The following is a 57671-nucleotide window of genomic DNA, read 5'->3' on the forward strand; positions in this document are numbered from 1 at the left end:
TTTTCCATGCAATGGTTTTTGTTCTGAAAAAGCCTCTTCTAACCGTGCGATAATCGCTTCAGGTTCTTCTAATCTTCCTTTCGCTACATAACCACACGCTAAAAAACCTTCTCCGGGCTCAATAAATGTATATCCTAACGTTTTTAACGTCATCATATTTTTTTGAACAATTTTATTTTCATACATATGCACATTCATAGCAGGTGCAATCCACACTGGGGCTGTAGTAGCTAACAAAGTAGTTGTAATCATATCATCTGCAATACCGTTAGCTAACTTTCCAATACAATTGGCTGTAGCAGGTGCAACAAGTACAACATCTGCCCAATCTGCTAAATCGATATGAGCAATAACAGCTGAGTCTTTCTCATCGAATGTATCCGTATATACATCATGGCGAGAAAGCGCTTGGAATGTAAGAGGTGTAACAAATTTCATTGCCGACTCACTCATCATTACTTTTACAATAGCACCAGATTGTGTCAATTTACTCGTTAACGCAGCCGCTTTAAAGACCGCAATGCCTCCTGTTACACATAAAAGTATCTTTTTCCCTTTTAGCATATGGCTCGTCCTCTTTCTTTTTCAAACTTATAATACTGAAACAAGATTATCAGCTCATCAGTATCAATATTTCTTCCCTACCGTAAAAAAATAACAACCTACTTGTAAATAGGTTGTTACCGTTACATAGAAAATTATAAAGTCTATGTTTTAAATTGTCGAAGACAAAGTCTTATTCAGTTACTTTATCTTCACTTGGTACGTAGCTTAACGCTTCCATATCGATTTCTTCTAATGCTTTACCTACACATTTATGAGAAACTGGTTTTTCTACAACACAGTTATTAGCAAGTTGCATTTCGCGCGCACGTTTTGCAGCCACTGTTACAAGTGTATATTTAGAATCGATTTTTGTTAATAATGAATCAATTGATGGATTTAACATAATTATAGACCCTCCGTCATTTCTTTATAATATTTTGCTACTCTTTCGCGGCGGCAATGTTCGCCAACCACAATTGCTTTAATTCTTTCACAAGCTAGTTCAACTTGGTCGTTTTCTACAACGTAGTCGTAAGCGTCCATCATATCAATTTCTTCTTTCGCTACCGTTAAACGATTTTCAATAACATCTTCAGTTTCTGTACCACGACCGACAATTCGGTTCTTTAGTTCAGATAAACTTGGAGGTGCTAAGAAAATAAATACACCTTCTGGGAAAGCTTTCTTAACTTGAATTGCTCCTTGCACTTCAATTTCTAAGAATACATCTTTTCCTTCTTGTAATGTTTTTTCAACATAGTCAATTGGTGTTCCGTAATAATTACCTACGAACTCAGCCCACTCAAGTAATTTTTCATTACGAATCATTTCCTCAAATTCTTCTCTCTCTTTAAAGAAATAATCCACACCATCCACTTCACCTTCACGTGGCTTACGTGTCGTTACTGAAATGGAGTACTGAAAACGTGTATCCTCATGACTAAACAGCTCTTTTCGAACCGTTCCTTTACCAACCCCAGAAGGTCCTGAAAGAACGATGAGCAATCCTCTTCTACTTCTCATAAATATGTAAAACCTACCCTTCCTCACTTAACTCTTCTTTATTATTCAAACGATGTGCAATCGTCTCTGGCTGAATTGGACTTAATACAACATGCCCATCATCCATAACAATAACCGCCCTTGTTTTTCTCCCATACGTAGCATCAAGCAAAGCATTATGTTCGCGTGCTTCCTGTACTGTTCGTTTAATAGGAGCTGACTCCGGACTTACAATAGCAATAATTCGATGAGCAGATACAATATTTCCGTATCCAATATTTAAAAACCGCATGGCCATAGTTTGCGCCTCCTAGTAAGTCTATCCGATTTCTCCACCACGTATAACTTTATATATTTTTTGAAAGCTACTCAATATTTTGTACTTGTTCACGAATTTTTTCAAGGTTATTTTTCATTTCTACAACATATTTTGAAATTGTTAAGTCATTTGCCTTAGAACCAATCGTATTAATTTCTCTATGCATCTCTTGCACGATGAAATCCATTTTCCTTCCAACAGGCTCTTCAATCTGCAGTGTTTCACGGAATTGTTCTAAATGACTTTGCAAACGAACTAACTCTTCGTGAATATCACAACGCTCAGCAAAGATTGCAACTTCTGTTAGCAATCTTTGTTCATCTAGATCTTGATTATGTAATTCCTTTAAGCGATTTTCTAATCGTTCACGATATTTTTGTGTAACAATTGGTGCATGCGGAATAATAGCATTTACACAATTATGAATCTCTTGTAAGCGATACGCTATATCTTTATGTAATCGTTCTCCTTCGCCATCTCTCATCGTTTTTAACATATGAGCAGCTTGGCGAACAGCCTCATATAAACTGTTCTCAAATTGTTCATTTACGTTTTCTACCTCTTCAATCGCTGTTACTTCTGGCATTGCCATTAATTGCTCGAGTGTAATAGAATCTTGTAATTGAAATTTTCCTTTTATATCTTCCATAATTGATTGGTACTGCTCAAGAAGCGACCAATTCACACTTAATTTTCTTTCAACAAGCCCTTCACCCGCTATACTAATAGACACTTCAATACGTCCACGGCGAACTTGCTGTGCAATTATTTTACGAATTTTGTCTTCAAATACCGTCATTTGCTTCGGTAGTCGAATACTCATCTCTAGAAAACGGTGGTTCACCGATTTCATTTCTACTGTAATTTGAAAAGTATCACTCTCTACTTTCGACCTTCCAAATCCTGTCATACTACAAATCATTTTTTATCACATCCAAGCCATGAAATAACTCAATGAAAAAGGTAATAGAGACAAGGCTCTACTACCTTCTGTAAATTATATCACATTTTCATATCATTGACTATTTCAAGTTTAATCCCTTCTTATATAATATTGGTTTTTCCTTCTTCCCCTTTTTCCCTGTTAATAAAGAGCCTACTAATAAGAAGGTCGGAATTGACGATAAACCTCCAATTAACAACCAATCTCTCGCTTGTATTGGCATCGTGCTAAAAATCGGTTGTAACGGTGGATAATATATAACGACTAGCATGAGTAGTAATGAAATGATAACCGCTCCTACTAAATACACATTTCCAAACGGATTGCGGTGGAAAACAGAATGCTCACTTCGGCAATCAAATACATGAATCAGCTGAGCAAGTACCAATGTTGCAAACGCTACAGTTTGTGCATATTTCAGTTCATTTGGATGTTGATTATACGCAATAATAAATGCTACTAGCGTCACTGCCCCAATTAGAAAGCCACGACTTATAATTTTCCAGGCAAGCCCTCTAGCAAATACCCCTTCTTTCGGATGACGCGGCGTTCTCTTCATCACGTCTCCCTCGGCCTTATCCAAACCTAACGCCATCGCCGGTAAACCGTCAGTAACTAAATTCACCCATAAAATTTGAATTGGAACCATCGGCAGCGGTAGTGCAAGTAACATGGCAAATAACATGACCAAAATTTCTCCAACGTTCGATGCTAATAAATAACGAATAAACTTACGTATGTTCTCGTATATATTTCTACCTTCTTTAATTGCTGATTTTATCGTAGCGAAATTATCGTCCAGCAATACGAGAGATGAAGCTTCTTTTGCAACATCTGTCCCTGTAATTCCCATCGCTATCCCAATATCCGCAGTTTTTATAGCCGGAGCATCGTTTACTCCATCACCTGTCATCGCCACTATATGCCCTTTATTTTGCAACGCCTTAACAATTTTTAATTTATGTTCTGGTGATACACGAGCAAATACATACGTATCTTCTACAACATTTTCTAATTCTTCTACATCCATAGTTGCGAGTTCTACCCCTTCAACAACGCGTCCACCTGGTGGTAAAATGCTTAATTGTTCTGCAATCGCCATTGCAGTCACTTTATGATCACCTGTAATCATCACTGTTCGAATACCAGCTTCTCTGCACTCTTTTACTGCCTGCTCTACTTCTGGTCTTGGCGGATCAATCATTCCTTGTATTCCAACTAACATAAAATCTTTTTCAACGTCTCTTTCATGTTCAATTGAGTCTGTTACTTTTAAAGGCTTAAAAGCAACTGCAATTGTTCGAAGTGCTTGACTACCTAAGCTATGAATAGCCGCCTGTACTTCTTTTCTATACAACTCACTTAATGGTTGCTGCTTATCCCCCCATAAAATCGTTTGACTCATTTGCAGTAGGACATCTGGTGCTCCCTTCGTAACGACAAACTTTTTCCCCTCTCGATCTCGTACAATAACACTCATCATTTTTCGAGTTGAATCAAACGGAAATTCACGAATAATTTCAAATTTCCCTTTCAGCGCCTCACGCGTTATCCCCGCTTTCATTGCTGCAGCTACAAGCGCCCCCTCAGTTGGATCTCCATCTAATACATACGCCTTTTTCTTTTGAATAATATTTGCGTTATTACATAGCGAACCAAATGTAAGTAGTTGATAAAGTGATTTCGTCTTAGCTGGATTAATTTCTTTTTCACCTTTCATAAAAGAGCCATTAGGTTCATACCCTTGGCCTGTCACTTTCCATAATTCTCCACCTGACCACATATGTGTTACCATCATTTTGTTTTGCGTCATCGTTCCTGTTTTATCAGAGCATATGACAGAAGCACAGCCTAACGTTTCTACTGCTGGTAACTTCCTTACAATTGCTCTCTTTTTTATCATACGCTGTACACCAAGCGATAAAGCTACTGTAACGATTGCTGGTAACCCTTCTGGAATAGCAGCAACAGCTAGCGACACGCCAGCTAAAAACATATGATATACTTCATTCCCTTGATACACACCAGCTAACACGACAAGCGCTGTCAAAATAAGAGCCACAATAATTAATATTTTTCCAAGTTGCTCTAATCTTCTTTGCAATGGTGTTTCCATTTGCTCTGCATTTTGCAACATATTTGCAATTTGCCCCATCGCTGTATTCATACCCGTTGCTACAACGACTCCTGTTCCAGACCCTCGTGTAATCATCGTACCCATAAAAGCCATATTTTTTTGATCACCAATTGAAACATCTTGCCCTTGCAACGCTTCTACTTTCTTCTGCACTGGAACTGACTCTCCTGTTAAAGCTGATTCTTCAATATATAAACTCGACGCCTCAACAAGACGTACATCAGCTCCAATACGATCGCCACTAGAAAATTTAATAACATCACCTAAAACGAGTGCTTTAGACGGTGCCTTTACCCACTTTCCATTTCGCAGTACAGTTACTTGTGGGGCGGCTAGCTCTTTTAAAGCTTCCAAGGACTTTTCAGCCTTTCTTTCTTGAAAAAATCCGAGAATACCATTGATAATAACAATTGCCACAATCGCAATAGAATCAATGTATTCCCCTAAAAAAGCCGAAACGATTGTTGCACCAAACAAAACAAGCACCATAAAATCTTTAAATTGCGCCAAAAATACCATTAGTGCAGAAGGCCTTTTTGCTTCATCTAGTTCATTTGTACCAAATTTTTTTATTCGCCCTTCTGCTTCTTTCTCTGTAAGTCCAACCTTCACATTCGTATTCGTTCTTTCTTCCACTTCATGTGCACGCATTCCATACCAGTTCATCCTGCTATCGACCTCCTGATTCCAGACATACTCTATTGAAAGCTTATTCAGCCTCGTCCAAAAAAATGCTATAATTAACTTTTAGTTAGAAAGGAGTGTTCATTTATGGCATTCGATGGATTATTTACAAGAGCGATTACACATGAAATTGCAAATTCTCTTTACACGGGAAGAATTTCAAAAATATATCAACCTTCAAAATACGAGATTTTATTACATATTCGAGCAAACGGAAAAAATCAAAAACTGATTCTTTCCGCTCATCCGACATATGCACGTTTACACTTAACAAATCAAAATTATGATTCACCTGCACTTCCGCCAATGTTCTGTATGCTTCTTCGTAAGCATTTAGAAGGTGGATTCATTGAAAAAATTGAACAAATTGATTTAGAGCGTATTATTCAAATTACCGTTCGTAGCAGAAATGAAATTGGTGATGAATCGCTAAAAACATTAGTAATTGAAATTATGGGACGACATAGTAACATCATTTTAGTAGACACAAAAACAAACAATATTTTAGATAGCTTAAAACACGTTTCCTTAGCAGTAAACCGACATCGAACTGTATACGCTGGAGCTGAATACATTGCACCACCAGCACAACATAAAATTAACCCACTTCAGATCGAAACAAATGATGAATTTATTAGACCGTTAGACTTTCTATCTGGAAACATGGATAAACAGCTAGTCGGAACCTTTACCGGAATATCACCGTTATTCGCAAAAGAAGTAGTGAAAAAAGCAGGTATGGTAAATGAAAAAGCATTAGCTGACGCATTTTTCTCCATACAAAAACCATTATTAACTCATACATATTCACCAACAATGACTACTTCAAATGGGAAAGAATTCTTTTATCTTTTCCCTCTTGCGCACTTAGCTGGAGAAGACAAGACATTCTCATCTGTTAGTGAATTGCTAGACCGTTTCTTTTTTGGAAAAGCAGAGCGTGACCGTGTAAAACAACAAGCTCATGATTTAGAGCGCTTTATGCAAAACGAAAAAAATAAAAATGAGAAAAAACTCATTAAACTAGAAAAAACATTACAAGATGCTGGAAAAGCAGATAAATATCAACTATTTGGAGAACTACTTACAGCCAATATGTACGCTTTGAAAAAAGGCGATAAAGATATTGAAGTCGTTAACTATTATGATGAAAATGGTGGAACTGTAAAGATCGCATTAGATCCTTTAAAAACGCCATCTGAAAATGCACAACGCTATTTCCAAAAGTACCAAAAAGCGAAAAATTCCGTTGTTGTTGTAGAAGAACAAATTGAAAAAACAAAGGAAGAAATTCTTTATTTTGATAGCTTACTTCAACAAATGGAAGCTGCTTCTTCAAAAGATATTGAAGAAATTCGTGAGGAATTAGCTGAAGAAGGTTATATGCGCAATCGTAAAACGAAAAACGGAAAGAAAAAGCCTACTAAACCAGTATTAGATAAATATGTAGCAAGTGATGGCACAGAGATTTTCGTCGGTAAAAACAATAAACAAAATGATTATTTAACAACGAAATTTGCCCGTCGTGATGAAATTTGGTTACATACGAAAGACATACCTGGCTCTCACGTTGTCATTCGTTCTTTAGAACCGGCTGAAGAAACTTTACTAGAAGCTGCAAAAATTGCTGCCTATTACAGTAAAGCAAAAGAATCTAGCTCTGTACCCGTTGATTTCACAAAAATACGCCATGTAAAAAAACCGAGTGGTGCAAAACTTGGTTTTGTTACGTACGACAATCAGCAAACCGTATATGTTACACCGGATGCTGATACTGTAATGAAATTAAAAGCTTAAATATAAAAATGCGTTGCTCATAAGCAACGCATTTTTATATTCGTTCCAACTAGTTCATATACCCATTCACTAATTCATAACATCTTTCTTTTGTCATCTTGTATTTCTCCTCTGAAGCATCTATACGTCTCATCGTCCCGTTATTTGTATCAGTACCAATTGCTTTAACCTTACTTTCCTTTTCTTTAACCCACGCAATTTGTTTCGTTTTTAATGACTGAAATGCATCAGGGGACATCGTATTTTTTAATATACTGTAAATTTCATTTAGTTTATTATCCCACAGTTCATAATTTCCTTCTATTTCATTTACTATGTCATTTGTTGACATGACATTTGTATGTTTTTCTTGGTTTTCTAGAGCCGCTAACTCATTTAAAACTTTAGTTTTACCTACTGCTGACGAAGTTTCTTTTTTAGTCTGCTTCTCTTCTTTAGAAATAGCATGCGTACTCATGCTATTTTCCTTAATGTTTTCGTGTTCTTGACTATTATTTTCTTTCGTTTCTTTTTCCTGCTTTTGCTCATCTAAATCATATGTAATAACCGATGTTTTTGCATCTACAGCAATTAATCTAGCATTTTCTTTAAAAATATATTTTTTGTCACCACTGTTCTCCTCTTTAACAAAATCGAAATTCTTAAAGCCTCGAATTTTCAGAAACTCACTAGCTTCTTCCTTCGTAAGTTTTAAGTCTCTCGGTGTATGCGATGACCATTTATCCATTAACCATTTTCCATCTTTATAAACGAAAATAAATTCCCATATCTCTGCTTCATTTCCCATATCATTTGAAGGTATAATCGTTTCAATCGTTAAATTTTTATCTTTCTGTGTATACGTTAATCTCATTTCTGGTTCAATATTAATAGGGAATGGCAACATATCTGTCTCTCTAGATCTATTAAATGTTTCAAGCGAATTAGGAAGCTGGTTCTCTACAAATTTTTCTGTAACTAATCCCTTAACTCCTTTTTTTGCTGTCGCCAAATCTCCAGGATTATTTCGACTCCATCCATTTTCTTTTTCCATCTCACTAAATGCATTTGCTATTGCATCTACACTCTTTCTTACAATCTTTTTCGCTTCTTTTTCTGTCACTTCTGGGGCTTCATCAAGCTGTTCAATCGTTTCATTTGCTTGAACTTTGATTTCACTTTTTTCACACCCTGTTACAACTAGCATGCTAGCAGCAAAGCAAAATGACATGACTTTACTTAATTTCTTCATATACTCACATTCCTTATTCCTATTTATTCGTTACGCACCTTTATCTACAAGAAAACATAACGACCTCTTATTATACCAATTATCACCATTTATTTATACAAAAAATATAATATTAGAATTGAAAGATTATAATATGCAAGTTTACATTACTGTATAAATTTTTGACATCCTCATTTTATATTTGTCTAGTTTTTTTGACACAAAACTCCCTCTTCTCTTTTATTGTCAATAAGTATATTGGCACAATTTTTGCTTTATTAAATATAAAAAGGAGGCATTAAAATGAATATAAGAATAACTAATATCCAAAAACAACTACATAAGTACAGAATTGACGGGTTACTTATTACAAAAAAAGAAAACCGCCAATATGCAACAGGCTTTACAGGTAGTGCTGGCGCCGTCTTAATCTCTGCCGATCAAGCTGTTTTTATAACAGATTTCCGCTATGTAGATCAAGCAAAATCACAAATAAAAGATGCTGAAATTATTATGCATAAAGGAAATTTAGAGGAAGAAGTTGCAAATCAAGTATCAAAATTAAACATTCAAAAACTCGGAATTGAAGAAAACAACATGACATTGCAACAATATAAAAACTTGCAAAAGTACGTACAGGCGGAAATGATTCAAGTGTGCGAAATTATCGAAAATATTCGTATCATTAAAGACACGCCTGAAATAGAAAGAATGAAAATTGCAGCTAATATTGCGGACGAAGCATTTCACCACATTCTTACGTTTCTAAAACCAGGAATAAGTGAAAATACTGTACGAGATGAATTAGAATTTTTCATGCGAAAAAAAGGTGCTACATCTTCATCATTTCAAATTATTGTAGCTTCTGGTGTTCGTTCTTCCCTTCCACATGGAGTTGCATCAAATAAAATAATTGAACGAGGCGACATCGTTACATTAGATTTCGGTGCACTTTACGACGGATATTGTTCCGATATAACACGTACTGTAGTAATCGGGGAACCATCAGAAGAATTCAAAAAGATATACAATATTGTACTTGAAGCATTAAAACGCGGGACTGAAGCAATTAAGCCTGGAGAAACTGCGAAACGTATCGATGATATAACGAGAAACTACATTACTGAGCATGGATACGGTCAATATTTTGGACATTCTACTGGTCATGGTCTTGGATTAGAAATTCATGAACCTCTCCGCCTATCCCAAGAAAGTAAGGCTACTTTAGAAGAGGGTATGGTCGTTACAGTTGAACCAGGTATTTACATACCAAACTGGGGCGGTTGTAGAATTGAAGATGATATTGTCATTACAAAAGACGGATATGAAGTTATTACAAAATCAAATAGAGAACTAATTGTAATCCCTTTTTAATATTTCGAAATTTCCAACAGGATTTTTTCTCTGCACATAGAATTCCTTCTCTGGAGTATTCGTTTCAAGAGGGGAAATTGTAATTGAACTTTGTAATAGATAAAATCGATAGTTTACATCCTGAATTTTCCAAACTTGTTTCCATGATGAATTATGCTCGCTATACAACAATGCAAGGGATGGAAGATTTAACAATGGAAGAACTTGATTATTTATATAATGAGGAAGCAAATTCAATCGGCATGCTATTATATCACATGGCTGCTGTTGAATTTTACTACCAGATTCATACTTTTGAAGACCGTGAACCAACGGAGGCCGAACTAGAAAGATGGTTACCTGGCCTCGAGTTAGAAGCTCATGGACGCGAGAAAATAAAAGGAAACTCTATAGAATTTTATATTGATACATTACAAGAAGTACGTTCCAAAACGAGTGAAACATTCCAATCGTTACCTGATGAATGGCTGTTTAAAACGACAGACTTTTGGTATGACAAACAAGCAAATAACTATTTTAAATGGTTTCACGTATTTGAAGATGAGATCAACCATCGCGGACAAATTCGTTTAATTAAAAAGATGCAAAAAGCTCATTCAATAAAATGAGAAAATGCCACCAAATAAGGTGGCATTTTCTATTCGTTAGCGAATAACTTTTCATTTACTTTTTTAGCGACTAGCGCTACCACTATTAAAATGCATATTAAATATAGCAATTTCGCAAAAAATAACCACCCTTGAAACATTACAATTCCATCTATTATTTCATTTCCCTTCAGTAACAAAAATGGAATCGTGCTAATTATAATAACAAACTCGATACTGAAAACAATTTTCTTTTTTCGGGTATATGCTTTCCATTCTTTCCAGCGATACATAGGTGCAAAAATTAATACTCCTATACATAATATAGCTGGTATCCATTCACTTTTAAGAAATTGCCCTGAAATAACTGATAATAGTAAACAAACGAGTACACCATAATATCCTATTTTTTCTCTCATTCGTACTCCCCCATTCTACCTCTCCTTTAATATGTAACTTGCTATGTTTATGACAATTCTTAGAAAAACAACAACGACAATTACAAAATAAAGACCTTTTGCAGAAGACATCCACTCTTGAAAAATAGACATTTTCTCCATTTGTTTCTGCCCTTCTATTAAAATAAATCCTACAAAAATTGAGCAAACAACAATGATACCTATCATAATTCCGATGCTTTTCTTACTATATTGTTTCATATCATCCCAGTTATATAACAGTACAAAAACAAATCCGAAAACAGGTATAATACTGATCCATTCATTGTTTGTAAACAGGTTTAAAATAATTAATAGACTACAAGATATGATAAATCCCCAAAATTCAATTTTTTTTGCGCATAAACCCGCCCCAAATTCCATTTTTAGGATTAATTGTATTGTAACATCCATTTATCATTCTTACCATTACAGTACATGAAATTTCACTCTTTCTTTTTCCTATACTCACATACTTACCCTACTTTCATACAATAAACTACACGAATGCCTAAAGGATGTGAATGTTATGGGAGTTGAATTAACGCTATTACACGCTCTCTATGTTATTTGTTTACTCACCATTATTACCTTTTTTATTTTCCGAAAGGATACGACGATTATTTGTATCGTTTTCATCTTTTTATTAGCATTAACTGCTACAAGTTCTATCCCTCTTGCCGTTAGCGGCATTTTTCAAAGTTTTATTTACGCTATTACTGAGCTATTACCAACTATATTAATCATTTCCATTATCGTATCCATGAGCAATTTACTCGTTCATACCGGCATAAATGATACAATGATTTCACCATTTACAAAGATGATTCGTACCCCTACCCTCGCCTACTGGATTATCGGTCTTTTGATGATGACAATTTCTTTCTTCTTTTGGCCTTCTCCAGCTGTTGCCTTAATGGGAGCTATTTTATTACCGGTTGCTGTACGTGTCGGCCTTCCGCCAATTGGAGTGGCAATTGCTATGAACTTATTCGGTCATGGGATTGCTTTATCCGGCGACTTCGTTATACAAGGCGCACCAAAATTAACCGCAGACGCTGCTGGTCTTCCTGTTTCTAGCGTTGTTTCTGCAAGTGTTCCACTCGTTATCGTTATGGGCATTGTGACAACTTCCGTCGCTTTTTTCTTCTTACGAAAAGAATTTCATACAGGCTTATCTATACAAGAGTCTATTTCATCAACTGCGTCTTCTAAAACGCTCACTTCATTATCTCCTCGGACAAAAAAATGGCTCGCTATTTGTATTCCGATCGTATATGCCATCGATATCCTCTGCATGATTCAATTTAAACTACAAGGAAGCAATGCAACGGCACTTATCGGCGGGACGACTGTTATTATGATTATCATCATTTCTCTCATCGCCTATAAAGGCAATGGACTGAATAAAACGACCGATTATTTTATAGAAGGTCTCCAATTTGGATTTAAAATTTTCGGACCAGTTATTCCAATCGCTGCACTCTTTTATTTAGGAGATAGCGGCTTTGTGAAAATTATCGGGGACTATTTACCGAAAGGTTCACACGGAATCATTAACGACCTAGGAATCGCCTTATCTCAAACTGTTCCTTTAAATCAATATGTATCAGCTGGAACTTTAACTATCGTTGGTGTTATAACAGGATTAGATGGATCTGGCTTTTCCGGTATATCGCTTGCTGGTTCCATTGCAAATCTTTTCGGCACAGCACTTGGTCATGGAACAGCTACATTAACAGCTCTCGGACAAATTGCAGCTATATGGACCGGGGGTGGGACGTTAATTCCTTGGGCACTTATTCCTGCCGCTGCGATTTGTAAAGTCGATCCATTTGAACTTGCACGCCGAAATTTTTTACCAGTTATGATTGGCTTAATTATCACCACGATCGTTGCGATGTTTATTTTATAACGTAAGCAAGTGTTCTCTTGCTTACGTTTTTTATTGTAAAATTCATCATGAATTACTGACTTTCAAAAGGTATTCATTATTACTTAGCGAAATTATATTAAGAGAGTATTTAGTTTAAAACGTTTACGAGAAACGGATTACTGCAATTAGAAAAGGGGACATACCTATGAATGAATTGATTTTCGTCTTATTAATTTGTCCATTATTTATCTTTATCGTATCTGTTATTGGAACACGCAAAACGAAAACGTATTACGTAATGCCGATTGTAACGTTTGCTAGTTTTTTAATAATAGGTGTTATCGCCTTTACTCCAAAATTTTTCTTTTGGGTTGGCATGTACAGCATCTTCTCGTTTATCGTTTCTTATATGACGCTATTGTTTGTGAGAGGATATGAGGTTGTGGAAAACGTTAAATAGTTATTAGCTAGGAGATTGTCATATGATTTTCTTTGATATTGATGGAACTTTACTTGATTATGAGGCTGCTGAAAGAAATGGTATTATAGATTTTTTTCAAATATATAATACTATTTTTTCAGGCAATGAATTAGAGGCAACGAAAGTCTGGCATGAATTATCAGAAGAATATTTCAACAAATTTTTATCCAGGGAATTATCTTTTCAAGAACAACAAGTAATGCGAATGTATCATTTATTTAAAACATATGGAGTAAACCTATCACCTGAAGAATCTCAGAATAGATTCAATCAATATATAGAGCTATATAAGAACAGCTGGACCCTGTTTGAAGATGTACTCTATACATTACAAAGTTTACAGCAAAAAGGACACTCATTAGGTATCATTAGTAATGGTGAATATGAACAACAAATCGAAAAATTAACAGCCTTAAACATTCTACAGTATTTCAAATATATTTTTACTTCTAGTGAAATTGGGGTATCAAAACCAGACCCTGAAATGTTTCACAAGGTCGTATTACAATTGAATCTTGAAATGAAAGATTGCTATTATATTGGCGATCGATTAGAGACTGATGCAATTAGTAGTACAGCAGCTGGAATGCAAGGGGTATGGTTAAATCGGGATAACTCGCAACTCAAATGTGATGTTCCTACTATCTGTTCGTTACATGAAATTATAACAATGATATAAAAAGACGACCGCGTTCCCCCGCAGTCGTCTTTTTTCGTGTTACGCTGTGATCCAAGCTTCGTTAGCTGGATTTTTACGCCACTCTTGTAATTTTTTCGTTTCAGCTTGTCCGATCATACCTTTTTCTGCTGCAACTTCAGTTAATGCACTGTAATCACTTAAAGAATATGATGCTACGTTCGCTGCTTCTAACTTTTCTTTTCCTGCTTCTAGCTCGTATGTGAAGATTGATACGATTCCTAATACTTCACAGCCAGCTTCGCGAAGTGCTTCTACACATGTAATTGCACTGCCGCCAGTTGAAATTAAGTCTTCTACTACTACTACTTTTTGACCTTTTTCAGCTTTTCCTTCGATTTGGTTCCCTTTACCGTGACCTTTTGCTTTACTACGTACGTAGCACATTGGTAAATCCATACGATCACTTACCCATGCAGCGTGCGCAATACCAGCAGTTGCTGTTCCTGCAATAACTTCTACAGTTGGGAAGTGCTCTTTAATTAACTCTTCTAATCCAGCTGCAATCGCTTGACGTACTTTCGGATAAGATAAAGTTAAACGGTTATCACAATAAATTGGTGATTTCATACCTGAAGACCATGTGAATGGATCATTCGGTTGTAAAAATACTGCTCCAATTTCTAATAAATGCGATGCGATTTCTTTTTTCATACTGTTACACCTTCCCACTGTTGTTTTACTGTTTTATACGCTTCAAGCGGATTTTCTGCTTTTGTAATACTACGTCCAACTACGATATAGCTTGAGCCAAGTTCCCTCGCACGTTTCGGTGTTGCTACGCGCACCTGATCATTTACATCATCGCTTGCAAGACGAATCCCCGGTGTTACTGTTACAAATTCATTTCCGCATACTTCACGTAATTTTGGAACTTCAAGTGTTGAGCAAACAACGCCATCAAGTCCACTTTCTTTCGTTAGTTTTGCATAATGAGCAACCGCTTCTTCTAACGTTTTCTCAATGCCGATCTCTTTTTTCATCATAGCTTCCGAAGTGCTTGTTAGTTGTGTAACCGCAATACAAATCGGTCTCTCTTTTCCTTCTTGCTTACCTTCCTCTAATCCCTCAATCGCAGCTTTCATCATACTGCTTCCCCCAGCAGCATGAACATTTACCATATCAACATCTAGACTAGCTAGGCTACGCATAGCGCTTTTTACTGTATTTGGAATATCATGAAGTTTTAAATCTAGAAAAATCTTATGTCCTTTTTCTTTTAAGTACGTAATAATTGCAGGGCCTTCTTTGTAAAATAACTCCATACCAACTTTGACAAATAACTCTTCCCCTTCAAAGTGGCGCAAGAATTGTTCTACATCTTGTTTCCCTGGGAAATCTAGTGCAACGATTAACGACTGTGACATGTTTGCTTCCAGCTCCTTCCTTGACATTCCGAAATGTGATCAAATCCTAATTCATCTAGTAATGCTGGTAACTCTTCAATAATTGTCGGACATACGAACGGATCGATAAAGTTCGCTGTACCTACTGCAACTGCGCTTGCGCCAGCGTAGAAGAATTCGATTACATCTTCCGCTGTTTCAATACCACCCATTCCGATAATTGGAATGTTAACCGCTTGACTTACTTCATGTACCATACGAATTGCTACTGGCTTAATCGCAGGACCTGATAATCCGCCTGTACGGTTTGCTAAAATTGGTTTAGCTGTTTTTAAATCTAGACGCATACCAAGCAATGTATTAATCATCGTTAAACCATCTGCACCTGCATTTTCAATCGCTTTTGCAATTTCCACAATGTTTGCCACGTTCGGTGACAACTTCACGTATACAGGTACTTCAGAAACCTCTTTTACTCGCTTCGTTAAATCAGCAGCAATTTCAGGATTTGTACCAAAGGCGATACCACCTGTTTTTACGTTTGGACAAGAAATATTTAATTCCAGTGCATGGACATTAGGCGCTTTAGAAATTTCCTTTGCAACCGCTACGTAATCCTCAGCTTGTGAACCTGCAACGTTTGCAATGATTGGAAGGTCAAATTGTTCTAACCATGGTAATTCAGAATTCATTACTTTTTCTAATCCTGGGTTTTGAAGTCCGATTGCATTTAACATGCCGCCCGGTGTTTCAGCAACACGAGGCGTAGGATTTCCATAGCGTGGTTGTTCTGTCGTCGCTTTAATCATGATTGATCCTAGTACACTTAAATCGTAAAACTGTGCATATTCACGACCAAACCCAAAGCATCCAGATGCTGGTATAATTGGATTTTTTAATGATAATCCCGGTAATTCAACTTGCAATCTGTTCATAGTACAACCTCCCCGATTGGAAATACTGGTCCGTCGCTACACACCTTCTTGTAAGAATGTCCACTTGGATCTTCTTGTAAGTGGCATACACATGCGAAACAAGCTCCAATACCACAGCCCATACGTTCTTCTAATGAAATATAGGCTTTTTTCTCTTTGTAACGTCCTTCTAATGCACGAAGCATCGCTAACGGACCACATGAATAAAGAATATCAAAGTCAATTCCGTAATGATCAATTACATCTGTGACAAATCCTTTTGTACCGTGTGTACCGTCTACTGTCGCAACGTACGTATCACCAAGTTCTGCAAATTTTTCTTCATAGAAAACTACATCTTTCGTTTGAAAACCTAAGATGTGAATCACACGTACACCTTTTGCAACGAGGCGCTGTGATAATTCATAAAGTGGTGGTACACCAATCCCCCCGCCTACTAGTAAAGCTGTTTGACCAGCTTCTGCTTCTTCTACAGGAAAACCGTGTCCTAATGGTCCTAATACATCTACCACTTCACCTTGTTTTCTAGTTGCTAATGTTTTTGTCCCTTGTCCTTCCGCACGATATAGCATTGTAAATTCGTTCTTCTCTTGATCTACATTACAAATACTAATTGGGCGGCGCAGAAGGGGCGCAATGCCCTCTGCTACCTTAATGTGTACAAACTGCCCTGGTTCGTTCATTTGCTGTACTAAAGTTCCTTGAAGCACTAATTCGTAAATGTTCTTTGCGATTTCTTTTTGATTAACGACGATCATATTTTGCTTTTGCATCATGCATGTACCACCTCGTGACGCTTTGTTTGCGTAATTTCTTTCATTGAATGAGCTGAGAATGTCATAGATTCTAATACTCGTAAGATTGCTCTCGTTGTATCAAGTGATGTTAAGCAAGCTACACCATTTTCTACTGATTCACGGCGAATGCGGAAACCATCACGCGCTGGTTGTTTGCCTTTTGTTAATGTATTGATTACAAACTGTGCTTTTCCTTGGCGGATAATATCTAGTAAGTTGTAGTCCTCAGAATCAATTTTGTTTACAACTTGTACTGGGATATTTTGCTCTGTTAACGATTTTGCTGTTCCAGCTGTTGCTAATAAGTTATAGCCGATTTCATGGAAACGTTTTGCAATTTCCATCGCCTCTTCTTTATCTTTATCCGCTACAGTAATGATTACTGATCCGTGCGTTGGGATGTTAATTCCAGAAGCAACTAACCCTTTGTATAATGCTTTTTCAAGCGTTAAATCTTTACCCATTACTTCCCCTGTTGATTTCATTTCAGGTCCTAATGTTGTATCCACTGAGCGTAATTTCGCGAATGAGAATACCGGAGCTTTTACATATACTTCTTTCTCTTCTGGGTGATAGCCCGTTCCGTATCCTTGCTCTACTAGGTCTTGCCCTAGAATAACTTTCGTTGCAACGTTTGCCATTGGTACACCTGTAATTTTACTTAAGAATGGTACTGTACGGCTCGCACGTGGATTTACTTCAATTACGTACACTTGATCTTCGAATACGACAAACTGGATATTTAGTAATCCAACAATGTTTAATCCTTTTCCAAGTGCAATTGTATGTTCAATAATTTGTTCTTTTAATTTTTCAGATAAGCTTTGTGGTGGATATACTCCAATTGAGTCACCAGAGTGAACTCCAGCGCGTTCAATATGTTCCATAATACCTGGAATGAATACATTCTCACCGTCTGAAATTGCATCTACTTCAATTTCTTTACCGACCATGTAACGGTCGATTAATACTGGGTGATCTGCGTGAACTTTAACTGCATTTTTCATGTAGTGCAGTAGTTCTTCTTGACGATATACGATTTCCATCGCACGTCCACCTAGTACGTAAGATGGTCTTACTAATACTGGGTAACCAATTTCTTCTGCGATTGCTACCGCTTGTTCTACAGTCGTTGCTGTTTTACCAACTGGTTGTGGGATACCAAGTTTTGTTAAAGCAGCTTCGAATTTATCTCGATCTTCTGCACGGTCTAAGTCTTCAAGTGATGTTCCTAAAATCTTTACACCATGTTCTTCTAATTTTGCCGCTAAGTTAATCGCCGTTTGTCCACCGAACTGAACGATAACACCTTCTGGTTTTTCTAAATCGATGATGTGCATTACATCTTCAATCGTTAATGGTTCAAAGTATAATTTGTCAGAAATACTGAAGTCTGTTGAAACAGTTTCTGGGTTATTATTAATGATAATCGCTTCATATCCAGCTTCTTTAATTGCCCATACTGAGTGAACTGTTGCATAGTCAAACTCAACACCTTGACCAATGCGGATCGGACCAGATCCTAGAACTACTACACTCTTACGATCTGTTACAATTGATTCGTTTTCCTCAGCGTATGTGCTGTAGTAATACGGTGTTGCAGATTCAAACTCTGCCGCACAAGTATCTACCATTTTGAATACTGGCGTCATATTATTTTCTTTACGCATATCGTAAATTTCGCGCTCCGTTTTGTTCCAAGCTGCTGCGATGTAGTGATCGCTGAAGCCCATTTCTTTTGCGGTTTGTAGTACTTCCATATTTCCTACATTCGCTTTTACTTCGCGTTCCATATTTACGATGTTTTCAACTTTTTGTAAGAAGAAGAAGTCCATTTCACACCATTCGTTAATCTCTTCTTTCGTTACACCTTGACGAATTGCTTCTGCTACGATAAACAGTCGCTCATCATCTGCTTTAATAATGCGTTTTTTCATTGTTTCTTTATCAAGTTCTTTTAAGTGATCTAATTCTAAGTGATAAATGCCAAGCTCTAAAGAACGAACCGCTTTTAATAATGATTCTTCTAAGTTACGTCCGATTGACATAACCTCACCAGTTGCTTTCATTTGCGTTCCAAGTGTTCTGTTCGCTGATTCAAACTTATCAAATGGCCAGCGTGGAATTTTTGAAACAACATAGTCTAATGCTGGCTCGAAGCAAGCGTAAGTTTTTTGTGTTACTGGGTTTACGATTTCATCTAATGTTAAGCCGACTGCAATTTTCGCTGCTAATTTCGCAATTGGATATCCAGTTGCTTTAGATGCTAATGCAGATGAACGACTTACACGTGGGTTTACTTCGATTACATAGTATTGGAAGCTATATGGATCTAGTGCAAGCTGAACGTTACATCCACCTTCAATTCCTAGTGCACGAATAATTCGTAATGAAGTATTACGTAACATTTGGTATTCACGGTCGCTTAGCGTTTGGCTCGGTGCTACAACGATAGAATCACCTGTATGAACACCAACTGGATCGATGTTTTCCATGTTACATACTACAATCGCGTTATCATTTGAATCACGCATTACTTCATATTCAATTTCTTTACAACCAGCAATACTTTTCTCTAATAAACATTGTGTTACTGGGCTATGTTTTAAACCACTTGTTACGATTTCAATTAACTCTTCTTCGTTATGGCAAATTCCGCCGCCCGTTCCGCCTAATGTAAATGCTGGACGAACGATTACTGGATAACCAATTTCGTTTACAAAGCCATATGCTTCATCAAGGTTATGAATAATTTCACTTGGTGGTGTTGGTTCATTTAAATCTTGCATTAATGTACGGAATAAATCACGATCTTCCGCTTGCTCGATTGCTGATAATTTTGTTCCTAAAATTTCAACTCCGCACTCTTCAAGTACGCCTGATTTTGCAAGTTCAACAGCCATGTTTAAACCTGTTTGACCACCTAATGTTGGTAAGATTGCATCTGGACGTTCTTTACGAATGATTCGGCTTACAAATTCTAATGTTAAAGGCTCAATGTATACTTTATCTGCTGTTGCAGTATCTGTCATAATTGTTGCTGGGTTAGAGTTAACAAGGATTACTTTGTAACCTTCCTCTTTAAGAGATTGACAAGCTTGTGTTCCAGAGTAGTCAAACTCCGCTGCTTGCCCAATTACAATTGGTCCTGATCCGATTACTAAAATTGTGTTAATGTCTAGGCGTTTTGGCATAACTCTTCCCCTTCTTTCTTGAAGTTTTCAATCATTGTTAAGAAATCTTCGAATAAATCATTTGCATCTTCTGGTCCTGCTGAAGCTTCTGGATGGTATTGAACTGTAAATGCTGGGAACTTCTTATGACGAAGACCTTCTACTGTTCCATCATTTAAAGCAACATGTGTAATTTCAAGTTCTGTATTTTCAACTGATTCTTCTTCTACTGCGTAACCATGGTTTTGAGATGTAATTGCTACTTTTCCAGTTGCAAGATTTTTTACTGGATGGTTTAACCCACGGTGGCCGAATTTTAACTTACTTGTATTCGCACCAGATGCTAGCGCGAACAATTGATGTCCTAGGCAAATTCCGAATAAAGGAACTTTACCGATAATGTCTTTTAACATTTCAATTGCTTCTGGTACATCTTTTGGATCCCCAGGTCCGTTACTTAACATAATTCCATCTGGACTAAGGCGTAAAATTTCTTCGGCTGTTGTGTTGTAAGGAACTACAATTACATCACAATCACGTTTATTTAATTCTCTTAAAATACCATGTTTCATACCGAAGTCTACTAATACAACACGATGTCCGCGGCCTGGGCTTGGGTATGGATCTTTCGTTGATACGCGTTTCACATGGTCTGTAAATACTGTCGCTTTTAATTGGCTTACGATGTACTCTACATCTGCATCCATGTTACAAAGGCGTCCGCGTAATGTACCGTATTGACGAATTTTTCTCGTTAATTTTCTCGTATCAATTCCTGCTAATCCTGGAATGTTTCTTTCTTTTAAGTAGTCATTTAACGAAATTTCATTACGGAAGTTTGATGGGTGATCACAAATTTCGTTTACGATTAAACCATTTACAGATGGGTGAATCGATTCAAAATCGTCACGGTTGATGCCGTAGTTTCCGATTAATGGGTACGTGAATGTTACAATTTGACCGCAATATGATGGATCAGATAATGTTTCTTGATATCCAGTCATTCCTGTTGTAAATACAACCTCACCTGACTTTTCGATTTCTCCTCCGAAACCTGTTCCAATTAATACTGTTCCATCTTCTAAGATAAGTTGTCTTTTCATACTAATGCACTCTCCTTTTGCCATGCGATCTTACCACCAACGATTGTCATTACCGGCCATCCTTGGCATTTCCAACCTGCGAATGGTGTATTTTTTCCTTTTGATAAGAATGTTGTTGGGTCAATCTCTTCTTCTTGTTCTAAATCAATGATTGTAATATCAGCTGTTCTACCTTCTTTCAGGCGACCTGCTTCTAAGCCGAATGTATCAGCTGGCTTTTCTGTTAAGAATTGAATTAATTGTTCTAATGTAATAATTCCTTTTTTCACAAGGTTTGTGTATAAAAGCGGGAATGCTGTTTCAAAACCAGTAATTCCGAATGGTGCTCTTTCAATTCCTTGTGCTTTCTCTTCTGCTGTATGCGGTGCATGATCAGTTGCGATCATATCGATTGTTCCATCTAATAAACCTTCAATTAATGCTGCATGATCTTCTTTTCCACGAAGCGGTGGGTTCATTTTAAAGTTAGGGTCAGCTGATGGGATATCATCTTCACATAACACTAGGTGATGAGGTGTTACTTCTGCTGTTACTTTAATTCCAGCGCTCTTTGCATCACGGATTACACGTACAGAGCCTTTCGTACTTACGTGACATACGTGATAGTGACAATCTGCCGCTTCAGCAAGCAGTATATCCCTTGCAATATGTACAGATTCACATACTGATGGGATACCGTTTAATCCGTGTTTCTCAGAAAACTTCCCTTCATGTACACAACCTTTATTAATAAGAGTATTCTCTTCACAGTGCGCAACTACTGCCATATTTAATTTCGCTGCACGTTTCATAGCAGCTAACATCATGCTAGCATCTTGTACGCCTACACCGTCATCAGTGAAAGCAAATGCTCCAAGTTCTTTTAACGTTTCGAAATCTGTCATTTCAGAACCCGCTTGACGTACTGTAATTGCTCCATATGGTAATACGTTAACATGCGCTTTTTCTTTAATACGATTTTGTAAGTCTTCCATATGTTCTCTACAATCTGGTACTGGACGTGTATTTGGCATTGCGCAAATTGTAGTGAATCCACCTTTTGCCGCTGCTAATGTACCTGTTTCAATTGTTTCTTTATGTTCACCACCTGGTTCACGAAGGTGTACGTGTACATCTACTAATCCAGGTGCGATTAACTTTCCGTTCACATCGATTACTTCAGCATTATCTGCCGTAATATTTTCTGCTACTTTAGCGATTTTACCGTCTTGTACGAGAAGATCTGTTGCTACGATTTTTCCTTCTTCATTCATATAACGACCATTTTTAAACAAATAATTCATGTTTCATTCCTCCTAATACATTTGGTAAGGCGCGTTTTAGTACAGCCATTCTTACGTAAACTCCATTTTCCATTTGTTTAAATATGCGTGAACGCTCACACTCAACAAGTTCACTTGCAATTTCAACATCACGGTTTACAGGAGCTGGATGCATAATAATGCTTCCTTCTTTCATACGCTTTTCTCTTTCCACTGTTAATCCGTGTTTCTCATGATACTCTTTCATAATGTCTGTTTCATAATGATCATGACGCTCATGTTGTACACGGAGTAACATCATTACGTCCACTTCTGGAACAAGTTCATCCAATGATTTGTATGTTCCAAATGTGTTGTCTTCATCTTTCCATTCTTCTGGACTTGCAAAGTAAATTGTTGCACCCAGCTTCGTTAATGCTTCTGCATTAGAACGTGCTACTCGGCTATGACGAACATCTCCTACTATCGCAATCTTCAAACCTTCAAATCTTCCAAACTCTTGTTTAATGGTAAGAAGATCGAGCAGGCACTGTGTTGGATGATTTCCACATCCATCTCCAGCGTTTAAGATTGGAATATTCACCTGATCTTTTAGTTCATCGAAGTAGCGATCTTGCTCATGGCGGATGACCACTGCTTTTGTTCCGATTGATTCTAGTGTTCTTATCGTATCGTATAAAGTTTCTCCTTTTTGTACGCTAGATGCATCAGCTGAAAAGTTTAAAACATCAAGTCCTAATCTCTTCTCAGCAACTTCAAAGCTAAATCTCGTTCTCGTACTATTCTCAAAGAACAAGTTTGCAACAAAAGTTTGCTCTGTCGTTTTGCTCTCTTTCCCATTCGCAAAATCTTCTGCGTCTTTTAGGATTTCTGAAATTTCTACTTCCGATAATTCACTCATCGTTAACAAATGGCTCATCGTCATCCCTCATCTTTCTGATTTTTATGTTACCACTTTTGTATTTTTATAACAACCTTTGCATAAAAATACCCTAGTCGTGTGAGACTAGGGTGCAAGAAAGAAGCCACCCTTTCCGGTCTCACAGGACTGAATTAAAAGGTTATTATTATGAAGCAATCTGGTTAGATTGTTTTATTTGTTTCGTTTCCGGTAGTAGTAGATTTAACAGTACACCTACAATTGCTGCTAGTGCCATTCCTTCTACTTGGAATGATTCTCCTACGTGAAGTACCGCTCCACCAATACCGATTACTAGTATTACTGATGCAATCATTAAGTTTCGTTTGTCACTTAAATCTGTTTTATCGTCTACCATCATGCGTAATCCGCTTGATGCGATTACACCGAATAGTAAGATGGATACACCACCCATAACTGGTGTTGGGATCGAATGAATCAGCGCAGAAATCTTACCAATAAATCCGAACATGATTGCGAATACCGCTGAACCGATGAATAAGTATACACTGTACGCTCTTGTAATTGCTAGCACACCGATGTTTTCACCATACGTTGTATTCGGTGGTCCACCGATTAGTGATGCGATTAATGTTGCTACTCCATCACCGAAGATCGAACGGTGTAAACCTGGTTTTTCAATTAAATCCCTTTTAATAACATTCCCTAATACAATTTGATGTCCGATATGTTCTGAAATTGTTACTAGTGCAACTGGTACCATCAAGAGTACAATCTTCCATGAAAACTCTGGTGTGTATGTTACAAATGGTACTGTGAAATCTGGTACAACAAACCATTTTGCCTCAGCTACCGGCTTTAAGTCTACTAGTCCTTGGAAGTAAGCGAAGATGTAACCTCCGATGATTCCAAGTAACACTGGTATGATACTGAAGAACCCTCTCCCGAATATGGAGCAAATGATTGTAATTGCTAATGTTACTAATGCTACTGAAAAGTGTGTAAAGCTATATTTGCCATCCGCACCATTCATCGCCATGTTAACTGCTGTATGTGCTAAAGCTAGCCCGATTACCATTACTACTGGACCAACTACGATTGGTGGTAGTAATTTCATAATCCACTTTGATCCTGATTTCTTAATTCCGAGTGAGATTAAGATGTATACAAGTCCTGCTAGCAAACCACCAAGCATTGCTGCTCCGGGTCCCCCTGCCGTTTTCGCTGTTATAATCGGTGCGATAAAGGCAAATGATGATCCAAGATAGGCAGGTACTTGACCTTTCGTTATAAGAAGAAACGCTAACGTTCCTAATCCACTTGATATTAATGCTACTGACGGATTCAATCCTGTTAAAAATGGAACAAGCACTGTTGATCCAAACATCGCGAACAAATGTTGTATACTTAAAAATAACCATTTTCCCGGTTTCGGTACTTCATTAACGTCTAACACTGGCTTTTGTTCCATTGTTACATCCTCCTTCAGTTTAAATCTTTGCAATAAAAAAACTCTTTGTGCCTGTGCACAAAGAGTCCTACACTTTCGTATGCCAAATTTGACATATGAAAGCCAAGACCCTTTGGCAGCCTCACAGGACTACATTTAAAAGGGCTTTACTTATCGTATATGCTTACTCGATCTTGTTGATCTGTCTCTTGCAAATCAACTTCGATACGCTCTTCACTTGATGTTGGAATGTTCTTTCCTACATAATCAGCGCGAATTGGTAGTTCACGATGACCTCTATCAACAAGAACCGCTAGTTGGATTTGTGATGGTCTACCTAAATCCATAAGAGCATCCATTGCTGCTCGAACAGTTCTGCCTGTATATAATACATCATCCACAAGGATAACTTTTTTCTTCGTAATATCTACAGGGATATCAGAACCTTTTACAAGTGGTTCTTTATTTTTCGATTGTAGCGTTAAATCATCACGATATAACGTAATGTCTAGCTCTCCAACCTCTATTTCTTTTCCTTCAATTTGACCAATTCGTTCTGCCAAACGTTGTGCAATAAAAATTCCACGAGTTTTAATTCCGACAAGAACACAATTATCGACACCTTTATTTCGTTCCACGATTTCATGACTAATTCGTGTTAAAGCGCGGCGAATCATTTGGTCATCTAAAACGACAGCTTTCTCTTGCATGCTCTACACCTCCAAGCTTTTTTCTTGCGTGAGAGTAATGGTATAAAAAAAGTCCTCTCAGCGTGTGCGAGAGGACTTTTGAAAAAGGGTACAGCATACCCTATGTATTTCAAACCGTTACCTTCTCAACCTCACGGGGCTGTGTTAAAGGATCATTATTTAACTGTTGTCAGTATCTCAGTTTTCTTATGATTTGTCAATACTATTTTCGTAAAATATTTAATGCGTCTTCAAACACTTCCGGAATCGGTGCCTCAAACTGAATATATTCACCAGTACGAGGATGGTCAAATCCTAAAATGCCTGCGTGAAGTGCTTGTCCATTCATGTCTAATGTTTTCTTTGGTCCATACTTTGGATCTCCTGCAAGTGGATAGCCAATATATTTCATATGAACACGAATTTGGTGTGTACGCCCTGTTTCTAAGCGACATTCTACAAGTGTGAAATCTTTGAATCGCTCTAACACTTGGAAATGCGTAACAGCATGCTTACCATTTTCATCAACCGTCATACTTTGACGTTCTTTCTTATCACGAGCAATCGGAGCATCAATTGTTCCCTTATCATGCGGAATAACACCGTGTACAATCGCTTTGTAACGTCTTGTTACTGTTTTTGCTACAAGTTGATTTACAAGTGATTCGTGTGCCATATCATTTTTAGCAACCATTAATAGGCCTGATGTATCTTTATCAATACGATGCACGATACCTGGACGCATTACACCGTTAATACCCGATAAGTCTGTACAATGGTGCATAAGACCGTTCACAAGCGTTCCACTTGTATGACCTGGTGCTGGATGTACAACCATACCACGCGGCTTATTAACAACAAGTACATCTGCATCTTCATAATAAATTTCTAAGTTCATATCTTCTGGCTGAATATCTAACTCTTCTGGCTCAGGAATCGTCACTGTAATTTCATCATTTTCTCTAACTTTATAATTCCCTTTTACAGCTTTTCCATTAACTGTCACAACGTCATCTTTAATCCATTGTTGTACTTGTGTACGTGACCATTCATTATTTATTCCTGCAACGAATTTATCAATTCGCTCGTTTTTTTGTTCTTCTGCAACTGTTACTTGTACTACTTCACTCATTCAATTACTCCTTCGTTTTCTTGCCTTCTAATAATGTTTGAATAATAATTAATACAACACCAATACATAATGCTGAATCAGCGATATTGAATACTGGATAGTTGTACGAGAAAATATACACGTGAATGAAATCCACTACTTCTTGTCTAAATACACGATCAATAAAATTACCAATTGCTCCGCCTAAAATTAGACCTAATGAAATTCCTAGAAGCTTGTCTGTTTTTGCATATTTTTTCATATAAAATACGATAAATGCTACAAAAACGACTGTAATAATGTAGAAAAACCACATTTTATTTTCTAAAATGCCCCAAGCAGCTCCTCTATTTCGATGTGATGTTATGTATAATACATTATCGATAATCGGAATACTCGTACCTAATTCCATGTTCTTTACAATTAGCCATTTCGATATTTGATCGATGGCAATGACAAATAACGCTATTACATAATATATCATTTTCATTTCCCCCACAAAGACAGTGTACCTCAAAATTTTAGCATAGCTGCAACCTTTTCACAATGAACCTTTATAGAAGAATAAAATAAATTAAAAAAAGGTAATATAATATCGTTGTGCACATTCATACATTTACTTTTTCATAGAAAAATTCATGAATGGTACGGGCAGTCGGCATCGTTTTCATTTGTTTTACCGAAATGACTCTCCCTGTGTCTTCACAAATACCATACATATCTATTTCCATTTTAAATAATGCACGTTCTACATCTTTTAAATCCTCTTTTATATCATGTAACAAAAGTTTTTTCTTTATCTCTTCCTTCATTTCATATCCAAGCTCTTCGCTAAACTCTGTATCATATTTGTGCATGACCTCTTTAGCTAGCCTCTCTTGTAACTCTTTTCGCATCAATTGCAATTCTTCTTTGATTTCCATATACATTTCATTCACGTGTACATTCCTCCCAGTTGCAATGTACGATTAGTGTGTCCGAAATTTATATGCTTACCTCTCACACATTTTTCCTTCATAGGAAAGAGAGTGAAAGTTATTTCAATATACTGTTAACAAAAAAAAATGACTGCACTTTACGTGCAGTCATCCCTTATTATTTTACATAATTTTCTTTAACAACTGTTGCACAACGCTCACATAATGTTTCATGTTCAGCGTCTTTACCAATTGTTTCTGAAACTACCCAACAACGTTCACATGTTTCACCAGTTGCTTGAGCAACAACAACCGCTGTATGTTCATACTTCGGTGCATCTGCTGGCGCTTCTTCCATCATGCCACCAAGTTTGTACTCAGAAACGATGAATAATTGCTTTAAGTCTTCGTTAATAGACTCTAACATAGCTTTCATTTCTGCAGTTGGATATAGCGTAATGCTTGCATTTAATGACTTACCGATTACCTTTTCATTACGAGCTACTTCTAACGCTTTTAATACGTCATCACGCAATGTCATAAATGCATCCCATTTTGTTTTTAATGCTTCTGCACCATCTAATTGTACAGCTTCTGGCATATCAGTTAATTGTACACTTTCTTCTGTTACACCTGGAATGTATGGCCATACTTCATCAGCTGTATGCGGTAAGATTGGTGTTACAAGTTTCGTCAATGCAACAAGAACATCATATAATACAGTTTGAATTGCACGACGATCTTCATGGTTCGCACCTTCAATGTATAAAATGTCTTTTGCAAAGTCTAAGTAGAATGAACTTAAATCAATTGTACAGAAGTTATGAATTGCATGATATACAGCAGCGAAGTCGTATGTCTCATATGCTTCTTTTACTTTTGTAATTAAGTCATTTAATTTCACTAACATGTAACGATCTACTTCACGAAGTTCAGCTACAGCTACTGTATTTTCACTTGGCTTAAAGTCGTCTAAGTTTCCTAATAAGAAACGGAATGTGTTACGGATTTTACGATACACTTCTGCTACTTGTTTTAAAATATCATCCGAAATACGTACATCAGATTGATAGTCAACAGAAGATACCCATAATCGTAAAATATCTCCGCCTAATTGATCCATAATTTTCTTCGGTACGACGATGTTTCCAATCGACTTACTCATTTTACGTCCTTCACCATCTAATACGAAACCGTGGCTTAGTACGCCTTTATATGGCGCTTTTCCTGTTACAGCAACTGCTGTCGATAATGAAGAGTTAAACCAACCACGATATTGGTCAGATCCTTCTAAATATAAATCTGCTGGACGTTGTAAGTCATTGCGCTCTTCTAATACCGCTTGGTGAGAAGAACCTGAGTCGAACCATACATCCATGATGTCTGTTTCTTTACGGAATTCACCATTTGGGCTACCTGGATGTGTAAATCCTTCTGGTAATAGATCTTTCGCTTCACGCTCAAACCATACGTTAGAACCGTGTTCACGGAATAAATCAGCTACATGGTTAATTGTTTCATCCGTAATAATTGGATCACCATTCTCAGCATAGAATACAGGAATTGGCACACCCCATGCACGCTGACGAGAAATACACCAGTCACCACGGTCACGAACCATGTTATGAAGACGAGTTTCACCCCATGCTGGTACCCATTTTGTTTCCGCAACAGCTTCTAATAACTCTTTACGGAATGCTTCAATAGATGCAAACCACTGTGCTGTCGCACGGAAAATAATAGGTTTTTTCGTTCTCCAATCATGTGGATATGAATGCGTAATGAATGTTAGCTTCAGTAATGCGCCTACTTCTTCTAATTTTTCTGTAATTGGCTTGTTAGCTTTATCATAGAATAAGCCTTCAAATCCAGGTGCTTCCTCTGTTAATACACCTTTATCATCAACTGGGCAAAGTACTTCTAAGCCATACTTTTTACCAACAATAAAGTCATCTTCCCCGTGTCCTGGTGCTGTATGAACACAACCTGTACCTGCATCCGTTGTTACGTGATCTCCTAGCATAACTAATGAATCACGATCGTAGAATGGATGCTTTGCAACTGTATACTCAAGCTCACTACCTTTTACCGTTTTCACAACTTCAGCATTTTCCCACTCTAACGTTTTTGCAACTGTCTCAAATAGTTCAGAAGCAATAATATATTTTTCATCATTTACTTTTACAATAGCGTATTCAAGTTCTGGGTGAACAGAAATACCTAAGTTTGCAGGCAACGTCCAAGGCGTTGTTGTCCAGATAATGTATTTCTCATCACCTTCTAATACGTTCTTTCCATCTTTTACAGGGAATGCTACGTAAATAGATGCTGATTTTTTATCTTGGTATTCAATTTCAGCTTCTGCTAAAGCTGATTCACTCGTTGGTGACCAGTAAACTGGTTTTTGTCCTTTATAGATATAACCTTTTTTCGCCATATCACCAAACACTTTAATTTGTTGTGCTTCATAAGCTGGCTCTAAAGTAATGTATGGGTTATCCCAATCAGCACGTACACCTAAACGCTTAAATTGCTCACGCTGACGTTCTACTTGTTCATATGCATACTCTGCACATAACTTACGGAACTCAGCAACTGTCATTTCTTTACGCTTTACACCTTTATTTGTTAAAGCTTGTTCAATTGGTAAACCGTGTGTATCCCAACCTGGGACATATGGCGCACAGAAACCAGTCATTGATTTATAACGAACGATAAAGTCTTTTAATACTTTATTTAATGCATGTCCCATATGAATGTCACCATTCGCATATGGAGGTCCATCATGCAGTACAAATAAAGGACGACCTTTCGTATGTTCTTGTACCTTTTCATAAATATTCATTTCCGCCCACTTTTCTTGCATTGCAGGCTCACGTTTTGGTAAATTCCCACGCATTGGGAACTCTGTTTTTGGCATTAGTAATGTATTTTTGTACTCCATGCTCAATTCCTCCTTACATGTATAAAAGAAAGACCTAAAAAACGGAATAAAAAAGAGACTTTCTCATCCCAAAAAGGGACGAGAAAGTCTCCCGCGGTACCACCCTAGTAGATCCTATACGTATGTATACAATCCTCTTTATATTCTTAACGCGAATATACGCCTACGCTTACTCTATTTGTTCAGCGCGGAACTCCAGGGTGATATTCCCATTATCTCCTTATCCTGAGCTTACACCATCCTCAGTTCGCTATATAAGGTATGAAAAAGGTACTTATCCCTATCTTCGTTTTTCTTAATAAATATGTTGTTTAAAATTATATGTAATAATGAGAAAAACGTCAAGCTTACACTGTTTCTTCTTTTTTCAACAGCTCGTCTACTTCGTCTTCTAACTCAATTAGTTTATCCCAATCATCGTTGTTTAACATTTCAAGCTGTGTTTCTAATAACATACGGAAACGAGTGCGGAATACTTTCGCTTGTTTCTTTAGCTCTTCAATATCAAAAGCAACTTTTCTTGATTTTACTAAAGCTTCGTTAATAATACGGTCTGCATTCTTTTCAGCTTCACGTACAATTAATTTCGCTTCTTTTTGGGCATTACGTTTTACTTCTTCCGCTGCTTCTTGTGCAACAACGATAGATTTGTTTAACGTATCTTCAATATTAGAGAAATGATCTAACTTCCCTTCTAATTGCGCAACTTGTTCTTCTAAAGCTTTTTTCTCACGAATGACTAATTCATAATCTTTGATAATTTGATCAAGAAACTCATTTACTTGATCCTCATCATAGCCACGGAATCCGCGACCAAATTCTTTGTTATGAATATCTAATGGTGTTAACGGCACAACGCCACCTCCAAGTAGTTATCTAAATTTCCTCTTTCAATTATATCTTTTCTTCGACAAAATAGGAGGATTTCCTTCTAAAAAACCAATCATTTTAGTATACCATACAAAATTCTCCATTTGTCGCGCTTTGTTCTACCTTCTACAGAAAACAATTTACTGCGTCCATATCCTCTCACTGAAAAAACATCTCCTGGATAACATTCATAAGAGGTTTGCTCCACTGTTTTCCAATTCACTTTTACTAAACCATTTTTTATGAAAGGTTGTACTTTTTGCCTAGATATATGTAACATTTCAGCTAACATAACATCTAAACGAAGTGAAGAAACCGTTCCGGATTTCTCCCCCCACGTTTCTTGTATCTGTAGAATTTTTTCCCCTTGCACTGGTGATAAGGAGACTTTCACTTTTCCTATAGATTGTAAGTTCATCTCAATATAAGATACAACTTCTTTCGCGACTACAATTTGGGCACGATCTTCTTGAAGCAAAATATCACCACATTTTTCTCTCGTTAAACCGAGAGACATAAATGTACCTAATATTTGCCTATGCTCTAGCGTATAAAACTTGGAAGGATAGTCAATTTCCAATACTTCTACTTGAAATTCCTCTTCATTTATTACTAGATAGTCCGGATAAATGAGTGCTCTTTTGCGCTCTGCTTGAGACGTTGCACCATCAAATTGTACAGCAACATCTCCTTGTCCTATTACCATCGTGACAATTTGTTGTTGTCTTGGATCAAGAAAGTCTGTTAACTTCACTTGATGGTACTCTGCTGCTCGCTTCCACTCTAACACTTTATCCACAAAGACCACTTCATCAGGTCTAAAATGCTCGTAGATGCTCATGTATTTAACCTCTTACTATAAGAAATAGCCGAATAAAGTTACTAAACCACTTGTAGCAAGTTTCAACGCAAAAATCGCAACGAGTGGTGAGATGTCAATCATACCAAGCGGCGGAATAAATCTGCGAAATGGTTCTAAATACGGTTCACAAATACGGGCAAGAAAATCTCCGAAAGTTGATTCCTTTGCACCTGGGAACCATGATAGGAGAATGTAAATAATAAGTGCCCACGAGTAAATCTCGATAGCAGTAACTAAAAGCCTTAAAACTGTTTCCATGGCGTATTACCACCTCTTTATATTTGTGTCTTCTTCTTCACCGAATAACTCTGAAATTGCACCAACTATATCTACATTTTCAGGCGTGCACATAAATGTTTTCGGTCCTATTTTTTGAATGTCCCCGCCTATAGCGTATACAGTACCACTTAAAAAGTCAACGATACGTACAGCTTGATCAGTAGACATTCGTTGTAAATTAATTACAACAGCTCGTCTACCTTTTAAATGGTCCGCAATTCCTTGCGCTTCCGAATATGTGCGTGGTTCTAATAAAACAACTTTTGAAGATTGCTTTGCTGTTTCAATGCTCACAACATTTTGTTTCGGTTGCGCTTTTGGAAACGTAACATCTTGCTGTTCTGGCGGATCTTGCTGCTTCTTCATGTCTGATTGCTCCTTTTCATAACTATATTGAGCTGCTTCTTTTTCTTCCGGTGTATCAAAAAAGAAGTATTTTACTTTTGACCAACTCATAATAAGATTCTCCTTCCTTTTACGCTTTTCCTACTAAAATCGTCCCCAAACGAATATATGTAGCACCTTCTTCAATTGCAATCGTGTAATCATTAGACATTCCCATTGATAATTCTTTACATGGCGCATGTAATAATTCTAGCTCCTGCACCTCTGCTTGTAGCATACGTAACTCCTTAAAACAGCGTCTGATTTCTCCCTCTTCTTCTGTAAATGGAGCCATTGTCATTAGTCCAACCACTTCAATCTTATCCAATTCTTGCAAACTTTGAATAAAAGAAACGGTTTCTTCTATTGCCAATCCTTGCTTTGATTCTTCAGATGATGTTTTCACTTGAATAAAACATTTCACTTTCTTATCCGCACGTTTTTGAATTTCTTTTGCAAGTGAAAGGCGATCTAATGAATGTAAATAATCGATTTCATTAATGATTTCTTTTACTTTTCTCGTTTGTAATGATCCAATAAAATGCCAATTCACTTTTGAACCGAAATGTTCGTACTTCTGTAAGAAACCTTCATTTCTATTTTCACCTAAATCGATAATTCCAGCTTCAATTACTTCGTTTGTTTTTTCAATTCCTACCGTTTTTGTAACCGCAACGAGTTTAATATCTTGCAAAGAACGTCCCGCTCGCGCGCAAGATTGTTTAATTGCTTCGTTTACAGTTGTTAAATTTTTTTGTACTGTCACTTGCTTTCTTCCTCCTTAAAACCTATGAAACTCAACATTCTCCCCGTTTTACCTTGATCACGGCGATGAGAGAAAAACAGTTGTTCTTCACAGCTTGTACAAAGAGATGACATTACAATATTCTCTTCTTTTATGCCTGCTTGTACACATAATATACGATTAATTTCTTTTAAATCAATTGCGTACTGTCCGTCAGAAATTTTCTTATAAGGAACAGAACCGTTCACTACTTGCTCTGCTGCTGTTAACACTCGATCATCAACAACGTAACAACAAGATCCAATTGCTGGTCCAATCGCAACATGAATTTCATCACTTGAAATCCCTTCTGCATTCCATTTTTGAATCATTTCTTTTGCAATCTCTTTTACAGTGCCTTTCCATCCAGCATGCGCAAGTCCTATCATACCATGTGATGGTGCATAAAAATAGAGTGGAACACAATCCGCATAACAAGATGTTAGAAGAACATCATTATTAGTCGTATAAATGCCATCTGTTTTTGAAATGCCGTCTTCATATGAATAAACGCCACTTCCTTTTTCCTGTTGTCCTACTTTTTCAACATGATGATCATGAACTTGTTCAGAGCAAATCCAGTTTTCTAATGGTTTTTGTAACTTATTTGCTAAAATGCGTCTATTTTCATGAACGTTCTCGGCAATATCATTCACATGTAATCCTAAATTCATTGCATGAAAGGAGCCCGTACTTACCCCACCATCTTTTGTCGTAAATCCAGCAGTAATGTTTCCAAGTTCTTTCCACGCTTCTAAATACAGTATACCGTCCACATATTTAAATGGTTCTCTCATAACAGCGGCTCCTTTTAATTAAAATAACATAAAAAAGCATGGTACTTCCTGTCTATTTTACCATACTTTTATTTTTTCATAATCCTAACAGAAAAAAAAGAGGAATTTGTAATATTCTTTATGAAATTGTCGGTGTTTGTATTGATTCTGTTACAGAATTAACAGGATTTACTCTAACAAGTATGACATCTTCCCCAATTTTCACAATTTCTTTCCAAGGAATTACAATTTCTACGTCTTTCCCAAAAATCCCGAACGCACGTTCCTTTTTAGAAATAATAATAGAATCGATCTTCCCTGTGTTCATATCAATTTCAATATCACCAATATTACCCAGCCTTTTTCCGTCTGAAACATTTATTATATCTTTCATCTGTAATTCCGAAATTTGTATCACTTTCATCCTCTCCCTTATATATGACGAATCGAAAAAACATTGTTTCTCAAATTAACAGGAAGCACCCTCTTACCAACCTCATATTATTTTTATTATATGAACACAGCTATCCTACTATGAGCGCAAACAAACTATATGACATATAAAAAGGTCTCACCATAAATGGTGAAACCTTATCCTTGAATCGTCTTATTCATTTGTTTAATAGCTGATTTCTCTAAACGTGACACTTGTGCTTGAGAAATCCCAATTTCTTCTGCAACTTCCATTTGTGTTTTCCCTTGGAAGAAACGTTTGCGAATAATCATTTTCTCACGATCATTTAAACGCTTCATTCCTTCTTTTAGTGCTAACTCTTCAACCCACTGCTCGTCCTTTTGTTTTTCATCACTTAACTGATCCATAACAAAGATAGGATCTCCCCCATCGTTATAAATCGGTTCAAATAATGAAACTGGATCTTGAATTGCATCTAAAGCAAAAACAATTTCTTCATGAGTCACTTCAAGCACTTTTGCAATATCCATTGCTGTTGGTTCTTTTGAATTTTCTGCAATCAACTTTTCTCTTACTTGTAACGCTTTATACGCAATATCTCGTAATGAGCGAGATACGCGAATCGGATTGTTATCACGCAAATATCTGCGTATTTCCCCAATAATCATCGGCACAGCATACGTTGAAAATTTTACATTTTGGCCTAAATCAAAATTATCAATGGATTTCATAAGTCCGATGCAACCAACTTGAAATAAATCGTCAACATATTCTCCTCTGTTATTAAATCTTTGGATGACGCTCAGTACAAGACGTAAGTTTCCATTCACTAATTTCTCTCTTGCGCTTATCTCTCCACTTTGCATTTCACGAAATAATTTACGCATTTCATCATTTTTTAGTACGGGAAGTTTAGCTGTATCAACACCGCAAATTTCTACTTTGTTTCTCGTCAAAGTGTTCCCTCCTATCGGGAGTTGCTGTACAGTGTAAAGTATTTCCTTTGAAGGGGATTTTATGCATGCGGTTTTCTCTTCATTTTTCATTTTCGTTGTCCTTCCTCATACAACGAAAGAGAATAAGACCAGCCTACATAACGGCTGGTCTTATTCTTTACACCATTTTATTAAATTCTTTTCGTAACCTTTTTATGATTCTTTTTTCCAAACGCGAAATGTATGACTGTGAAATCCCAAGCATATCCGCTACATCTTTTTGCGTCTTTTCCTCTCCTCCAGCGAGCCCAAACCGAAGTTCCATAATTTGTTTTTCACGATCATTCAATTGATGTAATGCTTTCATTAGAAGATGACGATCAACCGTAGCTTCTAAATCTTTTGTAATAATATCATCGTCTGTCCCTAATACATCTGATAATAAAAGTTCATTCCCGTCCCAATCGATGTTAAGTGGTTCATCAAAAGAAACTTCTGAACGATTTTTATTATTGCGGCGTAAATGCATTAAGATTTCATTTTCGATACAACGTGAGGCATATGTTGCTAATTTTATTTTCTTTTCTGGATTAAATGTATTTACCGCTTTAATAAGCCCGATTGTTCCAATACTAATCAAATCTTCAATATTTATCCCTGTATTTTCAAACTTTCTTGCTATATATACGACTAGCCGTAAATTACGTTCAATCAGTAACGACCTTGCCGCCTGATCTCCTTTTGGCAATTTATTTAATAAAACTTCCTCTTCTTCTTTCGTTAACGGCGGTGGTAACGCTTCACTTCCACCAATGTAATAAATTTCATCGGTCTTAATTCCTAATTTCAACAATACTTTATACCAAAGGTATACTAAATAAAATTTTAATTTCATCATATTATCCCGCCTCCCATTATTAAGCAATTACCATCTTTTGCGAAATTAACATTTTCGGATGCACAATACATTGATACTCTCCATTGGTTGACAACTGTTGTGTATTTAATCCAATCAATACTTTATTCACGACAATAGAACTACCTTCATGATAAATTTGTACACTTTCTGGCTTAATTGCCCATAAAAATTGATTCTCTACTCCTACTGCTCGGAAAGGAATTAAGCGTAATTTTGTCGCCCACCCAGAATCATTTTCTGGTATTTGAGGAATCTGTGTTTTGGAATAAATTTGTTCTGTTAACCAAGCTGGCAAACAATGTTCTAATGATGAAATATGCATAATCATAACAGGTGTTTTCGTTAACGGGTCGTAAAGTTGATTCCCACTATCAATTAAACCTGCGAGTTCTAGTTCCTCTTCAGCTAATTGAATTTTCAATTTCACAATTTGATCATAGTGTATTTTTGTAACCTCTACGCTTTCAATACGCTTTTTAGAAAAATAATAAATGACTGGAAAACCAAAAATAACGAACAACCAACTAATTGGGTCACCGTAAGAAATTGATTGAGATTGAACCAACCCATTTACCATTTCATTCGTTTGCAAAAAGAAATGAGTGCCCATTAATCCTCCGCCAACCATAAAGGTTACAAAGTAAAAAGTAAAAACAGTTTGTGCATAATTTCTAAATGTTGTAAACCCAAATGCTGTATACACAATAAGTAACGAGTACAGTAGTTTCATAATCGGATGTGTCATCATAGAAGCAAAAGGAGTAAAGGCAAAAATAACAATGGTTGAACCTATCAATGCCCCTAACACAAGCCTCCATCTTTTGATCTTCTTTTTTAACACGGTAGCTGTTAATAAAAGTAAAAGAAAATCAATGCAGGCGTTTAACAACCAAACAACGTCGGCGTAAACAACCAAACAATTCACCTCTTTTTTTAAGTTGAGACTAGTATAATGCATATCCAATAGGAAAGTGTGTCAATTTGCGGAGGTGTTTTTTTGTTATTTTGTGCTTTCTAGACATAATCTGTCGGTAAAAAATAAAAGTATATGTTTCATAGAATGCTATATTTTTTTCTTACATATAAAGTGAAACTTTAATCTGTACGCACCAATTGAGCTACCCAGCAAAAAGCGGAATAAATTACAATAAAAAAAGACCTGCTTAGCAGATCTTTTCCCTGTATAAAACAAAAAAGGAGCATAAATGCTCCTTTTCTTTTATCGTCTACGACGATTACGTAAGAATGCTGGAATATCGATATCATCTGAATCTGAATGACGCTCATGTACAACCGGCTCTTCACGCTTCATTTCACGTTTTACTTCACGTTGTTTTGGTGGTTGAGCTACTGGCTGTTGCTGTTGTTGCGTGTGATTCACATTCGGACGGATAATTGGTTTTGGTGGTTGAGTTGCAATTGTATCATCAAAACCAGTTGCAATTACAGTTACAACGATATCATCTTTTAATCCTTCATTAATAACCGAACCGAAGATCATATTTACTTCTGGATCTGAAGCTGAAGCTACAATGTCTGCCGCTTCTTGTACTTCATATAAGCTTAAGTTAGCTCCACCCGTAATGTTCATGATAACACCTTGAGCTCCATCAATAGATGTTTCTAATAATGGACTAGAAATCGCTTTTTTCGCAGCTTCAGCAGCACGATTTTCTCCATTACCAGAACCAATACCCATTAAAGCAGAACCTCTATTAGACATAATTGTCTTTACGTCTGCGAAGTCTAAGTTAATTAAACCTGGTGTTGCAATTAAATCAGAAATACCTTGAACACCTTGACGTAATACGTTATCTGCTTCACGGAATGCCTCTAACATTGGCGTGTTTTTATCAACAATCTCTAATAAGCGATCGTTTGGAATTACAATAAGTGTATCTACATTTTCTTTAAATGCCGCAATACCAGATGCCGCTTGTGTTGCACGCTTACGTCCTTCAAATGTAAATGGGCGTGTTACAACACCAACTGTTAATGCACCTAATTCTTTTGCCACTTGAGCAACAACTGGAGCTGCACCAGTTCCAGTTCCGCCGCCCATACCAGCAGTTACGAATACCATATCAGCACCACGAAGTGCTTCTTGGATCTGTTCTTTACTTTCTTCTGCAGCTTTTTTCCCTACTTCAGGGTTTGCACCTGCACCAAGTCCACGTGTTAATTTTCCACCAATTTGCATTTTCGTTTCAGCTTTTGATAGATTTAATGCTTGTGCATCAGTATTCACAGCGATAAAGTCTACACCTTGTACACCGTGTTCAATCATACGGTTTACAGCATTGTTTCCGCCACCGCCGACACCGATAACTTTTATATTCGCTAATTGATCTTGAGTAGTATCAAACTCTAACATGTCGAAATCCCCCTAGAACCTCATTTTTCGTGTCCAATTTTAATCCCATAAATAACGGAATACACGTTTTACTTTTGACATCATACGGTCATCATTTTGATTATTATTGTTTTGATTACGAGTTTTTTGTTTCGCAGGTTGCTGTTGTACCGGCGTTGGAGCTGGTGCTGGTACTGGTTCAAAATGCTCTTGTTTTTCCTGCACATTTTTCCCACGCAACTTAGCTTTTTGATAAGAATGTTTAATTAATCCTACTCCACTTGTATATTGGGGCTCACGCACGCCAATATAATCAGGAGTTGCTATACGAACATTTTCATGTAAAATATCATATGCAAGATCAAGAACACCTGGCATAGAAGCAATTCCACCAGTTAGTACATAACCAGAAGCTACTTGCTTTACTCCTAACTTACGCACTTCATCTTGAACAAACATTAAAATTTCCTCTACACGAGCCTCTATTATATCCGATAATTCCAACTGAGAATATTGTTCTGTTTGATCGCTTCCCATAATAGGAACCGTAAACATCTCTTCTTCAGACGCTGTATCATAAAAAGCATGTCCATATTTCAACTTAATTTGATCTGCATTTTCTGTTGAAGTTTTCAACCCAATCGCAATATCTTTCGTTATATGGTCTCCACCTAATGGTAATACGCTCGTCGCTTGTAACTCTCCATCTTTAAAAATAGATAAAGTTGTAGATCCTCCCCCCATATCAACAAGGGCTACTCCTCTATTTTTTTCATCTGAAGATATAGCAACTGTTGCAGCCGCTAAAGGTTGAAGACAAATATCAACAATTTCAAGACCTGCTTTTTCTACACAACGAAGTAGGTTATGTAGTAAAGTTCTCGAGCCTGTAATAAGTGTACCTTCCATTTCTAATCTTACACCGATCATCCCGCGCGGATCGTTAATCTCGTCAAGACCGTCTACAATGAACTGTCGAGGTACCACATCAATAAACTCACGTTCTGGAGCAATTGACACAACTTGTGCTGCATCTAGAACGCGTAAGACATCTTCATTCCCGATTTCACGATCTTCATTTGAAACAGCGACTACTCCGTGACAAGGAAGTAGCTGTACCTGGTTTGCATTGACACCTACTACAACTTGCTCAATGTGGATTCCCACCATGCGCTCAGCTTGTTCAATTGCTTTTTTAATTGATCGAACAGTCTCGTCTATATCAACTATCGATCCCTTCTTTAAACCATTTGATTTTACATTTCCAACACCAATAATGTTTAAGCTGTCATTAACCATTTCACCAATGATGACTTTAACATTGGATGTACCGATGTCAAGACTAACATATATTTCATTGCTGTTCATTCTTTGGCACCTCCTTCTTTATTTATACCATACAACTCAATATATGGAACAACAATCGCAACTTTACTATTTATAAGAAAAATATTCAACGTCTTTATACGTTTCCCTTTTTTAACCCTATATTTTTCTTATTTTTATTTAACATTCATTTAAGAATATCGCAGTAAACTATGAATAACTGCTTATCTTGAAATAATTCTATTTCAAGTGTAAAGATTACCGCCAAGTATAAGTCTACACTAAGATGTACTCATAGAAAAGTGAAACTTGTACCAATCCTAGTATGAATCTAAGAATTTTTACATATTTTTCATCAAATGAACCATTCTTGTAAATTCCTATGCATCAAGCAGAACATTCGTTTCGTTTTTTCTACTATTAAGTAGGGAAAACTATCGTTCTATTCTTTTTTTTCTTCCGCTTCTAATTCTTTCGTATATGCCCCTACTTCTAAGTCAATTAATACCTTTTTACCCGGCTCAATTGTTTTTAAGATAAGTGGATAGGTTTCCATACGCTTTGCGAAATTTTGAATCGTTGTGCTTACTTCATACCCTTCATTCATATATAAGGTAAGATGGTCTTCATTCGCATTCGTCGGTGAATAACGAATTTCAGAAATAGACCTTAAAATAGTTGGTGTTAATTTTTCAAGCTCAGCAATTAACTCCTTCATCTTCTCCTCTTTAAAAGGTTCAAAAATTGGCGCTGCAACAGGAAGCTTTCCGTTCGGGAGTACATCAAGTGTTTTCCCATTCTCTAATAACGGTTGTAATTTCCCATCTTTGTTTATATAACCAATCGTTAAATATTCTTCAATATGAACGTCAATTTTATTTGGAAAACGTTTCTTTACATTTACTGCTTTAATTTCTTTTCGTTTCGTTAAGTTTTCTTCTGCTTTATGTGCTGTCACCCGGAAATAACTTGTATCATACGTCACACCTGATTCCTTCATCACTTGTTCATCTGTCATATAATGATTTCCAAACACACTTATCTTTTTTATATTGCTAAGCGGAGATCGAAAATAAATTAAAAAGAGCACTAATAAAAATAAAATTGATATGTATAAAATCAACCGATGATTAACATTTTTCTTCTTTTTCTTCTGTTGATTTTTTAACTTTGGTACACGATCCTGTAGTTTAATCACTTTACTATTTTTCATGTACGATCCCCCTACGTAACATAAAGAACGGCATGTTCCTCATGCCGTTCTTATCTTCTTATTATAACATAAATGATAATGAGCGGAACGAATAACCGTTATCTTCCAATGATTTCTACTTCTGTATGCATTTCTACGCCAAATTTATCCTTAATTGTTTGTTTTATTAATGCAATTAAAGATAAGACATCTTGCGCGCTGGCTCCCCCAGTATTAATAATAAAATTTCCATGCATTTCAGAAATTTGAGCTCCACCTATTTGATAACCACGAAGCCCCGCCTTTTCTATTAAATCTCCTGCAAAGTATGGAGTTGGATTCCGAAACACACTTCCTGCGCACGGATGATTCCATGGCTGTGTTTCACGACGGTAATCTTTATTCTTTTGCATAACACTTACAATTCTCTCACGCTCACCTATTTGTAATTGAAACTCAGCCTCCAAAACAATACCAGGACGTTTCGTTTGCAATACAGATGTACGATAGGAAAACTCCATTTCTCCATGCGTTAACCAGTCAATTGTTCCGTCTTCAAACAAAATAAGAGCTTTTGATAATATGTTTGATATATCCGAATTATGTGCTCCTGCATTCATATACACTGCACCGCCAACACTTCCTGGAATACCACTTGCGAACTCCAGACCGGCTAACCCTTGCCGACTAAGTAAAGTTGATAATTTAATTAGGGGATACCCACCACCAACTCTTACTCTATGTTTTTCGACTTCTAAGTGGTCTAATCCTTCTCCTAAACGAATAACGACACCTTCTATACCTAGATCAGATACAAGAAGGTTCGAACCGCGACCAATTACAGTCCACTTTGTTTTATATTTCTTTACTAACTGCAACGTTTTTTCAATACCGGCAACATGCTTTGGCACAATTAAAATATCAGCTGGTCCACCTATTTTCATAGTTGTATAACGTGCTAACGGTTCATCCACTAACACGCGACCAACATTTGCTTCTATAAGCTCATTTACTAATTGCTCCATAAACAATCTCCCCCATACTAAGCATCCTTATTACAGTAGTATGCAGGGCGTTCACCTAACGTTATTTTTTTACAAGCTTATTCATTACTTCATACAACTTATTTGCTGCATCTGGAATACCTAATTGCCCAGCAGCAAGCTTCATATTTTGTAATGTTTGTGTATCTAATAAAATCTCGTCAATATCACGAATAAGCGTTTCAGCTGTTAAATCTTTTTCAAGCAACATTTTTGCTGCTCCTTTATCGACAACAGAACGTGCATTTTTTTCCTGATGGTTATTTGTTACATAAGGACTCGGAATTAACACACTTGGCTTACCTAACGCTGTTAATTCTGCAAGTGTTGTTGCTCCAGCCCTTGAGACAACAAGGTCTACACCTGTAAGTACTTCTGGCATATTATGAATGAAAGGTTTAATAATAACATTATTTGGGTTCCCTTTTTGCTTCACTGCATCCATCACTTTGTCGTAATGAACTTCACCTGTTACATACAATATTTCGTAACTTTTATTTCCAAACTGTTCAATTGCCTCTACGAAAGCATCGTTAATTGGTCTAGCCCCACGGCTGCCACCAAAAATAAGCACGGATTTTTTAGGAAGAGATAAACCTACTGAACGTTTTCCTTTCATTCCATTTTGATCCATTACTTCTGACGCTCGTGGGTTTCCTGTCATGACCACTTTTGACTGCGGAAAATGTTCTGCAGCCGCTTCAAAACAAACTGCAACTTTATCAACATAGCGGCTTAAAAATTTATTCGTTACACCAGGTACACTATTTTGTTCATGTACAATAGTTGGAATACCTAATTTTGCCGCAGCATATACAACAGGTCCACATACATATCCACCTGTTCCAATTACAATATCTGGATTAAAACGACGAATATATCGTTTACTATCTTGTACACCTTTTAGGAAACGCATCACCGTTTTCACGTTATCTAACGATATTTTACGCTTAAATCCACTTATAACAATAGATTGAAACGGTATACCTGCTTTTGGCACGATTGTGCTCTCTAATCCATTCTCCGTACCAATATATAAAAACCTTGCTTCCGGATTTAATTTTTTTATTTCTCTTATTAAAGCAAGAGCCGGATAAATATGACCTCCAGTGCCCCCACCACTTACTAATACACGCACTACTAACTCCTCCGCTTCTCTTTTTCTTATTACAGTCGTATTTATTTCTATATACATATTGTTTCTTCGTACACATACGAAAAACCCTGTCTTATAAAACAGGGTTTAGTAGCGAGAATGGCGACTTATATTTAATAATACACCTACTGCCATTAACATTAATGTCAAACTTGATCCACCATAACTTAAAAACGGCAAAGTAATACCCGTAACAGGCATTAATCCTGTTACAACACCAACATTAATCATTACTTGAATCGCAATCATCGCCACAATACCTACTGCTAAAAACGTACCATATAAATCTGGCGCTCCTAAAGCTATACGAATCCCACGCCATAATAATAGACTAAATAATAATAACACAAATGAACCACCAATAAAACCTAATTCCTCGGATAAGATTGCAAATATAAAGTCTGTTTGCGGTTCAGGTAAATAAAGAAACTTTTGTCTACTTTGTCCAAGTCCAAGCCCGAATAATCCTCCCGGTCCAATTGCAAGTAACGATTGAATAATTTGAAATCCACTTCCAAGCGGATCTGACCACGGATCTAAATATGATGTAATACGTTTCATCCGATACGGTGCTGATGCAATTAGCCCTACAAATCCTGCTACACCAAGCAAACCAAACATTGCAAAGTGAAAGACCCTTGCTCCCGAGATAAATATCATAATGATACATGTCCCGACCATTACCGTTCCTGTACCAAGATCTGGCTGTAACATAATCATTCCGAAAGCAAGAAATACAAAACCTAGAGCTGGTAGTAAACCACGTTTAAAAGAGGTAATTAATTTTTGTCGTTCCGCTAAAAATTTCGCTAAGAAAATAATCATCGCAAACTTCATAAATTCGGACGGTTGAATGGAAAATGCCCCGATTCCAATCCAACTTCGCGCTCCTCCTCGAACAAGACCTACTCCAGGAATAAGAACGAGAATAAGAAGAATGAAGCAAACTAGCAAAATTACTTTTGAATACGTACGCCACACCCAATAATCAATTTTCATAATAAAAAACATAGCCACTACACCAAGACCTGCGAATAGCAATTGCCTTTTTGCAAAAAAGAATGAGTCCCCCATTTTATAAGAGGCCCAAACCGCACTCGCACTATAAACCATAATCATTCCGATTGTTAACAACGCAAGTGTAACGATGATGAGAATAAAATCAGGCGTTTTCTTCATTACCCATAAACACCACCTCTTTAGGCAGAAACTTTTGCCCTATGTAACAAAACATCAGTAGGTGTTAGCCTACTGATGTTTTGATTTACTTTATATAAGTTTATGCACAGCTTGTATAAAAATGTCTCCTCTTTCTTCAAATGTTTTAAATTGATCCCAGCTTGCACATGCTGGAGAAAGAAGAATTACATCGCCATCTGTAGAATGAGCATAAGCTTTCACTACCGCTTCATCTAAAGTATCGACACTTTCAATTGTATCTAGTCCCGCTTTTTCTGCAGCTCTTACTAATTTTGGAGCGGTTTGTCCAAATGTTACAATCGCTTTAACATTTTTGAAATACGGGATTAAATCATCGAACTCATTCCCACGATCAAGCCCACCTGCTAATAACACAGTCGGTTGTGTAAACGCAGATAAAGCTTTCTCTGTCGCTAACATATTCGTTGCTTTTGAGTCATTATAAAACTTACGGTTGTTTATAGTTGTTACATATTCTAAACGATGTTTTACACCTGTAAAACGTTTTAACACCGCCGTAATCGCTTCGTTAGAAACACCCAATAATTTTGCGATACTCATCGCTGCTAAAATATTTTCTAAATTATGTTGACCCGGTAAAACGATATCGTCTACTTCAATAACTTTTTCACCTTTAAAATAAAGAGCATTATCTTTTATACACGCACCATCTTCAATTTCTTTCGTTGTTGAGAATAGTACTTTTTGACCTTTACTATAAGCAGATAAAGCCATCACATCTGCATCATCTGCATTTATTACACTATAATCATTTTCTGTTTGGTTTTTAAAAATATTTGCTTTTGCTAAACCATATTCTTTCTTCGTCCCATGATAATCTAAGTGGGCCTCAAATAAATTTAAAAACGCAGCAATTTTAGGTTGGAACAATTCTACTCCCATCAATTGGAACGATGAAAGTTCTGTAACTACAACTTCATTTTCTTTCGCATCCTGTGCAACTTCACACGCTACAGTTCCAATGTTCCCTGCAATTACCGGATGCTTCTGTCCTTCTTTTAGCATTTCAAATGTAAGCATTGTCGTCGTCGTTTTACCGTTAGATCCCGTAATCCCAACAAATGGTGCTTCTGAAATACGATATGCTAATTCAACTTCTGTAACAATTGGAATTTGCTTTTCTTTCGCAGCAACTAATATTGGATTAGAATACGGGATTCCTGGGTTTTTTACTACAAGAGAAATATTTCTCTCTAATAATTCTAACGGATGACCACCGCATACAACGTCCATTCCTTTTGCTTGTAATTCTGCAGCAAGTACATTATCTGCTAAAGGCTTTCCGTCATTTACAATAACATTTGCCCCTAACTTTTGTAACAATGTAGCTGCTGCATAACCACTTTTTGCAATGCCTAATACAAGAATATTTTTATTTTGAAATTCAGTTACAGTTTTCAATTACATCCACACCCCGATATAAATTCCTAACACAGCTAATAAAAATCCTACAGACCAAAACGTCACAACAACACGCCACTCTGACCAACCACATAATTCATAATGATGGTGTAATGGACTCATTTTAAAGACACGTTTTCCTGTTGTTTTAAATGAAATAACCTGAATAATAACAGATAAAGTTTCCATTACGAATACTCCGCCAATGATTACAAGTAGCAATTCTTGTTTTAATAAAATTGCTACAGCTGCAATGGCTCCACCTAAAGCTAAAGAACCTGTATCTCCCATAAACACTTTCGCTGGATTCGCATTGAATACTAAAAATCCAAGTACAGCTCCTACAACCGCCATACAGAATATCGCTACTCCAAATTGCTCTTGCGCTACAGCAATAATACTAAACGCTCCAAATGCAATAGCAGCTGTTCCTGATAATAAACCATCTAAACCGTCAGTTAAGTTAACTGCATTTGATCCACCAATAAGCATAAATAGTACAAGTACAAAATACGCCCAACCTAATTCAAACTTAACATCCGTTCCCGGAATCATGATGTATGTGTGGAACGCTTGCCCTTTTCCAATTAAAAAGAACGCAATAGCAATCACAAGCTGACCTACTAATTTTTGTTTTGATGTTAAACCAAGATTTCTCTTCTTAACTACCTTTATGTAGTCATCTAAAAATCCAATCAATCCGTAACCAAATGTTACTAATAGTAATAACGAAACTTCTGCACCTAAATGATTAAACTTAATCGCCATAATAAGTGAAGTTACCATCATAGATACATATATGACAATACCACCCATTGTCGGTGTCCCTGATTTTTTTTGATGTGACTTTGGTCCCTCATCTCGAATACTCTGTCCGAACTTTAATTTTCTTAAAAACGGAATAAACAATGGCGAAAGGGCAACAGAAATTAAGAATGCTACCCCAGCCGTTACTAATAAACCTTGCTCAAGCACATGTAGTCCTCCTCTCACGTTGTTACTCTTCGTTGTTTAAACGCTCTGTAATTGCTTCTTTAGCGACTTCACGATCGTCAAAATGATGAACATCTTTACCAATAATTTGATATGTTTCATGACCCTTACCAGCAATAATGATGATATCTTCAGCTTTTGCGTTAGCAATTGCATGGTATATCGCTTCTTTTCTATCAATAATTACTTCATAATTATTTCCATTTGCACCATGTACCATATCATCTAAAATAGCTCCTGGCTCTTCACTTCTTGGATTATCTGAAGTGTAAATGGCGTGAGTTGCATATCGTGTTGCAACACTTGCCATGATTGGTCTCTTCGTTCTATCTCTATCACCGCCACAACCGACGATGCAATATACGTCACCTTTTGCAAACTGTTTTGCTGTTTTTAATACATTTTCTAAGCTATCTGGTGTATGTGCATAATCAACAATAACTGTATAATTTTGTCCACCATCAACTACTTCAAAACGTCCTGGAACTCCAGCTAGTTCCTTTATTACATCAATGATTGTTTCTAAACTTACACCAGAAACAAGTCCTGCCGCTGTCGCAGCTAGTACGTTATATACATTAAATTTCCCAATTAATTTCATCGTAACATTTACACTCTCATACGGTGTTACAAGCGTAAATGTAGTTCCACCACTTGTCATAACGATATCTTTTGCCATAACATCACTTGTTGTATCAATTCCATACGTTACAACAGTTGCTGCAGTACTTCTCATATATTCCGCTGTTACAGCATCATCGTTATTCAATACCGCGTATTTTTCACGATTATGATTATAACTATTGCCAAGTTGCGCAAATAGCAACCCTTTTGCATGCTTATATTCTTCCATCGTTTTATGATAGTCTAAATGATCTTGTGTTAAATTTGTAAACACTGCTACATCGTAATCACATCCGTGTACACGGCCAAGATCTAAAGCATGTGACGAAACTTCCATTACTGTGCTATCCACACCGTGTTCAACCATTTTTGCAAACGTCTGTTGAAGTGTTAGTGCATCTGGTGTTGTATTTTTCACCTCAAATGTTTCATCACCGATTTTCATATTAATCGTTCCAATTAGCCCCGTTTTATGACCATGTGCGCGCATAATCTCATCCATAATATGCGATGTTGTTGTCTTTCCATTTGTACCTGTAATACCGATTAAATGTAACTTGTGTGTTGGTTGACCATAAAAATAATCAGCTAAAACCGCTAACGAACGAAAAGTATTTTTCACAAGTACAACTGGAACGTCAACATCAATTGGTCTTTCCGCAACAATAGCAGCCGCTCCTTGTGCCGCTGCTTGCTTAGCAAAATCATGGCTATCAACCGTATATCCTTTCATACATACAAATAAGCTTCCTTCTTTCACTTTACGTGAATCAGCTTCTATAGATGTGATTTCTGGATTTTCTTTTGGAACAACTGGAAAATCATGCAAACATGATACAAGTGTATGCAACTTCATTTCACTAAACCCTCTCTACATTGTGTATTTATCTCTTTTATTAATAAGCAACACGTTACCTCCTAATTATGTACAATAGGAGGTAAGTGCTACTCTGTCTAATAAATAGACCTATTTATAACCGAGACTCTTGCGGTCTCAAATTAAGTAACTCTTCTATAAAGAACTCACTTCCACCAATTGTACCATAAAACGTACTAGGTTACCTTTAATTCCCGAAGTAAATTCTAATTTTTGAGCCTTCTTTCACTTTAGCTCCTGCTTCTGGGGACTGTTTAATGACTTTCTCTCCATCTCCGCTTATATCAAGCTTCAAATCGACGAGTTGCGTCTGTAAGTCTTTCTTTTTCATACCAATTAAATTCGGAACTTCCACAGTTGGTGTATCGCCCCATTTATATTCTCTCTCAACTTGTTCTTTTCTCGGTTTCACTCCCATGACAGGAAGTGCATCCCGCAAAATATTCCCAACAATTGGAGCTGCTACTACTCCACCAAATTGCGTTACACCTTTCGGATTATCAACAGCAACATATACAACAATTTCTGGATCATCTGCTGGAGCAAAACCGATAAAAGATACGATATAATTATTCTCTAAATATTTACCATCTTTCACTTTTTGGGCCGTACCTGTTTTTCCGCCTACACGATACCCATCAATAAAAGCACCTTTACCAGATCCCTTTGCTACAACATTCTCTAATGCATACCGAACTTTTTCTGAAGTTTCCTTGGAAATAACTTTTCTTTTTTCCACAGGTGTCTTTTTACTTACAACTTGATTGTTTTTCGGATCAATAAATTCTTTAGCTATATACGGTTGATACAATGTTCCACCGTTTACAGCTGCTGCTACCGCCGCCACTTGTTGAATTGGCGTAACAGAAACACCTTGACCGAATGAAGTTGTTGCTTGCTCGACTGGACCGACTTTGTCTAAATTAAATAAAATCCCACTACCTTCACCTTGCAGGTCAATTCCGGTTTTTTGTCCAAAACCAAAATTACGAATGTATTTAAATAATCGGTCTTTACCAAGGCGATCACCCAGTTCAATAAATCCTGGGTTACAAGAGTTTTGAACTACTTCTAAAAACGTTTGGCTACCGTGACCTCCTGCTTTCCAGCATTTCAATCTAGCTCCACCAACTTCAGCTGCTCCATCATCATAAAACGTATCTTTCTCTAAGTCTACTAAATTTTCATTCAAAGCTGCGGCTAACGTAATGATCTTAAATGTTGAACCTGGCTCATACGTACTCCATACTGGTAAATTTCTATTATACACTTCTGGAGAAACACTTTGAAAATCTGCTGGATCAAAGCTCGGCCGACTCGACATACCTAAAATTTCACCATTTTTCGGATTCATCGCAATTGCAATCATACCATCTGGATTATATGTCGACTCTGCAATATTCATTTCTCTTTCCATAATTCTATTAATACGTGCATCAATTGTTAAGCCTAAATTCAAACCAGCTTCTGGTTTTTTGAAATCATCACCAACATTAGGCATCCTTTGTCCTTTTGCATCTGCAAAAAAACGCACATGACCTTCATCACCATTTAGTTCTTTATCATAGTATTTTTCTAGTCCCATAAGACCTTGGTTATCACTACCAGCAAACCCTAACACGTGTGATAAAAAGTTACCAAATGGATAGTACCGGATAGAGTCCTCTGCGATATAAACACCTTTCAAACTTAATCCTCTTACCTCTTTCGCTTTATCATGTGATATTTTCCTTCCACCTTTATCTAACCTTACAATCGATTCTTTTTTTGTAATCCTCTTATAAATCTCATCTTTTTCCACACCTAATACTGCAGCTAACTTCTCTGCAGTCTCTGCTGGTTTTTCAATTTGCCTCGGTACAACAAAGACAGTTGGAGCACTTTTATTCGTAGCAAGCTCCACACCATTTCGGTCTAAAATCTTCCCACGTTCAGGTTCAAAAGTAATATTACGACTCCATGAATCTTTCGCACGATCCGTTAACATATTTCCAAGAAAAAATTGCACATATCCAAGACGAATATCGATGATAGTGAAAATAAGTATACCTGATATAAGTATAAAAATAAGTCGTTTTCTAACTGTTACATTTGATACACGCATATTGGAACAAGCCTCCCTTACGCCTAGCTTGTTCCAATATATGCTTGTACTTATTTAATTAGAACTTCTTCTCTTTTACCATTACGGCTTTTCTGCTTCTTGTTGTGGTTCAAGTGGCGGTACAAGTGTTACACCTAACTCTGTACCAGGTTGTAACAATGTTCCTTCTGGCACACTTTGTTCGGTTACGTATCCGGTACCAGTAGGTTTTAAGTTAAGCTTTAATGTTTTTGCTAAATTCATAACATCACGAAGTGCCCAGCCTTGTATATTTGGCATTGTAGGTTTATCTCCCACTAAGAAGACTCGGTCACCCTTCAATGTTTGTTCGGTTGCTTTCGGTACTTGTTGCTGCACTTTTCCTTCACCTAATACAATCGGACGAAGTTTTGCTTTATCAATAGCTTTTTTCGCTTCTTCCATCGTTTTTCCGGTTACATCTGGAACAGCAGTTTGTTGCTCTTTCACATATTTCTTCGGATTTTTCACTTCATTAGGCTTAATCTTTAAATACTCTAAACTATTCTTCGTTACATATTTAAAAATATCAGCTAAAGGTTGTGCGCCGCTCTCATCATCTTTCAATTTCGGCTGTTTAACAGCTACATACACAACAAGTTGCGGATCGTCCATAGGTGCCATACCTAAGAATGAGAATATATAATTCTCTCTTCCCGTCATATAGCCTCCTTTTCCATCCGGAATTTGCGCTGTTCCTGTTTTACCACCAACTGAATAGCCATCGACTTTATAAGCAGTTCCTGTTCCTTTCGGCGATGTAACAACGCGTTCTAATAACTGTCTTACTTGCGCTGCTGTCTCTTTTGTAACCGGTTTACCCACTTCTTCTGGCTTATGTTCTAATTTTACTTCCCCTGTTATCGGATCTACAATTTTATCAATTGTATAAGGTTTCATCATTTTCCCATCGTTGGCAATAGCAGTTGCAGCTTGTACAAGCTGAATTGGTGTTACAGTAGAACCTTGTCCAAAAGCTGTTGTTACTTGCTGTATTTGCTGATCGAATAAAATGGTATTTGAACCTTCACCAGGTAAATCAATATTCGTTTTTTCATCTAATCCGAAAGCATGGATATATTTCCGGAAACGGTCTGGACCAAGTTTTTGATCACCTAAAATAGCAAACGCTACGTTGGAAGAGCGCTCTACACCTTCATCAAATGTGATAGATCCCCATCCAGCACCGCCATTATGATCTTTTATTTTGCGGTTCCCGACTTGATATGTACCAGACTGGTAATAATCTTGTCCCTTATACACGCCTTCATTAATAGCTGCTGCTAGCGTGAAAATTTTCATTGTTGATCCAGGTTCAAATGCATTTGCAATTGCATCATTATAATAATACTTATTATTTTCCTGGTTCGGATCATAACTAGGTTTACTAGACATCGCTAATATTTTCCCTGTTTTTGAATCCGCAACAATTCCTATTAAGCTTTCTGGTTCATAATGTTTACTCGCTTCTTTCATTGCGTCTTCTAGATAACTTTGAATACGTTGGTCAAGCGTTAAATAAACATTATCTCCATTTTTAGGTGCCTTTACATTCACTTTTCCACCGTCAAGAGATACTCCTCTACGGTCACCTGTATAAGCTACTTTTCCATTAGCAGCACCTAAATACTTATCCAAACTCTTTTCTAAACCAAATCGTCCTATAGCAATTCCTTTATCATCAGGTCTCGCATGACCTACAACATAAGATGCGAAATCACCATTTGGATACACTCTTGCATTTTCTGTAATAAAAGATATACCTGGCAATTTCAATGCTTCGATTTGTTCCTTCTGTTCTTTCGTCAAGCCCTTACCTAAATTCCCAAATTCTACTTGACTTCTACCTTCTTTATTTAACGTATCTAAAATCTTCTTTTCATCTTTTCCGAGTACGCCCGCAATTTTCTTGGCGGTATCTTCTTTATTCTCAACCGGCTTCGCACCTTTTAGTTCCGCTACAAGTTTATAAGAGTTTGCATCTTGCGCTAACACATGACCGTTTTGATCATAAATCGTCCCGCGATTTGCTTCGAGAACTCCTGTTTTACTATGTTTTTGCTGAGCGAGTTTATCCAAATCCTGATTATGCACTGTTCCTGTCGCTTGTATGTAAAAAAATCGGGCTAATAACAGCAAAAAGAGCAGGAGGAATAAAATCATAAAATACCCTGCTCCCTTATTGGTATGAAATTTAGTCATATTTCTCTTCATTTTCCCTTCACACCTATTGCCTTATTTGAGGCCTTTCACATTATTCGCATTAATTTCTAGCCCGTGTTTTTTTGCAACTTCAGCAATTCGTTCATAACGACTTAACTTCTCTACTTCAGCCTGTAACTCTTGATTTTCTTTTTGCTGCTGTACAATTTTTTGTTCTATTGTCGCAGCTTCTACATTAACTTGATAAAGGCCTGCTTTATTTCCAATAAACGCTACACAGGCATACAATAAAAAGCCAATAAACGCTACATACAACAGTTTTTCGATTCTTGTAATCTTCGCTTTAGCTTTCGGCTGAACCATCTGCTGTGGGGGCGTTTGAATCTGAACCTCTTCTTGCGCTTGTTGCTTGTACTTTACAGCTAAGTTACTCATACCTCTCTCCCCTTTTTATCGTTTTTCAGCGATTCTCAATTTCGCAGAACGCGCTCGATTATTTTCTTCTAACTCTATATCAGAAGGTAAAATCGGTTTTCTTGTAATAAGCTTTAATTTCGGCTTAAATTCATCAGGAATAATTGGTAATCCTGGTGGCAATTGTGGCGTTGTACTATTTCGCTTAAACGTCGTTTTACAAATACGGTCTTCTAAAGAATGGAATGTTATAACGCTAACTCTTCCGCCTGGCTTGACCATCTCAATTGCAGATTCCAACGCTTCTTCAAATACTTTCAATTCATCATTTACCGCAATACGGATCGCTTGGAACACTCGCTTCGCAGGATGTCCACCCGTTCTACGAGCAGGAGCTGGAATACCCTCTTTAATTAGTTCTACTAATTCCCCTGTCGTTTCAATAGCTTTATTCTCACGATACGCTTCAATTTTTCTTGCTATTTGTTTTGAAAATTTCTCTTCGCCATACTGGAAGAAAATTCTTACAAGTTGTTCATATGACCAACTATTTACAACATCATAGGCTGTTAATGGGGCATCTTGATCCATTCGCATATCTAACGGTGCATCATGATGGTAACTAAAGCCACGCTCTGGTGTATCTAATTGCGGGGATGAAACACCTAAATCAAATAAAATACCGTCTACTTCTGTTATACCTAATTCCTGTAGTTTTTCAGATAGGTAACGGAAATTACTCTTTACTGTTATGAACTGCTCACCGTATGAAGAGAATTTTTCTTTCGCATTTTGAATTGCTATCTCATCTTGATCAAACGCGATTAATCTTCCGCCTTCAGTTAATTGGGATAATAAATAAGAACTATGTCCTCCTCCCCCCAGTGTACAATCTACATATGTACCACCTGGCTTTATATCTAAGCCATCTACTGTTTCCTTCAAAAGCACTGTTACGTGATTAAACATTGTTGCACCTACTCTTTTTCCAATTAATTATGTTGAATGTATCTCCTCCTCTAAACGCATATTTCACGACTAGAGAACGAAATACTATGAAAGAACGACTCATTTAACTTGCCTACAAAGGCAGCATACTATACAAATCGCCATTTTCTTTTATTATATACTAAATTTTATCATCTTTTGCGGGAATTTAAATAAAAAACTGTCGAAAAAGATAATAATACGTTTACATTTTGTGCTATTTTGTCATATATTTAAGTATCCTGCATAATTACGATATTAGCTTTTTTAAAATTAATAATTCAGAAAAATTTCACTTCACAGTAAATTCAACGGAATAAAAATAAAATCCTGCTCCTAAGAGCAAGATTCTATAGTTTTATAACGTGATGTTTTCCATTCCAAGAGAACGGTTTTTCCATTACACGATCAACGAAATCTAAACCGAACTGATTTAAATAGTAACATACATTCCACACACGCTCTTGTGGCGCTCCCAATGGGCGTAGTGCAAATTGTATACGACGGAATTTATTTAGTTCCACTTCATGTTTTTTCTCAACATTTCTTTTCAACATTCTTTCCAACAGTTCAATTTGTTCATTAATTTTGAACTCGTTTTTCCCTGCAAACGAACTTAATCCAGGATCTATTTTCTTCACAAACTGTTGTAATGACTTATGAATATCAATTATTTCTTTTTTCGCCTCTTCAAATCGTTCATCTATCGGTTCCTCTATTTGATTAGATAGCCAGTTTTCACGCAACTTATCTACGTTATTTAAAAACGGGTCACTCTCTTGCAATTGTAAATCGTGTAAATCTGTCGCTATATCCCTCTCAATATAAGTAATTGTAATACGAGGAACGACAGGCGGCATTCGGAAGCCGATAGTATGGAAGACTTGTTGTAATTCACTCCAGTAAGCTAATTCCCCTGGACCTCCAATAAACGCCAACGTAGGAAATACATACTCCTGCATAAGAGGGCGCGTTACAACATTATTACTAAAGCGCTCTGGGCTCCTTTCCATCTCTTCAATCAATTCCTCATATGAAAAGGAATACGTCCCATCCTTCCCAACAAACTTCCCTTGATTATCTTCAAGCAACACTCGCTCATTATCAATTTCCATGAATATATGTACTGCATTAGACTTTGTTTCAATAATTGGCTTATATCCTAATTCTTTAATTACTTCCTGTTGGTTATGAAGCCCCTCTTGCACTTCTTTATACTTACTTACAATTTGTTTAAAAAACGGCACTTCTAATTTTCTTAATTCAGGATGATGCGAATCGACAAGAATTAAACCAGAATTCATGAACATTTTCATAATAAGGTGACCAAAGAAATCTACATACGTATTCGATTTCCCTAAAGAATCATCAATAAATCGCAGTACATCCTTTGTAAAATTCGTTTCAGGGTATGTTTTAAAAATTTCTTCAATCCACTTTCTACAGTCTTCCAAAGAAAGCTCAGACTCTGAAGCACTTGCCTTTTTCGGATTACGATCATGAAAAATGGTCTTTTTTATTTTTTTATTCTTCGTTACAAAAGTATGATTAATTTCATCCATATCATGGTCTTCACCAGCAATCCAGAAAACAGGAACAACTTTAACGCCTAAACTTTCTTCCTTTTCCTTCGCAAGCTGTAAAACTGAAATAATTTTATGAATCGTATAAAGTGGCCCAGTTAATAACCCAGCTTGTTGTCCAGCTATAACAACATATGTATCTTCATCTTCAAGCGCTTTTACATTTTGAATGGTAGCTTCTCCCGCTTGTAATTTTGTATTATATTCTAATAAATGCGCTACTAAATCTTGACGGAAAAACTCCCTCTCACGCAAATCTTGTACACGCTGTTTAAAAGCATCTTCTGTTAACATATAATCAAAACACGACTGTATCTCTTTTTTACCGTTCATATAGTCCGCTACAACACCTTGTTGCGGAACAGAGATTTCTTTTATCTCCATATAATTCTTCCTTTCGTATCCTGTTCTCTCACCAATCCACATTGTAGTCAATGTTTCACGTAAAAGCAAAGAATTACACTTATACTTTTACTTCTAACCCTTTTATTGCATCGAACAAAAATTGAAGTGTCGGAACGGATCGTTGCTGTTTCTTAGCTTCTTCTAATACATATCCAACAATCGCACCAATCTCTGTTTGTCTATTCGCCCTTACATCTGCCAGCATAGATGATGTATTATGAGATGTTCTTTCACATACATGACGTACCATTTCCCATACCATTTCTTTTTCTTCTTTAACGAGAAAAACGACTTCGTGGAATACTTGCTCCATCATCTGGTAAAAAAACGGGTTCGTGATCAATTCTCCGTTCTTGACCTGTAATAATGCCGTCAATGGATTGATACATACATTCACTACTAATTTTTTGTGCATAACATCCTTCCAATTATCTTCTATTCGAATTGGAAAATGCGGAAAAGGAAAGCAATTAAATATTTTTTCAAAATGTATAGACCGACCGCGCACGATTCCAAACTTCGTTACACCTATCCCTGTATGATAAACGATATGTCTTTCTTCTTTTTTCGCACCATGCTCTACAATTCCAACTGCAATATTTTCATTCTCTATTTTCTGCATAGCATGAAGGTGTGACATTCCGTTTTGCAAAAAGACTACTGAGGATTTCCCTCGCACAAAAGGTAGTATGTCAGTTATATGATATTGCTTAACAGCAATAAATATATAATCTAGCTGCTGGTCTAGCATACTTTCTATTGGTAATACTGGCGGGAATACTGTTTCACGTTTCCCCTCCCTAATACAAGTTACACCCGTTATATTTAATTCGTCAGCCTGCTTAGCTGTCCTTGTAAACAACGTAACATCTTGATTACTTTTTTGTAAA

The 57671-nt window shown here is 36.8% G+C and carries 54 protein-coding genes and 1 other annotated feature (2 of these 55 running past the window's edge); of the genes, 6 read left to right on the top strand and 48 right to left on the bottom strand.

Features of this window, described 5'->3' with window-relative positions; all coding sequences use genetic code 11:
• From coaBC to MR147_RS15590, 6 genes are all read right to left on the bottom strand, one after another.
• Positions 1 to 564, bottom strand: the start of a protein-coding gene (coaBC, locus tag MR147_RS15565) for a bifunctional phosphopantothenoylcysteine decarboxylase/phosphopantothenate--cysteine ligase CoaBC (protein ID WP_076871121.1). The gene continues 642 nt to the left of window position 1, outside the view; only the first 564 of its 1206 coding nucleotides appear in the window; the start codon lies at positions 562 to 564; the stop codon falls past the left edge of the window.
• Between the two features lie 172 nt (positions 565 to 736).
• Entirely contained in the window at positions 737 to 949 is a 213-nt protein-coding gene (gene rpoZ / locus MR147_RS15570; RefSeq protein WP_000933970.1) for a DNA-directed RNA polymerase subunit omega, read from the bottom strand.
• A 2-nt stretch (positions 950 to 951) separates the two neighbouring features.
• The gene (gene gmk, locus MR147_RS15575; RefSeq protein ID WP_001257738.1) at positions 952 to 1569 is read right to left on the bottom strand and encodes a guanylate kinase; all 618 of its coding nucleotides are present in this window, start codon (positions 1567 to 1569) and stop codon (positions 952 to 954) included.
• Between the two features lie 13 nt (positions 1570 to 1582).
• Positions 1583 to 1846: an extracellular matrix/biofilm regulator RemA gene (gene remA, locus MR147_RS15580; RefSeq protein WP_001251458.1), complete on the bottom strand. Its 264-nt coding sequence runs from the start codon at positions 1844 to 1846 to the stop codon at positions 1583 to 1585.
• A 67-nt stretch (positions 1847 to 1913) separates the two neighbouring features.
• A complete protein-coding gene (locus MR147_RS15585) occupies positions 1914 to 2789 on the bottom strand; it encodes a YicC/YloC family endoribonuclease (protein ID WP_000564125.1) in 876 nt (291 codons plus the stop codon).
• Between the two features lie 100 nt (positions 2790 to 2889).
• A complete protein-coding gene (locus MR147_RS15590) occupies positions 2890 to 5613 on the bottom strand; it encodes a calcium-translocating P-type ATPase, SERCA-type (protein ID WP_001104746.1) in 2724 nt (907 codons plus the stop codon).
• 105 nt (positions 5614 to 5718) lie between these two features.
• Between MR147_RS15590 and MR147_RS15595 the strand changes: the two genes are divergently transcribed.
• A complete protein-coding gene (locus MR147_RS15595; protein ID WP_000863254.1) occupies positions 5719 to 7428 on the top strand; it encodes an Rqc2 family fibronectin-binding protein in 1710 nt (569 codons plus the stop codon).
• Between the two features lie 49 nt (positions 7429 to 7477).
• Here MR147_RS15595 and MR147_RS15600 read toward each other — a convergent pair whose 3' ends face one another.
• Positions 7478 to 8659, bottom strand: coding sequence for a lysozyme inhibitor LprI family protein (locus MR147_RS15600; protein ID WP_242304506.1), 1182 nt, complete (start codon positions 8657 to 8659; stop codon positions 7478 to 7480).
• 282 nt (positions 8660 to 8941) lie between these two features.
• Between MR147_RS15600 and MR147_RS15605 the strand changes: the two genes are divergently transcribed.
• Both MR147_RS15605 and MR147_RS15610 read left to right on the top strand, forming a co-directional pair.
• Entirely contained in the window at positions 8942 to 10012 is a 1071-nt protein-coding gene (locus MR147_RS15605; protein WP_074606264.1) for a M24 family metallopeptidase, read from the top strand.
• A gap of 83 nt (positions 10013 to 10095) precedes the next feature.
• Positions 10096 to 10620, top strand: coding sequence for a DinB family protein (locus MR147_RS15610; RefSeq protein WP_242304508.1), 525 nt, complete (start codon positions 10096 to 10098; stop codon positions 10618 to 10620).
• Positions 10621 to 10649: 29 nt separating this feature from the next.
• Here MR147_RS15610 and MR147_RS15615 read toward each other — a convergent pair whose 3' ends face one another.
• Positions 10650 to 11018, bottom strand: a complete 369-nt coding sequence (locus MR147_RS15615) for a YoqO family protein (protein WP_001208255.1) — start codon at positions 11016 to 11018, stop codon at positions 10650 to 10652.
• Positions 11019 to 11033: 15 nt separating this feature from the next.
• Positions 11034 to 11450, bottom strand: a complete 417-nt coding sequence (locus tag MR147_RS15620; RefSeq protein ID WP_242304510.1) for a YoqO family protein — start codon at positions 11448 to 11450, stop codon at positions 11034 to 11036.
• 115 nt (positions 11451 to 11565) lie between these two features.
• On the opposite strand from MR147_RS15620, the gene MR147_RS15625 reads away from it, so the two are divergent.
• The 3 genes from MR147_RS15625 to MR147_RS15635 all read left to right on the top strand — a co-directional run bounded on the left by MR147_RS15625 (position 11566) and on the right by MR147_RS15635 (position 14072).
• Positions 11566 to 12951, top strand: a complete 1386-nt coding sequence (locus MR147_RS15625) for a hypothetical protein (protein ID WP_242304512.1) — start codon at positions 11566 to 11568, stop codon at positions 12949 to 12951.
• Between the two features lie 166 nt (positions 12952 to 13117).
• On the top strand, positions 13118 to 13372 hold the full coding sequence (locus MR147_RS15630; protein ID WP_001003918.1) for a YbeF family protein: 255 nt from the start codon (positions 13118 to 13120) through the stop codon (positions 13370 to 13372).
• A 22-nt stretch (positions 13373 to 13394) separates the two neighbouring features.
• Positions 13395 to 14072: an HAD family hydrolase gene (locus MR147_RS15635; protein WP_242304514.1), complete on the top strand. Its 678-nt coding sequence runs from the start codon at positions 13395 to 13397 to the stop codon at positions 14070 to 14072.
• 39 nt (positions 14073 to 14111) lie between these two features.
• Here the strand turns inward: MR147_RS15635 and pyrE are convergent, their stop codons facing one another.
• The 39 genes from pyrE to panE all read right to left on the bottom strand — a co-directional run.
• Positions 14112 to 14744 carry an orotate phosphoribosyltransferase gene (pyrE, locus tag MR147_RS15640; protein WP_000711449.1) on the bottom strand — a complete coding sequence of 211 codons (633 nt, stop codon included), beginning with the start codon at positions 14742 to 14744 and terminating at the stop codon, positions 14112 to 14114.
• Positions 14741 to 15457 (bottom strand): orotidine-5'-phosphate decarboxylase, encoded by a 717-nt coding sequence (gene pyrF, locus MR147_RS15645; RefSeq protein WP_000083496.1) that lies wholly within the window; start codon positions 15455 to 15457, stop codon positions 14741 to 14743. Before pyrF ends, pyrE begins: the two co-directional genes overlap by 4 nt.
• Positions 15442 to 16371, bottom strand: a complete 930-nt coding sequence (gene pyrD / locus MR147_RS15650; protein ID WP_001081057.1) for a dihydroorotate oxidase B catalytic subunit — start codon at positions 16369 to 16371, stop codon at positions 15442 to 15444. Before pyrD ends, pyrF begins: the two co-directional genes overlap by 16 nt.
• Positions 16368 to 17147, bottom strand: a complete 780-nt coding sequence (pyrK, locus tag MR147_RS15655; RefSeq protein WP_074606271.1) for a dihydroorotate oxidase B electron transfer subunit — start codon at positions 17145 to 17147, stop codon at positions 16368 to 16370. The genes pyrD and pyrK overlap by 4 nt, the downstream gene beginning before the upstream one ends.
• The gene (carB, locus tag MR147_RS15660) at positions 17144 to 20362 is read right to left on the bottom strand and encodes a carbamoyl-phosphate synthase large subunit (RefSeq protein WP_048557651.1); all 3219 of its coding nucleotides are present in this window, start codon (positions 20360 to 20362) and stop codon (positions 17144 to 17146) included. The genes pyrK and carB overlap by 4 nt, the downstream gene beginning before the upstream one ends.
• A complete protein-coding gene (locus MR147_RS15665) occupies positions 20347 to 21444 on the bottom strand; it encodes a carbamoyl phosphate synthase small subunit (RefSeq protein ID WP_000828682.1) in 1098 nt (365 codons plus the stop codon). Before MR147_RS15665 ends, carB begins: the two co-directional genes overlap by 16 nt.
• Entirely contained in the window at positions 21441 to 22727 is a 1287-nt protein-coding gene (gene pyrC, locus MR147_RS15670) for a dihydroorotase (protein ID WP_074606273.1), read from the bottom strand. Before pyrC ends, MR147_RS15665 begins: the two co-directional genes overlap by 4 nt.
• Positions 22711 to 23625: an aspartate carbamoyltransferase gene (gene pyrB, locus MR147_RS15675; protein ID WP_000018857.1), complete on the bottom strand. Its 915-nt coding sequence runs from the start codon at positions 23623 to 23625 to the stop codon at positions 22711 to 22713. The genes pyrC and pyrB overlap by 17 nt, the downstream gene beginning before the upstream one ends.
• A 148-nt stretch (positions 23626 to 23773) precedes the next feature.
• The gene (gene uraA / locus MR147_RS15680) at positions 23774 to 25057 is read right to left on the bottom strand and encodes a uracil permease (RefSeq protein WP_000435935.1); all 1284 of its coding nucleotides are present in this window, start codon (positions 25055 to 25057) and stop codon (positions 23774 to 23776) included.
• Between the two features lie 146 nt (positions 25058 to 25203).
• Positions 25204 to 25746, bottom strand: a complete 543-nt coding sequence (pyrR, locus tag MR147_RS15685) for a bifunctional pyrimidine operon transcriptional regulator/uracil phosphoribosyltransferase (protein WP_001156487.1) — start codon at positions 25744 to 25746, stop codon at positions 25204 to 25206.
• A 202-nt stretch (positions 25747 to 25948) separates the two neighbouring features.
• On the bottom strand, positions 25949 to 26857 hold the full coding sequence (locus tag MR147_RS15690; RefSeq protein WP_000005838.1) for an RluA family pseudouridine synthase: 909 nt from the start codon (positions 26855 to 26857) through the stop codon (positions 25949 to 25951).
• A gap of 4 nt (positions 26858 to 26861) precedes the next feature.
• Positions 26862 to 27320 carry a lipoprotein signal peptidase LspA gene (lspA, locus tag MR147_RS15695; protein WP_000642177.1) on the bottom strand — a complete coding sequence of 153 codons (459 nt, stop codon included), beginning with the start codon at positions 27318 to 27320 and terminating at the stop codon, positions 26862 to 26864.
• 124 nt (positions 27321 to 27444) lie between these two features.
• Positions 27445 to 27774: a TraR/DksA family transcriptional regulator gene (locus MR147_RS15700; protein WP_001004661.1), complete on the bottom strand. Its 330-nt coding sequence runs from the start codon at positions 27772 to 27774 to the stop codon at positions 27445 to 27447.
• A gap of 157 nt (positions 27775 to 27931) precedes the next feature.
• Positions 27932 to 30697: an isoleucine--tRNA ligase gene (gene ileS2, locus MR147_RS15705; RefSeq protein WP_074606274.1), complete on the bottom strand. Its 2766-nt coding sequence runs from the start codon at positions 30695 to 30697 to the stop codon at positions 27932 to 27934.
• A 71-nt stretch (positions 30698 to 30768) separates the two neighbouring features.
• Positions 30769 to 30993 (bottom strand) — a binding site (T-box leader).
• A 51-nt stretch (positions 30994 to 31044) separates the two neighbouring features.
• A complete protein-coding gene (gene divIVA, locus MR147_RS15710; RefSeq protein WP_001131612.1) occupies positions 31045 to 31551 on the bottom strand; it encodes a septum site-determining protein DivIVA in 507 nt (168 codons plus the stop codon).
• 89 nt (positions 31552 to 31640) lie between these two features.
• Positions 31641 to 32408 (bottom strand): YlmH family RNA-binding protein, encoded by a 768-nt coding sequence (locus tag MR147_RS15715; protein WP_000029725.1) that lies wholly within the window; start codon positions 32406 to 32408, stop codon positions 31641 to 31643.
• Positions 32409 to 32423: 15 nt separating this feature from the next.
• Positions 32424 to 32687: a YggT family protein gene (locus MR147_RS15720; RefSeq protein ID WP_000450918.1), complete on the bottom strand. Its 264-nt coding sequence runs from the start codon at positions 32685 to 32687 to the stop codon at positions 32424 to 32426.
• A 6-nt stretch (positions 32688 to 32693) separates the two neighbouring features.
• Positions 32694 to 33164, bottom strand: a complete 471-nt coding sequence (locus tag MR147_RS15725; protein WP_000119130.1) for a cell division protein SepF — start codon at positions 33162 to 33164, stop codon at positions 32694 to 32696.
• A 19-nt stretch (positions 33165 to 33183) separates the two neighbouring features.
• Entirely contained in the window at positions 33184 to 33858 is a 675-nt protein-coding gene (locus MR147_RS15730; protein WP_242304516.1) for a YggS family pyridoxal phosphate-dependent enzyme, read from the bottom strand.
• Positions 33855 to 34673: a peptidoglycan editing factor PgeF gene (pgeF, locus tag MR147_RS15735; protein WP_001980614.1), complete on the bottom strand. Its 819-nt coding sequence runs from the start codon at positions 34671 to 34673 to the stop codon at positions 33855 to 33857. The genes MR147_RS15730 and pgeF overlap by 4 nt, the downstream gene beginning before the upstream one ends.
• 118 nt (positions 34674 to 34791) lie before the next feature.
• Positions 34792 to 35076 (bottom strand): YlmC/YmxH family sporulation protein, encoded by a 285-nt coding sequence (locus MR147_RS15740; RefSeq protein ID WP_242304517.1) that lies wholly within the window; start codon positions 35074 to 35076, stop codon positions 34792 to 34794.
• A gap of 167 nt (positions 35077 to 35243) precedes the next feature.
• On the bottom strand, positions 35244 to 36023 hold the full coding sequence (sigG, locus tag MR147_RS15745) for an RNA polymerase sporulation sigma factor SigG (protein WP_000197753.1): 780 nt from the start codon (positions 36021 to 36023) through the stop codon (positions 35244 to 35246).
• A 157-nt stretch (positions 36024 to 36180) separates the two neighbouring features.
• Positions 36181 to 36900 carry an RNA polymerase sporulation sigma factor SigE gene (sigE, locus tag MR147_RS15750; RefSeq protein ID WP_000976948.1) on the bottom strand — a complete coding sequence of 240 codons (720 nt, stop codon included), beginning with the start codon at positions 36898 to 36900 and terminating at the stop codon, positions 36181 to 36183.
• 19 nt (positions 36901 to 36919) lie between these two features.
• Positions 36920 to 37837, bottom strand: coding sequence for a sigma-E processing peptidase SpoIIGA (spoIIGA, locus tag MR147_RS15755; RefSeq protein ID WP_000261994.1), 918 nt, complete (start codon positions 37835 to 37837; stop codon positions 36920 to 36922).
• A gap of 303 nt (positions 37838 to 38140) precedes the next feature.
• Positions 38141 to 39295 carry a cell division protein FtsZ gene (gene ftsZ, locus MR147_RS15760; RefSeq protein ID WP_000888991.1) on the bottom strand — a complete coding sequence of 385 codons (1155 nt, stop codon included), beginning with the start codon at positions 39293 to 39295 and terminating at the stop codon, positions 38141 to 38143.
• Between the two features lie 39 nt (positions 39296 to 39334).
• Complete coding sequence (ftsA, locus tag MR147_RS15765) at positions 39335 to 40642, bottom strand: cell division protein FtsA (RefSeq protein ID WP_001087553.1); 1308 nt, start codon at positions 40640 to 40642, stop codon at positions 39335 to 39337.
• A gap of 400 nt (positions 40643 to 41042) precedes the next feature.
• Positions 41043 to 41813 (bottom strand): cell division protein DivIB, encoded by a 771-nt coding sequence (divIB, locus tag MR147_RS15770; protein WP_000798224.1) that lies wholly within the window; start codon positions 41811 to 41813, stop codon positions 41043 to 41045.
• Positions 41814 to 41911: 98 nt separating this feature from the next.
• The gene (gene murB / locus MR147_RS15775; RefSeq protein ID WP_074606284.1) at positions 41912 to 42817 is read right to left on the bottom strand and encodes a UDP-N-acetylmuramate dehydrogenase; all 906 of its coding nucleotides are present in this window, start codon (positions 42815 to 42817) and stop codon (positions 41912 to 41914) included.
• A gap of 61 nt (positions 42818 to 42878) precedes the next feature.
• Positions 42879 to 43973, bottom strand: a complete 1095-nt coding sequence (murG, locus tag MR147_RS15780) for an undecaprenyldiphospho-muramoylpentapeptide beta-N-acetylglucosaminyltransferase (protein WP_074606286.1) — start codon at positions 43971 to 43973, stop codon at positions 42879 to 42881.
• Positions 43974 to 44078: 105 nt separating this feature from the next.
• On the bottom strand, positions 44079 to 45170 hold the full coding sequence (spoVE, locus tag MR147_RS15785) for a stage V sporulation protein E (protein ID WP_000753510.1): 1092 nt from the start codon (positions 45168 to 45170) through the stop codon (positions 44079 to 44081).
• 90 nt (positions 45171 to 45260) lie between these two features.
• Positions 45261 to 46613: a UDP-N-acetylmuramoyl-L-alanine--D-glutamate ligase gene (gene murD / locus MR147_RS15790; RefSeq protein ID WP_074606288.1), complete on the bottom strand. Its 1353-nt coding sequence runs from the start codon at positions 46611 to 46613 to the stop codon at positions 45261 to 45263.
• A complete protein-coding gene (mraY, locus tag MR147_RS15795) occupies positions 46614 to 47588 on the bottom strand; it encodes a phospho-N-acetylmuramoyl-pentapeptide-transferase (protein WP_000893058.1) in 975 nt (324 codons plus the stop codon).
• 22 nt (positions 47589 to 47610) lie between these two features.
• Complete coding sequence (gene murE / locus MR147_RS15800; RefSeq protein ID WP_074606290.1) at positions 47611 to 49086, bottom strand: UDP-N-acetylmuramoyl-L-alanyl-D-glutamate--2,6-diaminopimelate ligase; 1476 nt, start codon at positions 49084 to 49086, stop codon at positions 47611 to 47613.
• Positions 49087 to 49294: 208 nt separating this feature from the next.
• Entirely contained in the window at positions 49295 to 51211 is a 1917-nt protein-coding gene (locus tag MR147_RS15805; RefSeq protein ID WP_001266227.1) for a stage V sporulation protein D, read from the bottom strand.
• Positions 51212 to 51292: 81 nt separating this feature from the next.
• Positions 51293 to 53443 carry a penicillin-binding protein gene (locus tag MR147_RS15810; RefSeq protein ID WP_472927054.1) on the bottom strand — a complete coding sequence of 717 codons (2151 nt, stop codon included), beginning with the start codon at positions 53441 to 53443 and terminating at the stop codon, positions 51293 to 51295.
• 21 nt (positions 53444 to 53464) lie between these two features.
• A complete protein-coding gene (gene ftsL / locus MR147_RS15815) occupies positions 53465 to 53827 on the bottom strand; it encodes a cell division protein FtsL (RefSeq protein ID WP_000067081.1) in 363 nt (120 codons plus the stop codon).
• A 15-nt stretch (positions 53828 to 53842) separates the two neighbouring features.
• Entirely contained in the window at positions 53843 to 54775 is a 933-nt protein-coding gene (gene rsmH / locus MR147_RS15820) for a 16S rRNA (cytosine(1402)-N(4))-methyltransferase RsmH (protein ID WP_000481789.1), read from the bottom strand.
• 368 nt (positions 54776 to 55143) lie between these two features.
• The gene (gene bshC, locus MR147_RS15825; protein ID WP_074606295.1) at positions 55144 to 56760 is read right to left on the bottom strand and encodes a bacillithiol biosynthesis cysteine-adding enzyme BshC; all 1617 of its coding nucleotides are present in this window, start codon (positions 56758 to 56760) and stop codon (positions 55144 to 55146) included.
• A gap of 79 nt (positions 56761 to 56839) precedes the next feature.
• A protein-coding gene (gene panE / locus MR147_RS15830) for a 2-dehydropantoate 2-reductase (RefSeq protein ID WP_242304521.1) crosses the window boundary here: on the bottom strand, positions 56840 to 57671 show its 3' portion. Its footprint extends 59 nt past the window's final position; the window shows 832 of its 891 coding nt (coding positions 60-891); the start codon falls outside the window, past its right edge — the gene reads right to left on this strand; it ends in the stop codon at positions 56840 to 56842.

Origin of the sequence: Bacillus cereus group sp. BfR-BA-01350, from assembly GCF_022663775.1 — a bacterium.
Lineage (GTDB): Bacteria > Bacillota > Bacilli > Bacillales > Bacillaceae_G > Bacillus_A > Bacillus_A paranthracis.

Excerpts from the sequence above, each read along its gene's own strand:
- gmk (WP_001257738.1), bottom strand. The coding sequence starts at position 1,569 with ATGAGAAGTAGAAGAGGATTGCTCATCGTTCTTTCAGGACCTTCTGGG.
- MR147_RS15690 (WP_000005838.1), bottom strand. The coding sequence starts at position 26,857 with ATGAGTGAAGTAGTACAAGTAACAGTTGCAGAAGAACAAAAAAACGAG.
- MR147_RS15615 (WP_001208255.1), bottom strand. The coding sequence starts at position 11,018 with ATGAGAGAAAAAATAGGATATTATGGTGTACTCGTTTGTTTACTATTA.
- lspA (WP_000642177.1), bottom strand. The coding sequence starts at position 27,320 with ATGATATATTATGTAATAGCGTTATTTGTCATTGCCATCGATCAAATA.
- murE (WP_074606290.1), bottom strand. The coding sequence starts at position 49,086 with ATGAAGTTGCATACACTTGTATCATGTTTGCATGATTTTCCAGTTGTT.
- rsmH (WP_000481789.1), bottom strand. The coding sequence starts at position 54,775 with ATGTTTAATCACGTAACAGTGCTTTTGAAGGAAACAGTAGATGGCTTA.
- pyrR (WP_001156487.1), bottom strand. The coding sequence starts at position 25,746 with ATGCAAGAGAAAGCTGTCGTTTTAGATGACCAAATGATTCGCCGCGCT.
- MR147_RS15715 (WP_000029725.1), bottom strand. The coding sequence starts at position 32,408 with ATGAGCATCTACGAGCATTTTAGACCTGATGAAGTGGTCTTTGTGGAT.
- ftsZ (WP_000888991.1), bottom strand. The coding sequence starts at position 39,295 with ATGTTAGAGTTTGATACTACTCAAGATCAATTAGCGAATATAAAAGTT.
- MR147_RS15805 (WP_001266227.1), bottom strand. The coding sequence starts at position 51,211 with ATGCGTGTATCAAATGTAACAGTTAGAAAACGACTTATTTTTATACTT.
- MR147_RS15810 (WP_472927054.1), bottom strand. The coding sequence starts at position 53,443 with ATGAAGAGAAATATGACTAAATTTCATACCAATAAGGGAGCAGGGTAT.
- MR147_RS15665 (WP_000828682.1), bottom strand. The coding sequence starts at position 21,444 with ATGAAAAGACAACTTATCTTAGAAGATGGAACAGTATTAATTGGAACA.
- MR147_RS15620 (WP_242304510.1), bottom strand. The coding sequence starts at position 11,450 with ATGGATGTTACAATACAATTAATCCTAAAAATGGAATTTGGGGCGGGT.
- pgeF (WP_001980614.1), bottom strand. The coding sequence starts at position 34,673 with ATGAGAGAACCATTTAAATATGTGGACGGTATACTGTATTTAGAAGCG.
- spoVE (WP_000753510.1), bottom strand. The coding sequence starts at position 45,170 with ATGAAGAAAACGCCTGATTTTATTCTCATCATCGTTACACTTGCGTTG.
- uraA (WP_000435935.1), bottom strand. The coding sequence starts at position 25,057 with ATGGAACAAAAGCCAGTGTTAGACGTTAATGAAGTACCGAAACCGGGA.
- divIB (WP_000798224.1), bottom strand. The coding sequence starts at position 41,813 with ATGAAAAATAGTAAAGTGATTAAACTACAGGATCGTGTACCAAAGTTA.
- MR147_RS15635 (WP_242304514.1), top strand. The coding sequence starts at position 13,395 with ATGATTTTCTTTGATATTGATGGAACTTTACTTGATTATGAGGCTGCT.
- MR147_RS15600 (WP_242304506.1), bottom strand. The coding sequence starts at position 8,659 with ATGAAGAAATTAAGTAAAGTCATGTCATTTTGCTTTGCTGCTAGCATG.
- carB (WP_048557651.1), bottom strand. The coding sequence starts at position 20,362 with ATGCCAAAACGCCTAGACATTAACACAATTTTAGTAATCGGATCAGGA.
- MR147_RS15590 (WP_001104746.1), bottom strand. The coding sequence starts at position 5,613 with ATGAACTGGTATGGAATGCGTGCACATGAAGTGGAAGAAAGAACGAAT.
- rpoZ (WP_000933970.1), bottom strand. The coding sequence starts at position 949 with ATGTTAAATCCATCAATTGATTCATTATTAACAAAAATCGATTCTAAA.
- pyrC (WP_074606273.1), bottom strand. The coding sequence starts at position 22,727 with ATGAATTATTTGTTTAAAAATGGTCGTTATATGAATGAAGAAGGAAAA.
- MR147_RS15585 (WP_000564125.1), bottom strand. The coding sequence starts at position 2,789 with ATGATTTGTAGTATGACAGGATTTGGAAGGTCGAAAGTAGAGAGTGAT.
- pyrK (WP_074606271.1), bottom strand. The coding sequence starts at position 17,147 with ATGATGCAAAAGCAAAATATGATCGTCGTTAATCAAAAAGAAATCGCA.
- MR147_RS15630 (WP_001003918.1), top strand. The coding sequence starts at position 13,118 with ATGAATGAATTGATTTTCGTCTTATTAATTTGTCCATTATTTATCTTT.
- MR147_RS15605 (WP_074606264.1), top strand. The coding sequence starts at position 8,942 with ATGAATATAAGAATAACTAATATCCAAAAACAACTACATAAGTACAGA.
- MR147_RS15725 (WP_000119130.1), bottom strand. The coding sequence starts at position 33,164 with ATGAGTTGGTCAAAAGTAAAATACTTCTTTTTTGATACACCGGAAGAA.
- MR147_RS15740 (WP_242304517.1), bottom strand. The coding sequence starts at position 35,076 with ATGAAAGTGATACAAATTTCGGAATTACAGATGAAAGATATAATAAAT.
- murB (WP_074606284.1), bottom strand. The coding sequence starts at position 42,817 with ATGGAGCAATTAGTAAATGAGCTTATAGAAGCAAATGTTGGTCGCGTG.
- pyrD (WP_001081057.1), bottom strand. The coding sequence starts at position 16,371 with ATGAACAGATTGCAAGTTGAATTACCGGGATTATCATTAAAAAATCCA.
- MR147_RS15595 (WP_000863254.1), top strand. The coding sequence starts at position 5,719 with ATGGCATTCGATGGATTATTTACAAGAGCGATTACACATGAAATTGCA.
- MR147_RS15720 (WP_000450918.1), bottom strand. The coding sequence starts at position 32,687 with ATGGAAACAGTTTTAAGGCTTTTAGTTACTGCTATCGAGATTTACTCG.
- ftsL (WP_000067081.1), bottom strand. The coding sequence starts at position 53,827 with ATGAGTAACTTAGCTGTAAAGTACAAGCAACAAGCGCAAGAAGAGGTT.
- ileS2 (WP_074606274.1), bottom strand. The coding sequence starts at position 30,697 with ATGGAGTACAAAAATACATTACTAATGCCAAAAACAGAGTTCCCAATG.
- remA (WP_001251458.1), bottom strand. The coding sequence starts at position 1,846 with ATGGCCATGCGGTTTTTAAATATTGGATACGGAAATATTGTATCTGCT.
- bshC (WP_074606295.1), bottom strand. The coding sequence starts at position 56,760 with ATGGAGATAAAAGAAATCTCTGTTCCGCAACAAGGTGTTGTAGCGGAC.
- ftsA (WP_001087553.1), bottom strand. The coding sequence starts at position 40,642 with ATGAACAGCAATGAAATATATGTTAGTCTTGACATCGGTACATCCAAT.
- pyrE (WP_000711449.1), bottom strand. The coding sequence starts at position 14,744 with ATGAAAAAAGAAATCGCATCGCATTTATTAGAAATTGGAGCAGTATTT.
- pyrB (WP_000018857.1), bottom strand. The coding sequence starts at position 23,625 with ATGAGCCATTTGTTAACGATGAGTGAATTATCGGAAGTAGAAATTTCA.
- pyrF (WP_000083496.1), bottom strand. The coding sequence starts at position 15,457 with ATGTCACAGTCGTTAATCGTTGCACTAGATTTCCCAGGGAAACAAGAT.
- MR147_RS15625 (WP_242304512.1), top strand. The coding sequence starts at position 11,566 with ATGGGAGTTGAATTAACGCTATTACACGCTCTCTATGTTATTTGTTTA.
- sigE (WP_000976948.1), bottom strand. The coding sequence starts at position 36,900 with ATGATGAAATTAAAATTTTATTTAGTATACCTTTGGTATAAAGTATTG.